Annotated in this window: 52 protein-coding genes (2 of these 52 running past the window's edge); 25 read left to right on the forward strand and 27 right to left on the reverse strand. The window is 70.2% G+C overall.

The genetic code is table 11. The features are described from left to right. Positions 1–937, reverse strand: the 5' portion of a protein-coding gene (locus PGH47_RS26485) for a helix-turn-helix domain-containing protein (RefSeq protein WP_271665489.1). Its footprint begins 92 nt before the window's first position; only the first 937 of its 1,029 coding nucleotides appear in the window; it begins with the start codon at positions 935–937; the stop codon falls past the left edge of the window. A gap of 224 nt (positions 938–1,161) precedes the next feature. Between PGH47_RS26485 and PGH47_RS26490 the strand changes: the two genes are divergently transcribed. Both PGH47_RS26490 and PGH47_RS26495 read left to right on the forward strand, forming a co-directional pair. Continuing rightward, a complete protein-coding gene (locus PGH47_RS26490) occupies positions 1,162–2,145 on the forward strand; it encodes a glycosyltransferase family 2 protein (RefSeq protein ID WP_271665490.1) in 984 nt (327 codons plus the stop codon). Then, entirely contained in the window at positions 2,142–3,485 is a 1,344-nt protein-coding gene (locus tag PGH47_RS26495) for a polysialyltransferase family glycosyltransferase (protein ID WP_271665491.1), read from the forward strand. Before PGH47_RS26490 ends, PGH47_RS26495 begins: the two co-directional genes overlap by 4 nt. A 152-nt stretch (positions 3,486–3,637) precedes the next feature. Here the strand turns inward: PGH47_RS26495 and PGH47_RS26500 are convergent, their stop codons facing one another. The 3 genes from PGH47_RS26500 to PGH47_RS26510 all read right to left on the reverse strand — a co-directional run bounded on the left by PGH47_RS26500 (position 3,638) and on the right by PGH47_RS26510 (position 7,290). Beyond that, positions 3,638–4,780 (reverse strand): acyltransferase family protein, encoded by a 1,143-nt coding sequence (locus PGH47_RS26500; RefSeq protein ID WP_214335170.1) that lies wholly within the window; start codon positions 4,778–4,780, stop codon positions 3,638–3,640. Positions 4,781–4,951: 171 nt separating this feature from the next. After that, positions 4,952–6,310, reverse strand: a complete 1,359-nt coding sequence (locus PGH47_RS26505; protein ID WP_271665492.1) for a polysialyltransferase family glycosyltransferase — start codon at positions 6,308–6,310, stop codon at positions 4,952–4,954. Beyond that, entirely contained in the window at positions 6,310–7,290 is a 981-nt protein-coding gene (locus PGH47_RS26510) for a glycosyltransferase family 2 protein (protein ID WP_271668159.1), read from the reverse strand. The genes PGH47_RS26505 and PGH47_RS26510 overlap by 1 nt, the downstream gene beginning before the upstream one ends. A 198-nt stretch (positions 7,291–7,488) precedes the next feature. Here PGH47_RS26510 and PGH47_RS26515 point away from each other — a divergent pair, with 198 nt between their 5' ends. From PGH47_RS26515 to PGH47_RS26530, 4 genes are all read left to right on the forward strand, one after another. After that, entirely contained in the window at positions 7,489–8,802 is a 1,314-nt protein-coding gene (locus PGH47_RS26515) for a DUF6716 putative glycosyltransferase (protein WP_271665493.1), read from the forward strand. Between the two features lie 65 nt (positions 8,803–8,867). Further along, on the forward strand, positions 8,868–10,121 hold the full coding sequence (locus tag PGH47_RS26520) for an N-acylneuraminate cytidylyltransferase (RefSeq protein WP_271665494.1): 1,254 nt from the start codon (positions 8,868–8,870) through the stop codon (positions 10,119–10,121). A gap of 14 nt (positions 10,122–10,135) precedes the next feature. Then, complete coding sequence (locus PGH47_RS26525) at positions 10,136–11,074, forward strand: N-acetylneuraminate synthase family protein (RefSeq protein WP_030967084.1); 939 nt, start codon at positions 10,136–10,138, stop codon at positions 11,072–11,074. A 141-nt stretch (positions 11,075–11,215) separates the two neighbouring features. Beyond that, the gene (locus tag PGH47_RS26530) at positions 11,216–12,286 is read left to right on the forward strand and encodes a hypothetical protein (RefSeq protein WP_269640773.1); all 1,071 of its coding nucleotides are present in this window, start codon (positions 11,216–11,218) and stop codon (positions 12,284–12,286) included. 68 nt (positions 12,287–12,354) lie between these two features. On the opposite strand, the gene PGH47_RS26535 is transcribed toward PGH47_RS26530, so the two are convergent. Further along, positions 12,355–13,047, reverse strand: a complete 693-nt coding sequence (locus tag PGH47_RS26535; RefSeq protein WP_271665495.1) for a class I SAM-dependent methyltransferase — start codon at positions 13,045–13,047, stop codon at positions 12,355–12,357. 10 nt (positions 13,048–13,057) lie between these two features. Further along, positions 13,058–14,146 carry an RNA-guided endonuclease InsQ/TnpB family protein gene (locus PGH47_RS26540; RefSeq protein WP_271665496.1) on the reverse strand — a complete coding sequence of 363 codons (1,089 nt, stop codon included), beginning with the start codon at positions 14,144–14,146 and terminating at the stop codon, positions 13,058–13,060. 539 nt (positions 14,147–14,685) lie between these two features. Between PGH47_RS26540 and PGH47_RS26545 the strand changes: the two genes are divergently transcribed. The 9 genes from PGH47_RS26545 (at position 14,686) to PGH47_RS26585 (ending at position 25,285) form a co-directional block, all read left to right on the forward strand. Next, on the forward strand, positions 14,686–15,906 hold the full coding sequence (locus PGH47_RS26545) for a M20 family metallopeptidase (RefSeq protein WP_271665497.1): 1,221 nt from the start codon (positions 14,686–14,688) through the stop codon (positions 15,904–15,906). A 335-nt stretch (positions 15,907–16,241) separates the two neighbouring features. Further along, positions 16,242–17,294, forward strand: a complete 1,053-nt coding sequence (locus PGH47_RS26550; RefSeq protein WP_271665498.1) for a BMP family lipoprotein — start codon at positions 16,242–16,244, stop codon at positions 17,292–17,294. Between the two features lie 283 nt (positions 17,295–17,577). Continuing rightward, positions 17,578–18,630 carry a BMP family lipoprotein gene (locus PGH47_RS26555; RefSeq protein ID WP_271665499.1) on the forward strand — a complete coding sequence of 351 codons (1,053 nt, stop codon included), beginning with the start codon at positions 17,578–17,580 and terminating at the stop codon, positions 18,628–18,630. 220 nt (positions 18,631–18,850) lie between these two features. After that, the gene (locus PGH47_RS26560) at positions 18,851–20,428 is read left to right on the forward strand and encodes an ABC transporter ATP-binding protein (RefSeq protein WP_271665500.1); all 1,578 of its coding nucleotides are present in this window, start codon (positions 18,851–18,853) and stop codon (positions 20,426–20,428) included. Continuing rightward, a complete protein-coding gene (locus PGH47_RS26565) occupies positions 20,428–21,549 on the forward strand; it encodes an ABC transporter permease (RefSeq protein ID WP_271665501.1) in 1,122 nt (373 codons plus the stop codon). Before PGH47_RS26560 ends, PGH47_RS26565 begins: the two co-directional genes overlap by 1 nt. Continuing rightward, a complete protein-coding gene (locus PGH47_RS26570) occupies positions 21,546–22,823 on the forward strand; it encodes an ABC transporter permease (RefSeq protein ID WP_125525040.1) in 1,278 nt (425 codons plus the stop codon). Before PGH47_RS26565 ends, PGH47_RS26570 begins: the two co-directional genes overlap by 4 nt. After that, entirely contained in the window at positions 22,820–23,227 is a 408-nt protein-coding gene (locus PGH47_RS26575) for a cytidine deaminase (RefSeq protein WP_030967094.1), read from the forward strand. Before PGH47_RS26570 ends, PGH47_RS26575 begins: the two co-directional genes overlap by 4 nt. Positions 23,228–23,318: 91 nt before the next feature. Next, positions 23,319–24,596 carry a thymidine phosphorylase gene (locus PGH47_RS26580; RefSeq protein WP_271668160.1) on the forward strand — a complete coding sequence of 426 codons (1,278 nt, stop codon included), beginning with the start codon at positions 23,319–23,321 and terminating at the stop codon, positions 24,594–24,596. 95 nt (positions 24,597–24,691) lie between these two features. Next, a complete protein-coding gene (locus PGH47_RS26585) occupies positions 24,692–25,285 on the forward strand; it encodes a Uma2 family endonuclease (protein ID WP_271665502.1) in 594 nt (197 codons plus the stop codon). A gap of 6 nt (positions 25,286–25,291) precedes the next feature. Here the strand turns inward: PGH47_RS26585 and PGH47_RS26590 are convergent, their stop codons facing one another. Then, positions 25,292–26,212 carry an AEC family transporter gene (locus tag PGH47_RS26590; RefSeq protein ID WP_271665503.1) on the reverse strand — a complete coding sequence of 307 codons (921 nt, stop codon included), beginning with the start codon at positions 26,210–26,212 and terminating at the stop codon, positions 25,292–25,294. Positions 26,213–26,397: 185 nt separating this feature from the next. On the opposite strand from PGH47_RS26590, the gene PGH47_RS26595 reads away from it, so the two are divergent. Further along, the gene (locus PGH47_RS26595) at positions 26,398–26,784 is read left to right on the forward strand and encodes an STAS domain-containing protein (protein WP_271665504.1); all 387 of its coding nucleotides are present in this window, start codon (positions 26,398–26,400) and stop codon (positions 26,782–26,784) included. On the opposite strand, the gene PGH47_RS26600 is transcribed toward PGH47_RS26595, so the two are convergent. Together PGH47_RS26600 and PGH47_RS26605 are read right to left on the reverse strand one after the other, a co-directional pair. Next, positions 26,668–27,687 (reverse strand): sigma-70 family RNA polymerase sigma factor, encoded by a 1,020-nt coding sequence (locus PGH47_RS26600; protein ID WP_271665505.1) that lies wholly within the window; start codon positions 27,685–27,687, stop codon positions 26,668–26,670. The genes PGH47_RS26595 and PGH47_RS26600 overlap by 117 nt on opposite strands. 173 nt (positions 27,688–27,860) lie before the next feature. Next, entirely contained in the window at positions 27,861–29,129 is a 1,269-nt protein-coding gene (locus PGH47_RS26605; RefSeq protein ID WP_271665506.1) for an MFS transporter, read from the reverse strand. Positions 29,130–29,192: 63 nt separating this feature from the next. Here PGH47_RS26605 and PGH47_RS26610 point away from each other — a divergent pair, with 63 nt between their 5' ends. Beyond that, positions 29,193–30,146, forward strand: a complete 954-nt coding sequence (locus tag PGH47_RS26610; protein ID WP_126899733.1) for a LysR family transcriptional regulator — start codon at positions 29,193–29,195, stop codon at positions 30,144–30,146. Positions 30,147–30,279: 133 nt separating this feature from the next. On the opposite strand, the gene tnpA is transcribed toward PGH47_RS26610, so the two are convergent. Beyond that, entirely contained in the window at positions 30,280–30,696 is a 417-nt protein-coding gene (tnpA, locus tag PGH47_RS26615) for an IS200/IS605 family transposase (RefSeq protein WP_271665507.1), read from the reverse strand. 25 nt (positions 30,697–30,721) lie between these two features. Here tnpA and PGH47_RS26620 point away from each other — a divergent pair, with 25 nt between their 5' ends. Next, entirely contained in the window at positions 30,722–31,945 is a 1,224-nt protein-coding gene (locus tag PGH47_RS26620) for an RNA-guided endonuclease InsQ/TnpB family protein (protein WP_271665508.1), read from the forward strand. Between the two features lie 58 nt (positions 31,946–32,003). Here PGH47_RS26620 and PGH47_RS26625 read toward each other — a convergent pair whose 3' ends face one another. Continuing rightward, a complete protein-coding gene (locus PGH47_RS26625) occupies positions 32,004–32,765 on the reverse strand; it encodes an alpha/beta hydrolase (protein ID WP_271665509.1) in 762 nt (253 codons plus the stop codon). 134 nt (positions 32,766–32,899) lie between these two features. Here PGH47_RS26625 and PGH47_RS26630 point away from each other — a divergent pair, with 134 nt between their 5' ends. Continuing rightward, complete coding sequence (locus tag PGH47_RS26630) at positions 32,900–34,063, forward strand: adenosine deaminase (RefSeq protein WP_271665510.1); 1,164 nt, start codon at positions 32,900–32,902, stop codon at positions 34,061–34,063. A gap of 138 nt (positions 34,064–34,201) precedes the next feature. Then, positions 34,202–34,624, forward strand: a complete 423-nt coding sequence (locus PGH47_RS26635) for an ATP-binding protein (RefSeq protein ID WP_271665511.1) — start codon at positions 34,202–34,204, stop codon at positions 34,622–34,624. A gap of 130 nt (positions 34,625–34,754) precedes the next feature. Here PGH47_RS26635 and PGH47_RS26640 read toward each other — a convergent pair whose 3' ends face one another. The 5 genes from PGH47_RS26640 to afsQ1 all read right to left on the reverse strand — a co-directional run bounded on the left by PGH47_RS26640 (position 34,755) and on the right by afsQ1 (position 38,889). Beyond that, positions 34,755–34,955, reverse strand: coding sequence for a PspC domain-containing protein (locus tag PGH47_RS26640; protein WP_271665512.1), 201 nt, complete (start codon positions 34,953–34,955; stop codon positions 34,755–34,757). A 108-nt stretch (positions 34,956–35,063) separates the two neighbouring features. Further along, entirely contained in the window at positions 35,064–35,615 is a 552-nt protein-coding gene (locus tag PGH47_RS26645) for a VanZ family protein (protein WP_271665513.1), read from the reverse strand. Between the two features lie 441 nt (positions 35,616–36,056). After that, positions 36,057–36,662, reverse strand: a complete 606-nt coding sequence (locus PGH47_RS26650) for a hypothetical protein (RefSeq protein WP_271665514.1) — start codon at positions 36,660–36,662, stop codon at positions 36,057–36,059. Next, positions 36,662–38,215 carry a sensor histidine kinase gene (locus PGH47_RS26655; RefSeq protein ID WP_271665515.1) on the reverse strand — a complete coding sequence of 518 codons (1,554 nt, stop codon included), beginning with the start codon at positions 38,213–38,215 and terminating at the stop codon, positions 36,662–36,664. Before PGH47_RS26655 ends, PGH47_RS26650 begins: the two co-directional genes overlap by 1 nt. Beyond that, positions 38,212–38,889, reverse strand: a complete 678-nt coding sequence (afsQ1, locus tag PGH47_RS26660; protein WP_037867721.1) for a two-component system response regulator AfsQ1 — start codon at positions 38,887–38,889, stop codon at positions 38,212–38,214. The genes PGH47_RS26655 and afsQ1 overlap by 4 nt, the downstream gene beginning before the upstream one ends. 267 nt (positions 38,890–39,156) lie before the next feature. Between afsQ1 and PGH47_RS26665 the strand changes: the two genes are divergently transcribed. Further along, positions 39,157–39,903: a SigE family RNA polymerase sigma factor gene (locus tag PGH47_RS26665; protein WP_093747095.1), complete on the forward strand. Its 747-nt coding sequence runs from the start codon at positions 39,157–39,159 to the stop codon at positions 39,901–39,903. A 177-nt stretch (positions 39,904–40,080) separates the two neighbouring features. On the opposite strand, the gene PGH47_RS26670 is transcribed toward PGH47_RS26665, so the two are convergent. From PGH47_RS26670 to deoC, 5 genes are all read right to left on the reverse strand, one after another. Beyond that, complete coding sequence (locus PGH47_RS26670; protein ID WP_271665516.1) at positions 40,081–40,434, reverse strand: DUF6281 family protein; 354 nt, start codon at positions 40,432–40,434, stop codon at positions 40,081–40,083. A 70-nt stretch (positions 40,435–40,504) separates the two neighbouring features. After that, entirely contained in the window at positions 40,505–41,140 is a 636-nt protein-coding gene (locus tag PGH47_RS26675) for a uridine kinase family protein (protein WP_271665517.1), read from the reverse strand. Positions 41,141–41,324: 184 nt separating this feature from the next. Further along, positions 41,325–42,227: an aldehyde dehydrogenase family protein gene (locus tag PGH47_RS26680; RefSeq protein WP_271665518.1), complete on the reverse strand. Its 903-nt coding sequence runs from the start codon at positions 42,225–42,227 to the stop codon at positions 41,325–41,327. Next, on the reverse strand, positions 42,220–43,656 hold the full coding sequence (locus PGH47_RS26685) for an aldehyde dehydrogenase family protein (protein WP_271665519.1): 1,437 nt from the start codon (positions 43,654–43,656) through the stop codon (positions 42,220–42,222). Before PGH47_RS26685 ends, PGH47_RS26680 begins: the two co-directional genes overlap by 8 nt. A 5-nt stretch (positions 43,657–43,661) precedes the next feature. Beyond that, positions 43,662–44,621, reverse strand: a complete 960-nt coding sequence (gene deoC, locus PGH47_RS26690; protein WP_271668161.1) for a deoxyribose-phosphate aldolase — start codon at positions 44,619–44,621, stop codon at positions 43,662–43,664. Positions 44,622–44,826: 205 nt separating this feature from the next. Between deoC and PGH47_RS26695 the strand changes: the two genes are divergently transcribed. Continuing rightward, positions 44,827–45,510: a PH domain-containing protein gene (locus tag PGH47_RS26695; protein ID WP_271665520.1), complete on the forward strand. Its 684-nt coding sequence runs from the start codon at positions 44,827–44,829 to the stop codon at positions 45,508–45,510. Positions 45,511–45,675: 165 nt separating this feature from the next. Here the strand turns inward: PGH47_RS26695 and PGH47_RS26700 are convergent, their stop codons facing one another. The 3 genes from PGH47_RS26700 to PGH47_RS26710 all read right to left on the reverse strand — a co-directional run bounded on the left by PGH47_RS26700 (position 45,676) and on the right by PGH47_RS26710 (position 49,107). Continuing rightward, positions 45,676–47,307 (reverse strand): phospho-sugar mutase, encoded by a 1,632-nt coding sequence (locus PGH47_RS26700; RefSeq protein ID WP_271665521.1) that lies wholly within the window; start codon positions 47,305–47,307, stop codon positions 45,676–45,678. 406 nt (positions 47,308–47,713) lie between these two features. Further along, positions 47,714–48,538: a purine-nucleoside phosphorylase gene (locus tag PGH47_RS26705; RefSeq protein ID WP_030956459.1), complete on the reverse strand. Its 825-nt coding sequence runs from the start codon at positions 48,536–48,538 to the stop codon at positions 47,714–47,716. Between the two features lie 131 nt (positions 48,539–48,669). After that, positions 48,670–49,107 (reverse strand): gamma-glutamylcyclotransferase, encoded by a 438-nt coding sequence (locus PGH47_RS26710; protein ID WP_126904090.1) that lies wholly within the window; start codon positions 49,105–49,107, stop codon positions 48,670–48,672. Positions 49,108–49,203: 96 nt separating this feature from the next. Here PGH47_RS26710 and PGH47_RS26715 point away from each other — a divergent pair, with 96 nt between their 5' ends. Then, positions 49,204–50,652, forward strand: coding sequence for an NAD(P)H-quinone dehydrogenase (locus tag PGH47_RS26715; RefSeq protein WP_125529642.1), 1,449 nt, complete (start codon positions 49,204–49,206; stop codon positions 50,650–50,652). Between the two features lie 178 nt (positions 50,653–50,830). Further along, on the forward strand, positions 50,831–51,787 hold the full coding sequence (locus PGH47_RS26720) for a DeoR/GlpR family DNA-binding transcription regulator (RefSeq protein ID WP_093747101.1): 957 nt from the start codon (positions 50,831–50,833) through the stop codon (positions 51,785–51,787). Between the two features lie 125 nt (positions 51,788–51,912). On the opposite strand, the gene PGH47_RS26725 is transcribed toward PGH47_RS26720, so the two are convergent. Continuing rightward, entirely contained in the window at positions 51,913–52,461 is a 549-nt protein-coding gene (locus PGH47_RS26725) for a TetR/AcrR family transcriptional regulator (protein WP_271668162.1), read from the reverse strand. A 266-nt stretch (positions 52,462–52,727) separates the two neighbouring features. Then, positions 52,728–54,500 (reverse strand): acetyl/propionyl/methylcrotonyl-CoA carboxylase subunit alpha, encoded by a 1,773-nt coding sequence (locus PGH47_RS26730; RefSeq protein WP_271663915.1) that lies wholly within the window; start codon positions 54,498–54,500, stop codon positions 52,728–52,730. A 361-nt stretch (positions 54,501–54,861) separates the two neighbouring features. Here PGH47_RS26730 and PGH47_RS26735 point away from each other — a divergent pair, with 361 nt between their 5' ends. After that, positions 54,862–55,392, forward strand: a complete 531-nt coding sequence (locus PGH47_RS26735) for a hypothetical protein (protein ID WP_271665522.1) — start codon at positions 54,862–54,864, stop codon at positions 55,390–55,392. Here PGH47_RS26735 and PGH47_RS26740 read toward each other — a convergent pair. Continuing rightward, on the reverse strand, positions 55,361–55,705 hold the 3' portion of the coding sequence (locus PGH47_RS26740) for a Maf family protein (protein ID WP_107903748.1). Its footprint extends 276 nt past the window's final position; only the last 345 of its 621 coding nucleotides appear in the window; its start codon lies beyond the right edge, outside the window; its stop codon occupies positions 55,361–55,363. The genes PGH47_RS26735 and PGH47_RS26740 overlap by 32 nt on opposite strands.

Genomic DNA, 55,705 nt, shown 5'->3' on the forward strand with positions numbered 1-55,705 from the left:
AGCGGGCGGCGACCCGGTGGATCGGCAGGTCCCGCAGCCGCTCGTCGCCGAGGTCGCGGCGGGCGCGCTCCAGCCGTCGGCGGCGGATCAGCTCGGTGACCGTGGTCTCGCGGGTGCGGAAGAGGCGGTGCAGATAGCTGACGGAGATGTGGTGGGCGGCGGCGACGGCCCGCGGTGAGAGGTCCGGCTCGGACAGGTGCTCCTCGATGAACGCGTCGATGCGCAGCAGGAGGACGCCCGGACCCTGCTCGTCCGGCGCCGGGGTCTCCTCGTCGAGGTGATGCGCGAGGGTGGCGGCCACCAGATCGACGGCCACCGCGCCCAGCCCGGCCGCGTCACCGGAGGGGTGGGCGAGGGCGGGCTCCCCGGATTCGTACGGCTCGGCGGCCGGGCTCGGTGCCGCGGTCCTGTCCGGCGGGGTCCCGGTCGTCACGTCGGCCAGGAACTGGGTCAGCAGCGCCCCGATCCCAGCCCGCCCGGGCAGCGGTCTGCCGAGCAGGCCGTCCGCCCGTCTCGCTCTCGGCGGCAGCAGCGCTCGGGGCACATGGGCCCGCACCAGCGTCGCCGTGCCCCGGCCGGCGATTCGCACCCGCAGCGGCTGCGAGCTGTCGTAGAGCGCGAAGTCCCGTTCGCCCAGTGCCGCCTCGCGGCCGGCCTGCGCCACCCTCAGCGCACCCCGGCGGGCGAAGACCACGCAGCACAGCTCGGGGTCCGCCTGGCGGATCAGGCGTGCGGTGCGCCGGACGACGGAGGGCGAGAGGGTCAGCTCGGCGACGCCCACCGGGCCGATCTCCAGTGCCCGGGCCGTCGCGCGGAAGAGTTCGGGCGCGCTGCTCGTCACCGCCATCGGATGGTCGCAGTGGCGCAGGAAGTCGTCGAAGCGGGCCAGCCGTTCGGCCGCCGGTAAGTCCTCGCTGTGGAACACCGTCCTGATCACGAAAATCCCCCCGGATCCCGATATCGGACACCCAGATTCGTCGAACAGTCGATCGACGATCATATGTATGGGGACGTGTGTACGGCACCGCGTGGTTGATTCTCGAAAAAGGAGGGCGGGCCGTTACTTTTCGTTCACCTGATGGCCGCCGAGGGGACAATGTCCGGCGTCGAACGTCTCCTACGGTCGCAGGGATCCGTCCCGGAGAGAGCCCAGGTGTACGCGTGACCAACCCCCCGACACTGTCCGTGATCGTCCCCTGCTACAACATCGAGTCGTACGTACCCGAGACGGTGGCCAGTCTGGTCAACAACGAACGGGACGACTTCGAGTTCATCTTCGTCGAGGACCGGTCCACCAAGGACAAGACGTACGAAGCGTTGCTGACGCTGACGAAGAGACTGAAGAACAGCAGGGTGATACGGCACGAGAAGAACGGCGGACTGGCCACCGCGCGCAACACCGGCATCGACGCCTCGGAAGGCCGCTACATCACCTTCCTCGACGGCGACGACTGGCTGGCCCCGGGCTATCTCGCGGATCTGACGGACGCCATCGAGCGCCTCGACGTCGATTTCGTACGCACCGACCACGTTCAGGTCACCGGAATCGAACGGACCGTGCACCGGGCCCCCGAGGGCCGCCGGCACATCGCGCTCGACCCGCGCACCTCGATCCTCCCCGTCGACGACACCACCATGGTCGACTACCCCTACGCCTGGGCCGGCGTCTACCACCGCCGCCTCCTCGACAAGGGCATGCTGCGCTTCCACGACGGACTCAAGACCGCCGAGGACCGCCCCTGGATCTGGGACCTGCATCGCAGGGCCGACTCCTACGCCGTCGCCAGCCTGCGCGGCGTCTTCTACCGCCGGGGCGTGGCCAGTTCGCTCACCCAGATCGGTGACGTACGCCAGCTGGACTTCTTCCGCTCCTTCGACCTGGTCCTCGCCGAACTCGCCGACGACCCCGAGGTGAGCAGGCTGCGCAAGAAGGCACTGCGCAACTACTGCGTCGTCATCGCCCACCAGCTGCTCAGCCGCGGCCGATTCGAACGCAGCATCGCCGCCAGACTGAAGCAGATGGCCGCCGAGGCGCTGGGCAGGATGTCGGAGGACGAGCTGGAGGAAGCGCTCGTCGGGATGGGCGAGGAGCGCGTGTACATGTTGCGCCGGATACGGGGCGGCATGAAGGGAGTGGCGGCATGATCCAGATCTTCTTCTCGGCCACGCAGTACGCGGCCGCGACCGTCACCGCCGCCGTACGCGCCGGGCAGTTCGGCCCGCGCGAGGGCGTCCGCCGCATCCTCGTCGTCAGCAACACCGCCGCGATCCCCGAGGTCGGCACCCCGCTGGACCGGATGGCCGGCTTCGAGAAGCTGCGCCCCGAGTTCGACGAGGTGCGCTCCTGGAACGAGTTCATCTCCCCGCACCACCCGGCCGGCTGGTCGCCCCGCGGCCAGGACACCCTGCTGTGGGAGAAGGCCGTACGCCTCGCCTGGAACCTGGGCGACGAACCCGTCGAGATCGCCTGTGAGTCGATCCAGGCCAACCCCTCCCGCGCGGTCGCGGACATCTTCGCGGACAGCCCCATCCATGTGTACGCGGACGGCCTGATGAGCTACGGCCCCACCCGCAACCGCATCCCGCACGGCATGAGCAGCCGCATCAAGCGCGTCCTGCACCTGGACCTGGTGCCCGGCCTGACACCCATGCTGCTGTCCGAGTACGGCGTCGAGCCCGAGGCCGTCCCGAACGAGGCCATCGTCGACGTCCTCGCGCAGATCGGCGAGTCCGGCGCCGGCATCCTCGCCGAGCGCCTCCCGGCCGACAACCCGCCCACCGCCGTCCTCCTCGGCCAGTACCTCTCGGCCATCGAGCTGATCAGCCAGGACGAGGAGGAGCAGCTGCACATCCGCATGCTGCGCGCCGCCGCCCGGGCCGGTCACCAGGACGTGCTGTTCAAGCCGCACCCGAGCGCGCCGGCCGTCTTCAACGAGTCCCTGGAGGCGGTCGCCGCGGAACTCGGCGTCAACCTCGCGGTGCTCAACGAGCCCGTCCTCGCCGAGACCGTCTTCGCCTTCCTGAAGCCGAAGCTCGTCATCGGCTGCTTCTCGACCGCGCTGATGACCGCGGCCGCCTTCTACGGCATCCCGGTCGCCCGGGTCGGCACGGACATGCTCCTCGAACGCATCACGCCGTACGAGAACAGCAACCGCATACCGCTGACCATCATCGACGCGGCGCTGCCCGACGCGGAGAACGCCGAGCTCGGCTCGCCGCTCGAACTCGCCGGCATGGCCGAGGACCTGGCCCCGCTGGTGCGCAGCGTCGGCTACTGCATGCAGTCCCGCAAGCACCACGCCGTACGCGACGAGGTCACCGCCTGGCTCGGCGCCAACCTGGCGCGCTACCAGCACTACTTCAAGCGCCGCCGCCTCACCAGCCTGCGCCTGCCCGGCGGCAGCCCGGTCCGCGCGGAGGCCCTGCGCAGACACCCGGCGGTCCGCAGAGCGGTACGCCAGCTGCGGCAGACGACGCGGAAGTAACGGACGGCCTCGAAAACGCGTTCGGCGCGTCCCCCGGCCGGGGGACGCGCCGAACGCGTTGGGGGGGGCGGGGGCGCGCAGCGCCTCCCGGCAAGGGGCGCGGGGAACTGCGCGACCAGCCCCCACCGAGCCGCACCCGAACAACGGCCCACCTAGCGGAGCGTCAGCGCCCGCTTCAGCCGAGGTCCGAACGGCTTCTCCACGAACCGGTGCATCAGATAGGCCAGGGTCAGCAGACTCAGCACGGACAGCGCGAGCGTCGTGTACGAGCCGAGGCCGAGCCCCCGGTGCAGCACCCGGATGAAGAACCAGCCCAGGTGCTCGTGGATCAGATAGAAGGGGTACGTCAGCGCCCCCGCCAGCGTCAGCCAGTTCCAGTTGGCCCAGCGCGTCCAGCCCATCGCCACCACCGCGACCGCGGCGAACGCACAGAACACGATCGCCTGGATGACCAGCGGATCGCGGTGGAACTCGCCCTGCGCGCCCGGGTGCCACAGCGCCATGACGGAGTAGCGCTGGCCCAGCAGGAAGGACATGCCGACGATCCCCCACAGCAGCAGGTCGCTGCCGAAGCGGTGGATCAGGTACAGCGCGAGCCCGCCGATGAAGAACGGCGCATGGTCGCGCATCACCAGCTCGTCGGTGAGCGGGTTGTCGGCGACCCGGGCGAACGCGCCCGCCAGCGTCCACAGGATGCAGAAGGTGACCACCCGCTTGTAGGTGACGCCCTTCCAGATCACGAACACGGCGAAGAGCACGTAGAACTTCAGCTCCACCCACAGCGTCCAGCACACGCCCAGGACCCGCGGCACGCCCAGCGGCTGCTGCATCATCGTGAGGTTGACCAGGAACTCGTCCGGCCGGACCGGGTGGACGACGACCGGCAGCAGCACCGCGGCGCCGGTCACCATGACGATCGCCACCCAGTACGCCGGGTAGAGGCGGGAGATCCGGGAGCGGAAGAAGTCGCCGAGGGTACGCCCCCAGCTGCTCATGCAGATCACGAACCCGCTGATGACGAAGAAGAACTGCACGCCCAGGCTGCCGTAGGTGGACAGCTGCGACAGCGTCGGGAACATCTCCCCGGGGGACTGGTGCCAGGAGTTGGCGACCTCGCCGTTCTTGCCGGTGAAGTGATACATGCACACCATCAGCGCGGCCATCAGCCGCAGACCGTCCAGGGCACGCAGCCGGTTCTCGCGCTTGGGCCGGACGGGAGGCCGCTCGGCCAGGACCTCGTTCAGCCGGGGTGCCGCCGGCACCGGCGGTGCCGTGGCCTGGTCAGCCGCGCTCATCCTGGGACCCTTCTCCTGGAAGTCTCGAGGTGCGTTCAGTCGTACGTGATGGACGGTGCCATTTCATACGACGACCGAACGCTATGTCCCTCGGACGGGTGAAAGGTGAGTGACGGCTGACGCTCAGGGAGCGCAAAGGTGTCACACGGATGAACGACCACCCCGGGTCGGTTACTTCCGGCCGGCCACCTGCTTCAGCGCACGGGCCCGCCGCGCCAGTCGGCGCACGGTTGCGTTGCGCGGGATGAAGGAGAGCTGGGCCGGCACGGCCCCGGGCAGGGCCAGCGCGGTCAGGCGCTTGCGCTTGAAGTAGCGCCAGGTGTGCGGGTTCAGATGCTTGGAGAGATAGGCCTCGGCCGTGCCGCGCAGCCCCGGGTAGATCTTCGGCTGCATCGCGAAGCCGACCGCCCCCAGCAGCGCGGCCAGTTCGTCCACCCGCTCCCGCGAGGGCATCGTCCAGCCGCTCACCGCGGAGCCGTCCGCGATGTCCGGCAGCACCGCGTCGACGATGGTCAGCGGCACGCGGTTGCTGTTCTGGTACGGCGTGAGCCGGGCCAGCACGGCATCGGTGCCGACCCGCGCGACCGGCAGGTTGTACAGACCGGCGGCGGTGAACAGCGCGGTGGAGAAGCAGCCGACGACGAGCGCGGGCCGCAGCCGCTGGAAGGCGACCTCGGCGAGCACGGGACGGTCCAGCAGGGTCAGTTCGGCGCCCAGCTTCTCCGCCTCGTCCTCCAGAAGCCTCGACCAGCGGGCCGGTGCGACCGGGTGCGGCTTGAACACCAGCCTGCGGTGCCCGAGCGCGACGGCGCCGCGCACCATCTTCAGATGCAGGTCCTCCTCCTCGGCGTCGGTGAGGATGCCGAGCGCGGAGAGGTACTGGCCGAGCAGCAGCGCCGGCTGTTCGGCCCCGGACGGCGAGGGCAGCGCGGCCTCCGCCTCGGAGAGCTCGCCGAGCACCTTCAGGAACACCTCGGACGGCACCAGTTCGGACGGGACGCCGAACTCGGTGAGCAGCAGCGGGGTGAGGCCCGGGACGAGATCGAGGTGCAGCAGCCGGCCGATCCGGGTGCCGACCAGCGGGTCGATCTTGTCGCGCGTGGGGCCATAGCTTATGAGGCCGTCCGCGTAGACATCGACGGGAGCGCCGGTGAACAGCTGGCACAGCGCGAGCGCCGGATTGACCTGGACGGACTCCACGGCCAGCTGGATCTCGTCGTCACCGAGGTTCCACAGCAGCCGTACGTACCGCTCCCACATGGGGATGTCGTCGGCGCGGGGGGACCAACCGCTCGGGTGGAACGGGGAGATGGTCTCGTTCCAGGACAGCACCTCGTCGAAGCGGCCGCGCAGCCGGTCGAAGCCCGGCATCGTGTCGACGGACGGGGTGATCTCGGGGTTGACCGCGTTGTTGGTGACCAGCAGCAGCCTGCGGTCGGCCGGTTCGAAAAGCCCGGCGTCCAGGGCGGCGGCGAGCGTCGCGGCGCCGTACAGGGTCGAGGCGCAGAAGATCTGGGTGGTGCGAGGCATCAGGCGGCCACCGTCCGGGCCCCGACCGCCCTGCGGCGCACCCGCCGCAGCCGGGCCGCGCGCTGCGCGTCCATCGAGTCCATTACCTCCGCGAGGACGTCCTGCGGCATTCTTTTCAGAGCGGCGGCGCTCATCGAGCGCAGTTTTCGAGCCACGGCGGGTTCGAACCTCTCGATTTGTCCGAGATGATGAGCCATGATCGCGCAATAGGTGCGCACGGCTTTCGGAAGCAGTTTATCTGCCTGCGGGTCACGCGCCGTTTCCTCGATTACCTGGTCGAACGCGCGAATGAAATCGAGCTGCCGAACATCACCGATCTGGGTGAGAGACGACGCCACTCCGCGCCGGTAGTAGACACCGAGCAGTCCCACCGCGGCGAAGGATTCCGCCTCCCGGTGCAGTTTCCAGATCCACGGCCGGTCCTCGGCGGTACGCAGCCCATGGGTGAACTGCAGGATTCCGCGGTCGGCCAGGCGGCGGTGGTAGATCCCGGCCCACGCGTACGCGTAGTCCACGGACGTCGAGCGGTCGGCGGGGAGGATCGCCTCGCGCGGGTTCATCACCGTCCAGCGCCGGCCGTGCGGCACCCGGTGGATGCTGCGCGCCCGCCCGGTGGACTGCACATGGTCGGTGCGCACGAAGTCGCACCCCAACTCCTGGATGGCGGACAGCAGCTGCGGGAAGTAGCCGGGGGCGAGCCAGTCGTCGCCGTCCAGGAACGTCAGGTACTCGCCGCGCGCCTTTTCGATTCCGGTGTTCCGCGCGGTGGCCAGCCCTCCGTTCTGCTCGTGTCTGACGAGCACGGCGCCCGGCAGCTCGCGCTCGGCGCGCGCGAGGATGTCGGGTGTCCCGTCCGTCGAGCAGTCGTCGACGAGGATGAACTCGAAGTCCTCACGTGTGTTCGCACGCAGGCTCTTCAGGGTGTCTGGCGCGTATTGCTGCACGTTGTAGAACGGCACGATGACGGAGAGCTTGACCACGGGAGGGACGTTAGGGGTCGGTCCGGCATCCGTCTTTACTCGCAGCTTGATGTCAGGTGAACGACACGTGGCGATGCAGTGAACCAGGCTTTTTTTCAACGACTTCGGGCCTCGCTTCGTCGTTAGTCGATGTGCTGTTAACCGTTTGTTGCATTCTGGTTGGTGAGAACCTTGAAATCGCTTCCTAGCGTCAACGACGTGCCAGCAAGTGCGAAGAAGACCCGGCGAGTGGCCGTACTCGCGGATTCCGACACCCGGTGGAAATGGGGCGCGCTCACCGCGAACCGTATCGCTCCGGAGGATTCGGACATCCGTCTGGACGGCTACCTCCTGCGTGGCCGGGCCACCCCCACCGCCCGCCAACTCCAGGAAGTCGGCGTGCACGCCGACTCCCTGAACGAGGTCACCGCCGTCGAGTTCCTGCGCACCATGGCCAAGGAGCGGTACGACGTCCTGGTGCTCGCCCTCGTCGGCGGCGGCGTCCAGGCCATGCTGCACGGCCTGAAGCGGGTGTGGGAGGACCGCTCCGACCGCCCCGTCGTCGTCACCGGCTACGTCGGCGTCGTCTACGAGAAGCTCGCCGACGGCCTGCTCCTGCGGCACGGCGCGGACCTCGTCCTCGCCAACTCCCGCCAGGACGCCGAGCGCTTCCGCGCGGTGTACGAGGGAGTCGGCGCCGACGCCTCCTCGGTGACCGAGGTCGCCCTGCCGTTCCTCGGCGGGGAGCCCTACACCGGCGAGCACGACCCGTACACGGTCGTCTTCGCGGCCCAGCCCTCCGTGCCGGACAACCGCAAGGACCGTACCTACCTGCTGAACCGGCTGATCCAGCACGCCCGAAAGCACCCCGAGCGCGAGGTGCTGCTCAAGCTGCGCTCCAAGCCGGGCGAGCACACCACGCACATCGAGGAACTGCCGTACCAGAAGCTCGTCCAGCGGCTCGAACCGCCGGCCAACTTCAAACTGGTGTACGGCAACATGGGCGAGGTCCTCGACCGCACCGACCTGATGGTCACCATCAGCTCCACGGCCGCGCTGGAGTCGCTGCACCGCCGTATCCCCACCGTCGTCCTGACCGACCTCGGCGTGCGCGAGGTGCTCGGCAACCACCACTTCGTGGGATCCGGCTGCCTCGCCTCCTGGGACCAGCTGGACGAGGGACACCGCCCGGCACCCGACGAGGAGTGGGTGTCCCGGCAGGGTGTGTGCGCCGACGGCACCTACGCCACCGCCTTCGACCCGGCCCGCGAGCGCATCGCCAAGCTGCTCGGGCGGCCCGGCGGACTGCCCGCCCTCACGCCGTACTACACGCCGGCCACCGCGCCCGGCTACCTGCCCGGCATCCTCGCCCGCCACCACCTCGGCCCGGACGGCAGCCCGCTGCCCGGCGCCCCCGCCCACGACCGTGAGCCCGGCCCCGTCCGCCAGATAGTGCGCCGGGCGGCACGCGGCGCCTACCGGCACGGCGTGCAGCGCGTGGCGCCCGTCATCCGGCGGATGGGGGAGCTGTGAGCGATCCGACCGGGGCGCCGGGACGCGCCCCGAAGCCTTTGCAAAGAGCCCAAGGAGTGGAGCCCATGTCCAACCCGGAAGCAGGTCAAGGCACTTCGGTGCCCCGCGTGCTCGCCGTCATCCCCGCGCGCGGCGGCTCCAAGGGGGTGCCCGCGAAGAACCTGATGCCCGTCGGCGGCGTACCGCTGGTGGCGCGTGCGGTGCGCGAGTGCCGGGCCTCGCGGCTCGTGACGGACGTCATCGTCTCCACCGACGACCAGGGCATCGCCGCCGCCGCCCGGCAGGCCGGCGCCGAGGTCGTGCTGCGCCCCGCCGCCATCGCCGGCGACACCGCCACCTCCGAGGCCGCCGTCCTGCACGCCATGGACGCCCACGAGACGCTGCACGGCGGCCCTGTGGACGTCGTGCTCCTCGTGCAGTGCACCAGCCCGTTCATCGTCCGCGAGGACATCGACGCCGTGGTCAAGGCCATCGTCGCCAACGGCGCCGACACCTCCCTGACCGTCGCGCCCTTCCACGGCTTCGTGTGGCGCCACGGCGACGACGAGCCCGCGGAGACCGAACGCGCGGCCGCCGGCGGCGGCTTCGGCGTCAACCACGACAAGTCCTTCCGCCCCCGCCGCCAGGACCGCCCCCAGGACTTCCTGGAGACCGGCGCCGCCTACGCGATGAACGCCGGCGGCTTCCGCGAGCACAAGCACCGCTTCTTCGGCCGCACCGAACTCGTGCGCACCGACCCCGCCCGGGTGCTGGAGATCGACGATCCGCACGACCTGGCCCGCGCCCGCGCGCTGGCGCCGCTGTTCGACGCGGACCGTCCCGGCGCCCTCCCGACCACGGACGACATCGACGCGGTCGTACTGGACTTCGACGGCACCCAGACGGACGACAGGGTGCTGATCGATGCCGATGGAAAGGAGTTCGTCTCCGTGCACCGCGGAGACGGCCTCGGCATCGCCGCCCTGCGCAAGAGCGGCCTGAAGATGCTGATCCTGTCCACGGAGCAGAACCCGGTCGTCGCCGCCCGCGCACGGAAGCTGCAGATTCCCGTGCTGCACGGCATCGACCGGAAGGACCTCGCCCTCAAGCAGTGGTGCGAGGAGCAGGGCATCGCGCCTGAGCGCGTGCTCTACGTCGGCAACGACGTCAACGACCTCCCGTGCTTCGCCCTCGTGGGCTGGCCCGTGGCGGTCGCGAGCGCCCACGACGTCGTGCGCGGCGCCGCACGCGCGGTCACGGCCACACCCGGTGGTGACGGCGCCATCCGAGAGATCGCCAGCTGGATCCTCGGCCCCTCTCTCGATTCCCTCACCAAGTAAGGACATCTCCTGCCATGAGCACCTACTCCCGTCTGCGCAACTTCGGCTCCCGTGAGGTCGGCCCCGGCAAGCCGGTCTACATCTGCGGCGAGATCGGCATCAACCACAACGGTGAGCTGGAGAACGCCTTCAAGCTCATCGACGTGGCCGCCGAGGCCGGCTGTGACGCCGTCAAGTTCCAGAAGCGCACCCCGGAGATCTGCACCCCGCGCGACCAGTGGGACATCGAGCGCGACACCCCCTGGGGCCGGATGACCTACATCGACTACCGCCACCGGGTGGAGTTCGGTGAGGACGAGTACCGCCAGATCGACGAGCACTGCAAGAAGCGGGGCATCGACTGGTTCGCCTCCCCGTGGGACACCGAGGCCGTCGCCTTCCTGGAGAAGTTCGACGTCCCCGCCCACAAGGTCGCCTCCGCGTCCCTCACCGACGACGAACTGCTGCGCGCCCTGCGCGCCACCGGCCGCGCCGTCATCCTCTCCACCGGCATGTCGACGCCGAAGCAGATCCGCCACGCGGTCGAGGTCCTCGGCTCGGACAACATCCTCATGTGCCACGCCACCTCCACCTACCCGGCGAAGGCCGAGGAGCTGAACCTCCGCGCCATCAACACGCTGGAGAAGGAGTTCCCGAACGTCCCGATCGGCTACTCCGGCCACGAGACGGGCCTGCAGACCACCCTCGCCGCGGTCGCGCTCGGGGCGACCTTCGTCGAGCGCCACATCACCCTGGACCGCGCCATGTGGGGTTCGGACCAGGCCGCCTCGGTCGAGCCGCAGGGCCTGACCCGCCTCGTCCGCGACATCCGCACCATCGAGGAGTCCCTCGGCGACGGCGTCAAGAAGGTCTACGACTCCGAGCTCGGCCCGATGAAGAAGCTGCGCCGCGTCGCCGGTGTGGTCGCCGAGGCCGAGATCGCCGCGGCCGCGGGCGAGCCGGTTCAGGTCTGACCCGAACGCACCGAGATCCAATAGTGCGCCGAGTCCGAGTGCCCCGAAGCGGGCGCTCGGACTCGGCGCCCCCAGTGCTCCGTCCACACGAGTGAATACGAGCGCCGTATGAGCGCCTTACGACGGGTAGGTCGTACGTCGATGAGCCCCCGAGCCGGGAACACCGGCCCTCACACTCTCGCCTTCGTCGAGAGCCCGGTACAGCTCCTCAACGTGCTGGAGTGGGCGCACGCCCGCGAGCACGCCCTCGGCGCGGGACTCACCCTCGTCGTCCTCTCCCCGATCGACCCCATGACCCGCGGCCAGCTGCGCCGAATGGCCGAACTGGCGCGCGAGGACGGGCACGAGGTGCGCTGGGAGGAGGCGCGGGGCGGTGCGACAGCGCCATTCCACACCATCGGCGGCCTCACGGGCCTGCTCCGCAGGGCCGACCGGGTGGTTCTCGGCGACCCGTTCTCCCGCTACGTACAGCTCCTGCTGACGATCACCAAGGCCCGCGATCTCGTCGTCGTCGACGACGGCACCGCGACCATGGAGTTCGTCACCCAGCTCGCCCGCGGTGAGCGGCTGGTGCGCTGGCACCGCAAGGGCGGCCGGCCCGGCCCCCGCGACCTGGTCTTCGCGCCCGTCTCCTCCGTCGCCCGCAAGCGCCTCACGCCGAGCGAGCACCGGCACGTCGAGATCTTCTCCTCGATGCCGATGGACACGACGCCCGAGGGCGTGACGGTCACCGCCAACACCTTCGCCTGGACCCGCGACCGCTTCGGGCCGCCCCGCATCACCAAGGGCGCGGACATGGTCGGTACGTCCCTCGTCGAGACCGGCGTGGTCGACGGCGACCGCTATCTGGAGGCGGTGCGCTCCCTGGCCAAGGCGCACGGCGCCACCCGCTACTTCGCCCACCGCCGCGAGAGCGCGGAGAAGCTGCACCGGCTGGCGGTGGAGACCGGCCTGGAGATCGTGCGCCCGGACCTCCCGCTGGAGCTGATCGCCCGGCGCGGCCCCATAGGCCGCACGATCCTGAGCTTCCCGTCGACCGTGGTGCACACCCTGCCGCTGGCCCTGTCCGGCACCGACGTACGCGTCGCGGTCTGCGACATCGACCCGGCCTGGCTGACGGAGAACGCCTCACCCCGCGCCCAGGGCTTCCTGTCCGGAGTGACGGGAACGGCCCGGGACGTGCACCGGCTGTCGGCGGTGAGCGCGGTCTGAGACCGGCGTGGACCGAGGCCGGCGCGGCTTGAGACCAGCGCAGTCCAGGCCGGCGCCGGGGAAGCGCGTCAGCGCCCTCCGGCAAGAGGCTTCTCGGCGAGGAGGAAGGCGCGCGGGCGCTTCTCCTCGCCGTCCGGCTCCCGCACGGTCCGCGCGTACAGCCGCAGCCCCGCGTCGAGCAGGTGTGCGATGACGCGGTCCGGGGTGCGCCAGTGGTAGTCCAGCGAGATCTCCTGCCCGAAGCGCTCGCTCAGGTGCAGCCGGTCCTCGGAGTCGCCGGACTGGAACGCCAGCAGCACCGGGGCGCCGGGCCGCAGCACCCGGTGGAACTCGGCGAACGTCCCCGGCAGGTGGTCGTCGGGGACATGGATGAGCGAGTACAGCGCGAGGATCCCGCCCAGCGTCTCGTCCGGCAGGTCCAGCGCGGTCATCGAGCCCACGTGGAAGCGGAGTTCGGGGTGGGCCCGCCGGGCCAGCGCCACCATCCGGGGCGACAGATCCACACCGAAGACCGGCGTGCCCAGCGCATGCAGATGCGCGGTCACCGAGCCGGGCCCGCTGCCCAGATCGGCGACGGGCGCCGGCGCGTGCTCGCGGGCCAGCTCGGCAAAGGCGCTGACCAGGGACCGGTCCAGCGGACTGCTGTCGGCCTGCCAGTCGGAGAAACGGTCCGCGTAGGCGGAGGCGATGGCGTCGTACGAGACACGGGTGGCCTCGAGGAAGTCGGCGTACTCGGAGTGCGTGGGGTACTCGGCGGTCACGGGCCGCACCCTAGTGCGGCCGACGGACGTGCGTCCGGGAGTTCACCGGGGGTGTGCGATCCCGACAGTTGACTGCTCCCCTCCCTGGAAGTGAGGGGATTCCTGGCTCAGGCAGCCTTTGGAGCGGCGCTCCAGGAGGTCTTGCGCCCTCGGCACCAGACGGGGCCAGACCAGCCCGGACGAGCCGTACGTCCCGCGCGTGCTTATGGCCCATCTCGACCAAGGCCTTCTTGGCGGCGCCGATCGCGGCGTCCGCCGCCTTGCGCGCCATGGTGGTCTTGGCCAGGAACTTCGGGCGGAAATCCTCTACGGCGATGGCGTCATGATCCCGGACGACCTTCTTGGCCCACTTGCGAGCGGCATCCTGCCGCTGCCGTGCGATCTTCTGGTAGGTCCTCGCCCGCCATCTCTGAGCCTCCTGGTAGCCCTTGGACCTGGTTTGTCCCTTGGCCGGTCTGCGGCGAGCCGTCATGCGGTCGTACCGGTACAGCTTCGCCTGTGCCTGCTTGCCGAACTCGGCATGCGGGAGGTCATGGGCGTCGGAGGTGGTGGTGGCGATCTCCTTCACACCCCAGTCAACTCCGAGCACCAGACCGGTCTCCCTCAGTGGCTCGACCCGGGCGGGGACGACGAACGAGGCGTACCAATGGCCCACGCTGTCCTGGTACACACGCACGCTGGTCGGGGCGGCGGGCAGGTTCCGGGACCACACCACGGTCAGGACGATCCCGCCGGCCAGGTGCAGTCGTCCGCCCTTGAGCCGGAACCCGCGCCGGGTGTAGTTCAGCGTCGGCCGTGTCCCGTGCTTCTTCTTGTATCCGGGCATTCCGGCTCGCCGCATCTGGGGCACCCGGTCGTCGATGTCCTTCAGGGCCTTGGCGCGGGAGCGGCCGAAGTCCCGGATGATCTGCTGCTGCGCTACCGAGGAGCCCTTGGCCAGCCACGGCGTGACGGCGCGCGCTTCGGTGAGCATCCGGTCCAGTTGCGCCGGGCCGCAGGTCTGCTTCGCCTCCGGATGGGCCTGGTTGTGGGCGTACACAGCCTTCGACTTGGCCACGCACTCGTTCCAGACCCAACGGCTTCGGTTCCACTCCGTCATCAGCGCCGTGCGAGCTGCGGACGAGACACGTAGCCGATAGCCGTACCGGGCGTGCCCGGGCTCCGCAGCCGCCTTCCTCGACTCCGTGCCCCCTCATGCTCCCGGCCGGGGACGTCGATGGCATCCCGGGCATTCCAAGGGGAACGTACGTACGCCTGCCGGGTCCATGGGTGCCGATTTCGCGATCATCACCCGAATCCGCGATGGAGCCGCATATGCGTTCGTATTCCTCAAGGCGGTCTCAGCATCCGGATGCCGCCGCTCTCGGGTGTGAGTGGCGAGGCATCCTTGCCAGGAGTGGGTGAACACAACCGACGGTTCTGTCCGTGGCGTGGTATCCGTGGAGTGTGGAGGGTCGGCATCGTCACTCTCCGTCGAATTCATGATCGACTCGACGGAAAGCCGGGCGAGTTTACCCACCCAAACCGATACCTATGCGTCGGGCGGCCAGATTTTCTTCCCCAAACGGGTTGAACTTTTGTTGATCGAGGGTCAGTTGGCCACCTCGGCGTCCTACCCTTCAGAGGGTGAACCAACTGATGTCCCCAGAGTCCGAGGCCGATCAACCAGGGGAAGCGTTCCTCCCCGGCGCCCTGCCGGAGGCGCTCCGTGCCGAACTCGTCGAGTTCCGGCGCGACTTGCACATGCACCCCGAGCTCGGCAACCAGGAGTTCCGTACGACCGCCGCGATCAAGGCCCGCCTGGAGAAGGCCGGTCTGAAGCCGCGTGTGCTCGCCATCGGAACCGGGCTCATCTGTGACATCGGCGAGTTCGACGGCGGGCGGCCCATGCTCGCCCTGCGCGCCGACATCGACGCCCTGCCCATCCCGGACACGAAGAGTGAGTGCTCGTACCGCTCGACGGTGCCGGACCGGGCGCACGCCTGCGGCCACGACGTCCACACGGCCGTGGTCCTCGGCGCCGGCCTGGTCCTGGCCGACCTGCTGAGCCGCGGCGAGCTGCCCCGCCCCGTCCGGCTGATCTTCCAGCCCGCCGAGGAGGTGCTCCCCGGCGGCGCCGCCGACGTCGTCGAGTGCGGGGTGCTCGACGGAGTGGGCCGGATCCTCGCCGTGCACTGCGACCCCAAGGTGGACGCCGGGAAGATCGGCCTGCGGCAGGGCGCGATCACCTCGGCCTGCGACCGGCTGGAAATCTCCCTCGACGGTCCCGGCGGGCACACCGCCCGACCCCATCTGACGACCGACCTCGTCACCGCCGCCGCCCGGGTCGTCACCGACGTGCCCGCGCTGGTCGCCCGGCGCACCGACGCCCGCAGCGGCCTCGCCGTGACCTGGGGGCGCATCGACTCCGGCCACGCGCCCAACGTCATCCCGCAGCACGCCGAGCTCTCCGGGACCGTGCGCTGCCTGGACCTCGACACCTGGCGGCAGGCGCCGGACCTCGTGGTCGCCGCGATCGACGAGGTCGCCAATCTGCACCGCGCCAAGTCGGAGATCAACTACATCCGCGGTGTCCCGCCCGTGGTCAACGACCCGGCCGCGACCGAGCTGCTGCACGAGGCCATGACGGTCCGCCGGGGCGCCGACTCCGTCGAGAGCACCGAGCAGAGCCTGGGCGGCGAGGACTTCTCCTGGTACCTGGAGCACGTGCCGGGCGCCATGGCCCGCCTCGGCGTCCGCGTGCCGGGCGACCGGGTCGGCCGTGATCTGCACCAGGGCGACTTCGACGTCGACGAGTCGGCCATCACGGCCGGGGTGGAGCTCTTCACCGCGGCGGCGCTCCTCGACGCCGTCGGCTAGCCGGAGCGCCCCGGGGCCCTGCCCAGGGGTGCGGCAGCCGCCGGCCACCCGCCCGGCAGGGCGTCGCACGCCCGGAGCAGTTCCGGTTGCGGGCGTCGCATGCCGGGGGGAGTCTGGCCGCATGGCCGGCGGTCCTGTGTGTCATCCGGGCGGAGGCTCCTCCGGTGCGTTCGCCCCATGCGTGCCTTTCGATCCGGTGGTTCACAAGGCCGTAACCGGCCATCGGCACGAATGGATAACGGCAGGACGAAACCCCGTTCCCAGGAGTGTCTACGCGCGTTAATGTGCGCCGAACTCAGCACCCACTGCGGGGCTTGGAGAATGGGGACTTCACGATGCGTCGGACATCCAAACTGACCCGTGTCGCGGTGGGGGTCGCGTCGATCGCGCTCGCCGCCACGGCGTGCGGTGGTACCAGCAGCGACAGTGACAGCGGCAGCGACAGCAGCGGCGACACCAAGGGTCTCGCCATCGCGTACGACATCGGCGGCAAGGGCGACCAGTCCTTCAACGACGCCGCGTACGCCGGCCTGCAGAAGGCCCAGAAGGAGTTCGGCTACAAGACGGCCGACATCGAGCCCACCGAGGGCGAGACGGACGCCGACAAGGAGCAGCGGCTGTCCTCCCTCGCCAAGCAGGGCTACAACCCGGTGATCGGCGTCGGCTTCGCCTACGGCCCCGCGATGGAGGCCGTGGCGAAGAAGTACCCGAAGACCACCTTCGGCATCGTCGACTCCGTCGTCGAGGGCGAGAACGTCGCCTCCCTCGTCTTCGCCGAGCAGGAGGCCTCCTACCTCGCCGGTGTCGCGGCCGCCAAGGCCACCAAGAGCAACATCGTCGGCTTCGTCGGCGGCGTGGACGTGCCGCTGATCCACAAGTTCGAGGCCGGCTACAAGCAGGGCGTCCAGGACACCAACCCCAAGGTCAAGGTCCTGTCGCAGTACCTGACGCAGACCGCGGAGGAGGGTGGCTTCTCCAGCCCGGACAAGGGCAAGGCCGCCGCCGAGGGCCAGATCGAGAAGGGCTCCGACGTCGAGTACGCCGCCGCCGGTCTCTCCGGCCAGGGTGTGATCGAGGCCGCCTCGAAGGCCAAGGTCTGGGCGATCGGTGTCGACTCCGACCAGTTCAAGCAGGCGGCGCTCGCCAACTACAAGAACTCCATCCTGACCTCCGCCCTCAAGGACGTCGGCGGTGCGGTCTTCACGCTGGCCAAGTCCGTCGAGGACGGCAAGCCGCTGACCGGCGTCCAGACCTTCGACCTGAAGGTCAACGGTGTGGGCCTGTCCGAGTCGAACCCGGAGTTCGCGAAGATCGCGGGCCTGACCGACGCCGTGGCGAAGGCCAAGGAAGGCATCATCGACGGCTCCATCAAGGTCAAGACCGAGTAGTCGCGGTCACAGCACAGAAGAGCGGGCGGGCATCCGAGCGGATGCCCGCCCGCTCGGCTTTTCCCAGGTCGGCGTGGATCACCCGCCGCCCTGTGCGCTTTGCTGCCGGCAAGCCCTTGGTCAAGGCCGTGAGTGGAGTTGGCCACGGGGGGATAACAAGGTGTACAGAAGGGGTTTCCTGGGAGGTCTACGCGCGTTACTCTGCGGCGAAAGCCAGCGCCGTAGCTGTGAAGCTGTCCCGAGCTGTACCGTCCGGCGCTTGTACCGACAGGAGTCACCACACATGCGCCGGATTTCCCGGATCACGGTCGCAGGCGCAGCGACCGCCTCTCTGGCCCTCGCGCTCTCCGCCTGCGGCGGCACCTCGACCGAGGCGTCCTCCTCGGACTCGAAGGGCGGCGACAAGGGTCTCGCCATCGCGTACGACGTCGGCGGCAAGGGCGACCAGTCCTTCAACGACGCCGCGTTCGCGGGTCTGGAGCAGGCGAAGAAGGAGTTCGGGTACGCGACGCAGGACGTCGAGCCCACCGAGGGCGAGACGGACGCCGACAAGGAGCAGCGACTGGTGTCGCTGGCCAAGCAGGGTTACAACCCGGTCATCGGTATCGGTTACGCGTACGCCGCCGCCGTCAAGGGTGCCGCGGAGAAGTTCCCGGACACCACCTTCGGCATCGTCGACGACTCCACCGTCGAGTCGAAGAACGTCGCCGACCTGGTCTTCTCCGAGGAGCAGGCTTCGTACCTGGCCGGCGTCGCCGCCGCCAAGAGCACCAAGACGAACACGGTCGGCTTCGTGGGCGGTGTGGACATCCCGCTGATCCACAAGTTCCAGGCCGGCTTCGAGCAGGGCGTCAAGGACACCAACCCGAAGGCCAAGGTCCTGTCGCAGTACCTGACGCAGACCGCGGAGGAGGGCGGCTTCTCCAGCCCCGACAAGGGCAAGTCCGCCGCCGAGGGCCAGATCGAGAAGAAGGCCGACGTCGTCTACGCCGCCGCCGGTCTGTCCGGTCAGGGTGTCATCGAGGCCGCCGCCGCCAACAAGGTGTGGGCCATCGGTGTCGACTCCGACCAGTACACGCAGGAAGCCCTTGCCAAGTACAAGGACTCCATTCTGACCTCGGCGATGAAGGACGTCGCCAAGGCGGTCTACAACCTGGCGAAGTCGGTCGAGGACGGTAAGCCCGAGACCGGTATCGTTCGTGGCGATCTGAAGTCCGGCGAGGTGAGCCTGTCGAACTCCAACCCGAAGTTCGCGGACGACGCCGAGGTCCAGGAAGCCATCAAGACGGCCAAGGAGAAGATCATCAGCGGCGAGATCAAGGTCAAGACCAGCTGATTGCAGTAACACCCTGAGCAGCGGTAACCCCGGGGTTACGTCCGCTCGACGGGGTACGGGGAGGCCTTCCGAGGACCCTTCCCCGTACCCCGTTGTTCGCGGTGCGTCGACCCCTTTCAGGCCATAGGGGCGCTACGCGCGTAGACGACCCCCGTCTCCAGGAGAGTGCGTTATCAACGCGTCCAGCAGCCCTCCGGCCGGCGCGGCGGTCAACGAATCGGTGACCGCCGTCGAGCTCGCCGGGATCACCAAGCGTTTCCCCGGCGTCGTGGCCAACCACGACATCCACCTCACCGTCCGCAAGGGCACCGTCCACGCCCTCGTCGGCGAGAACGGCGCCGGCAAGTCGACGCTGATGAAGATCCTCTACGGCATGCAGAAGCCGGACGAGGGCACCATCGCGATCGACGGCCGGCAGGTCACCTTCTCGTCGCCGGCCGACGCCATCGTCCGCGGCATCGGCATGGTCCACCAGCACTTCATGCTCGCGGACAACCTCACCGTCCTCGAGAACGTCGTCCTCGGCAGCGAGAAGCTCCACGGCATCGGCGCCAAGGCCCGCCGCAAGATCAAGGAGATCTCCGAGCGCTACGGCCTCGGCGTGGAGCCCGACCGCCTGGTCGAAGAGCTCGGCGTCGCCGCCCGCCAGCGCGTGGAGATCCTCAAGGTCCTCTACCGCGGCGCCACCACGCTCATCCTCGACGAGCCGACGGCCGTCCTGGTGCCGCAGGAGGTCGACGCGCTCTTCGACAACCTGCGCGAGCTCAAGGCCGAGGGCCTGTCCGTCATCTTCATCTCCCACAAGCTGGGCGAGGTGCTCTCCGTCGCCGACGAGATCACCGTCATCCGCCGCGGCACCACGGTCGGCACCGCCGTCCCCGCCGAGACGACGCCCCGTCAGCTCGCCGAGATGATGGTCGGCAGCGAGCTGCCGACGCCGGAGACCGCCGAGTCCACGGTCACCGACCGCCCGGTCATCACCGTCGACAAGCTGCGCCTGGAGGCAGCCGGCGGCAAGGCCCTGCTGGACGACATCACCTTCACCATCCACGCGGGCGAGGTCCTGGGCATCGCCGGTGTCGAGGGCAACGGCCAGACCGAACTGGTCGACGCCCTCATCGGCCTCAAGGGCGCCGACTCCGGCACGATCACCCTCATCGAAGAGGAGATCACCGGCTGGTCCACCCGCAAGCGCCGCCAGCAGGGCATCGGCTACATCCCCGAGGACCGCCACCGGCACGGTCTGCTCCTGGAGGCCCCCCTCTGGGAGAACCGCATCCTCGGCCACGTCACCGAGAAGCCGCTCGCCAAGGGCGTATGGCTGGACCCGAAGGCCGCGCAGGAGGACACCCGCCGCATCGTCGAGGCGTACGACGTCCGCACGCCCGGCATCGACGTCACCGCCGCCTCCCTGTCCGGCGGCAACCAGCAGAAGCTGATCGTCGGCCGCGAGATGAGCCACACCCCGCGCTTCCTGATCGCCGCGCACCCCACCCGCGGTGTGGACGTCGGCGCGCAGGCCGCGATCTGGGACCACATCCGTGAGGCCCGCCGCGAGGGCCTGGCCGTGCTGCTGATCTCCGCCGACCTGGACGAGCTGATCGGTCTGTCCGACACCCTTCGCGTGATCTACAACGGCAAGCTGGTCGCGGACGCCGACCCGGCCACCGTCACGCCGGAGGAACTGGGCTCGGCGATGACGGGTGCCGCGACCGGGCACCTGGAGCACGACGACACGACCCCCGAGACTCCCGACCTGCGCAAGTCCCCCGAGTCCGGCGAAGACGAGGCCCGCTGATGAAGAAGTTCGACAAGGAGCGCGTGCTCCTCGCGGTGGCCGGACCGGTCATCGCGCTCGCCGTGGCCTTCGTGCTCACCGCGATCGTGCTGCTCGCCTCGGGCAAGAGCCCGATCGAGCCGTACGCCCTGATGTTCGAGCAGCTCGGCTTCTCCGACATCCAGGTGCTGATCATCAATCAGGCCTCGCTGTACTACATCGCGGCCCTCGCGGTGGCCATCGGCTTCCGGATGAACCTGTTCAACATCGGTGTCGACGGCCAGTACCAGCTCGCCGCCATGATGGCCGCCGTCGTCGGCGCCCACGCGAACCTGCCGGCCGTCCTCCAGGTCCCGCTGCTGATCCTCACCGCCGTCTGCACCGGCGCGTTTTGGTCCGGCATCGCCGGCATCCTCAAGGTCACCCGCGGCGTCAGCGAGGTCGTCGCGACGATCATGCTGAACGCGATCGCCACCTCCGTCATCGCCTACCTGTGGCTGCCGAACGTCTTCGGCGTCAAGGTCGGCAACAACAACACCACCGGCGAGATGCACGAGTCCGGCTGGGTCTCCGGCATCGGCATGGGCGACGCCGGAGAGATCTACGGCCTGGTCTTCCTCGCCGTGCTGCTCGGCATCGCCTACTGGGTCGTCCTCAACCGCACCCGCTTCGGCTTCGACCTGCGTGCCTCCGGCGCCTCCGAGACCGCCGCCGCGGCCAGCGGCGTCGACCCCAAGCGGATGGTGCTCACCGCCATGCTGCTCTCCGGCGGCATCGCGGGCATGGCCGGTCTGCCGATCCTGCTCGGCGACACCCACACCTACAGCCTCAACTTCCCCACCGGCATCGGCTTCCTCGGCATCGGCATCGCCCTGCTCGGCCGTAACAGCCCCGTCGGCATCGCGTTCGCCGCCCTGCTGTGGGCCTGGCTCGACAAGGCATCGCCCGAGCTGGACTTCCACGGCTACGACAAGGAGATCGCGGTCATCATGCAGGGCCTGATCGTGCTCTCGGTCGTCGTCTCCTACGAGGCCGTACGCGAATGGGGCCTGCGCCGCCAGCAGCGCCGCGTCGGCGCGGAACTGGCAGCCGGTCACGTCCTCGGCGCCGACAACAACAAGAAGGAGGTGGCCGGCCGATGACCACCCCGCAGACCTCAGCGGTCGACGTCAACCAGCCCACGCTGCAGCCCGCGGCGCCGACCGGCCGCCGCCTGTCGTGGCAGGTCCTGCTGCTGGTCATCGCCGGAGCCCTGGCGCTGACCTCGATCGTCCGCATCATCACCGGCGCCGACGGCATCACCAACGTCAGCCAGATGTCCACCGCGCTCCAGCTCGCCGTGCCGATCGGACTCGCCGGTCTCGGCGGTCTGTGGGCCGAGCGGGCCGGCGTCGTCAACATCGGCCTCGAGGGCATGATGATCCTCGGCACCTGGTTCGGCGCCTGGGCCGGCTTCCAGTGGGGCCCGTGGACCGGTGTCGTCGTCGGCATCCTCGGCGGCTGCATCGGCGGCATCCTGCACGCCATCGCCACCGTCACCTTCCGCGTCAACCACATCGTCTCCGGTGTGGCGATCAACATCCTCGCGCTCGGCATCACCCGCTACCTCGCGCCCCTCGCCTTCGAGGGCCACGCGGGCGGCTCCGCCAAGCAGTCCCCGGCGGTTGACACCCTCGGCCACTTCACCGTGCCGGGTCTGTCCGACGGCCTGCGGGACCTGAACAACAACGGCTGGTTCTTCATCTCGGACATCGCCGGCCTGCTCGGCGGCCTGGTCACCAACGTCTCCTGGCTGACCCTGATCGCCGTGGCTCTGATCCCCGGCACCTGGTGGATCCTGTGGCGCACCGCCTTCGGCCTGCGCCTGCGCTCCTGCGGCGAGAACCCGATCGCGGCCGAGTCCCTCGGTGTGAACGTCTACAAGTACAAGTACATCGCCGTGATCATCTCCGGCGGCCTGGCCGGTCTCGGTGGCGTCTTCCTCTCCATCGTGGCCAACCCCTTCTACCTGGAGGGCCAGGTCAGCGGCCGCGGCTACATCGGCCTCGCCGCGATGATCTTCGGCAACTGGATGCCGGGCGGCCTCGCCCTGGGCGCCGGCCTGTTCGGCTACACCGACAGCCTCAACCTGCGCGGCGGCTCCCAGAACGTCCACGCCCTCCTGCTGCTCGGCGCCCTCCTGCTGATCATCGGCGCCATCTGGCTGGTGATCCGCAAGAACTACGCCTCGTCGACGATCACCGCGGTCATCGGTGCCCTGGTGTACACCTGGTACGTCACCACCAACGAGGTGCCCAACCAGGTCGTCTCCGCCACGCCGTACGTCGTCACGCTCATCGTCCTCACGTTGTCCGCGCAACGTCTGCGGATGCCGAAGGCGGACGGTCTGCCGTACAAGAAGGGCCAGGGCAAGTGACGCCGGCCGCCTCCCACGACGTCGACTGGGACAAGTTGCGCGCGGCGGCGCTGGACGCCATGTCGCGCGCGTACGCCCCGTACTCCGGCTTCCCGGTCGGTGTGGCGGCTCTGGTGGACGACGGCCGCACGATCACCGGCTGCAACGTCGAGAACGCCTCGTACGGGCTCGCGCTGTGCGCCGAGTGCGGACTGGTCTCGGAGCTGCAGAACACAGGGGGCGGCAGGCTGACGCACTTCACGTGCGTGGACGGCAAGGGCGACGTCCTCGTGCCGTGCGGCCGCTGCCGTCAGCTGCTCTTCGAGTTCGGCGGCCCGGAGCTCCTGCTGGAGACCCCGGCGGGCATCCTGCCGCTGTCGGAGATGCTGCCCCAGGCCTTCGGCCCGGGCCACCTGCGCAAGTAATTCCCGTACGGCCCCTCCGAGTCGCCCATGCGGCCGGTTCGGAGGGGCCGTACGACTTCTGGACCCCTCGGAAGGAAGCAAAGCCATGGCCATGGACGCCATCTCCGTCATCCGCACCAAGCGGGACCGCGGTGAGCTCAGCGACGAGCAGATCGACTGGGTCATCGACGCGTACACCCGCGGGGAGGTCGCCGACGAGCAGATGTCCGCGCTCGCCATGGCGATCCTGCTCAACGGCATGAACCGCCGTGAGATTGCGCGCTGGACGGCCGCGATGATCGCCTCCGGCGAGCGCATGGACTTCTCGTCCCTGTCCCGCCCGACGGCCGACAAGCACTCCACGGGCGGTGTCGGCGACAAGATCACCCTGCCGCTGGCCCCGCTCGTCGCCGCCTGCGGCGCGGCCGTGCCGCAGCTGTCGGGCCGGGGCCTCGGCCACACCGGCGGCACCCTGGACAAGCTGGAGTCGATCCCCGGCTGGCGCGCGCTGCTGTCGAACGAGGAGATGCTGCACGTCCTCGACACGACCGGCGCGGTGATCTGCGCGGCGGGCGACGGCCTGGCCCCCGCGGACAAGAAGCTGTACGCCCTGCGTGACGTCACCGGCACGGTCGAGGCGATCCCCCTGATCGCCTCCTCGATCATGTCGAAGAAGATCGCGGAGGGCACCGGCTCGCTGGTCCTGGACGTCAAGGTCGGCACGGGCGCCTTCATGAAGACCATCGAGGACGCGCGCGAGCTGGCGTCCACGATGGTGGGCCTGGGCACCGACCACGGTGTGAAGACGGTCGCGCTCCTGACCGACATGGCGACCCCGCTCGGCCTCACGGCCGGTAACGCGCTGGAGGTCCGCGAGTCGGTCGAGGTCCTGGCGGGCGGTGGCCCGGCCGATGTGGTCGAGCTGACGATCGCCCTGGCCCGCGAGATGCTGGACGCGGCCGGAGTGAAGGACGCCGACCCGGCGAAGGCCCTCGCCGACGGCTCGGCGATGGACGTCTGGCGGCGCATGATCGCCGCGCAGGGCGGCGACCCGGACGCGGAACTGCCGGTCGCGCGCGAGCAGCACGTCGTCAAGGCCCCGTCCTCCGGTGTCCTGACCCGCCTCGACGCCTACGACATCGGCGTCGCCGCCTGGCGCCTCGGCGCGGGGCGTGCCCGCAAGGAGGACCCGGTGCAGGCGGGCGCCGGCATCGAGATGCACGCCAAGCCCGGCGACCCGGTCACCGAGGGCCAGCCCCTCCTGACCCTCCACACCGACACCCCGGAACGCTTCGAGTACGCGCTCCAGGCGGTGGAGGGCTCCTACGACATCGCGGGCGCGGGGACGGACTTCACGGCTTCGCCGGTGGTGCTGGAACGTATCGCCTGACCAGGCGGTTTCCCTTTCGGGTGAACGGGATCGGTGGACCTCCGCCGGTCCCGTTCGGCATGCTGGGATCGATGACGCACCGATTGGAGACCGCCATGAGCGCACTCACCGTCGACCACTCGTCAGCCGGCGGCCACGAGTGGGACGGCCTCGTCCGGATCTGGGAGGAGACGGACGCGCCTGAGGGCTGCAAGGTGGAGATCATCGAGGGGATCGTCACCGTGGCACCACCGCCGTCCAACGCCCACAACGACATTGCCGACCTTGTGCAGCGCGAGCTGTATCAGGTGATCCCCAGGCAATGGGGCATCTACCAGACCCTGGGAACGGCGGTTCCGTCTCGCGACGGGCTCTACATCCCCGACATCGCGGTGGCGCCGAAGGCCGTGCTCCGTGCCGAGGGGGGGAACTACATTCCTGCAGTTGCGGCCGAACTCATCGTGGAGATCACCTCCAAGTCCAACGCGAGCAACGACCGGATCAAGAAGGCCGCTGGTTACGCGCAGGCGGGGGTGCCGCTCTACCTCCTTATCGACAATTGGGCTCCGGGCGGACCGACGATCACGCTGTTCGGCGAACCTACAGGCGAGGTATACCGCGTGCTCCGCGCCGGCAAGTTCGGTGATCAAATCGAGTTGCCGGAACCCTTCGACCTAAGCCTCGACACCGGTGAGTTCCCTGTTGGCTGACGCACGTCAGCCCAGCAACGCCGCCACCACCACCAACACCGGCACCGACAACACCGTCGACAGCAGGATCGAGTCCCGGGCCAACCGCTCACCCACCCCGTAACTTGACGCGTACGTGTACAGGTTCTGCGCCGCCGGGAGCGCCGACGTCACCACCACGTCCAGCAGCGGAGCTCCCCGCAGGCCGAAGACACCCGCCGCCAGTGCCCAGGCCGCCGCGGGCTGGCCGACCGACTTGAGGGCGACCGAGAGGAACACCGGATGGCGGTCGGGACCCCGGCCGGGCATCGTGCTGCCGCACAGGGAGATGCCGAACGCCAGCAGGACCGCCGGGACCGACATGCCGCCGATCAGGGTCAGGGGGTCCAGGACGGGCGCCGGGATCCGCAGTCCCGTCGCCGACACCGCGACGCCGGCCAGTGAGCCGACCGCGATCGGGTTGCGCAGCGGCGTCAGCACACGGCGCCACAGCGGGCCCTTCTCGCCCTTGCCGGACAGGTCCAGGATCGTCAGGGCGACGGGCGTGACACCGACGAGCTGGAACAGCAGCACCGGCGCCACGAGCGAGGCGTCACCGAGGACGTACACGGCGATCGGGATGCCGAGGTTGCCGGAGTTGACGTAGCTGGAGCACAGCGCGCCGATCGTCGTACGGCCCACTCCCCAGTTCCGTACGACACCGACCGCGACGAAGACCCCGGCCGCCGCGGCCGTGCTCAGTGCCGTCACCAGCAGGCGGCTGGAGAAGATCACCGAGAGGTCGGTCTGCGCGAGAGTGGTGAACAGCAGGGCCGGGGACGCCACATGGAAGGCCAGCTTGGTGAGGACCTCTCGGCCCTGGTCGCCGAGGTAACCGCGCCGGCCGATCGCATAGCCCACCGCGATGACGACCGCGATCACCGCGAATCCCGTCAACACCCCCTGCACGGAACCTCCTTGGCGCGATGCGGGCCGCAGGGTATTCGGGGGCGCGACGATAGGTGGGGCATACAGCAAACCCTCCAGGCAAGGAGGGGACGGGGTCAATGTGATCTCGGTCGGCGGACACCCCCGCGACGCACGGAACCCGGGCAGCGGGCATCGGACGCGGGCAGTGAGGGCACTCAGGCCCGATGAGTTATCGCTTGCCGCCCGGTCTACCGCACGTGGACGCCATGACACCCGCGGTACTCGTGCTGGCCGGCCCCGTCACCCGGGACGAGGTGGCGGGGCTGTGCGACGACGTACGGGCCCGGCTGGAGGCCGGCGGGGCGAGAGTCGTGGTGTGCGACGTGGGCGGGCTGGGACCGCCGGGCCTGGGCGTCGTGGATCTGCTGGCGCGGCTCCAGCTCGCCGCGCGGCGGGCCGGGGGGCGGATCAGGCTGCGCGACCCCGATCCCGCCCTACACGCCCTCCTCGACCTGGTCGGTCTCCGCTTCGAGGTGGACGGGCAGACCGAAGAGCGGGAACCAGCGCTTGGTGTCGAGGAAGAAGTGGAACCCGGTGAGCCGGCCGTCTGAGATCTCCAGGACCTGCACCGCCCAGGGTGTGTAGCCGCCCGCCTCGGGGTCCGGCTTGTACTGGGCGAAGCCCGGCAGTCCGTTCACCTGGACCGGCACCAGTCGTGAGCCCTCGCAGGCGGAACCCAGCGTCGTCATGAAGCCGGCGATGTCGTCGTGGCCCGTCAGCCACAGGTCGAACGGCGGCATCGTCATGATGGCGTCCTCGTGCAGCAGGGCCGTCAGCGCCGTCATGTCATAGCCCTCGAAGGCCGCCACATAGCGGTCCAGGAGCTTTTGCTGCTCGTCGTCCAGCGGGTCGGAGACGGTGGCCTCGGCGCCCGGCTGCTGCTGCTCGGCGAGGGTCGCGCGGGCCCGCTGCAGGGCGCTGTTGACCGACGCGACCGTGGTGCCGAGCAGCTCGGCGACCTCGGTGGCCCGCCAGGCCAGCACCTCGCGCAGGATGAGCACGGCACGCTGCTTGGGCGGCAGCTGCTGGAGGGCGGCCATGAAGGCGAGCCGCACCGACTCCTTGGCGACCGCCGCCTCCGCGGGGTCCTCGGTCGACGGCAGCACACGGCTGTCCGGCATCGGCTCCAGCCAGGTGTTGTCGGGGCGGGGCGAGAGCGCCGCCTGGGCCAGCGGCGTCGACTCCGTCAGGTCCATCGGGCGGGCCCGCTTGTTGCCGGCGGTCAGCATGTCCAGGCAGACGTTCGTCGCGATGCGGTACAGCCATGAGCGGAGACTGGAACGCCCCTCGAACCTGTCGTAGCTCCGCCAGGCCCGGACCATCGTGTCCTGCACCGCGTCCTCGGCCTCGAAGGACGAGCCGAGCATGCGGTAGCAGTACCCGGTCAGTTCGACGCGGTGTTTCTCCAGCCTGACATCGAGGTCCGTCGTCTTTGTCGCCGTGCCGTCGCTCATCGTCCACCCACCCCTGTGGCCGTGCTGTGTCGCGCCTTTGCGCCCAGTACTTGGAAGCTACCGCAGCCCACTGACAACGGCCCCCGGAGCGGACGAACACCCAGGTGAGAGGCGTACAAAAGCCGTTCCCCCCGACCGGCCGACCCCGGTCGGGGGGAAAGAGGACGTGCGACTCAAGCCGTCGCGAGCCGCTGCTGGGCCCGAGCCGCACGCGTTCCTAGGACGGTGATCGTCACGACGCCGAGCACCGCCAGCAGGCCGACCCCGACCGTGCCGGTCCAGCCGCCCGCGTGGAAGGCGATCGCGCCGATGGTGCTGCCCGCGCTGGAGCCGACGTAGTAGGCCGACTGGTACAGCGCGGCGGCCTGGGCGCGGCCCGCCGTGGCCGTCTTGCTGACCGCCGAGGACGCCACCGCGTGGCCCGCGAAGAAACCGCCGGTGATCAGGACCAGGCCGAGCAGGACCAGGGGGAGCGAGTCCGCCAGGGAGAGGAGCAGACCCGCCGCCGTGGTGCCGCCCGCCGCGTACAGCGCGCCCCGGCGGCCGAGGCGGCCCACCAGCCGGCCGGCCGTCGACGCCGACACCGTGCCGACCAGGTACACCAGGAAGATCGAGCCGATGATGCCCTGGGGCAGCGAGAACGGCGCCTCCGTCAGGCGGTAGCCGATCACCGTGTACACACCGCCGAACACCGTCATGAACAGCGCGCCGATCGCGTAGAGGCGCCGCAGCAGCGGGTTCGCGAGGTGGTCGCGGACCGTGCGGGCCAGGACGCGCGGGCGCAGCGAGCCCGCCTTGAAGTGGCGCGGGGCCGGAAGCAGCAGACGGAACGCCACCGCGCAGGCCACCGCGATCACGCCGATCACCCCGACGGCGACCCGCCAGCCCCATTCCTGCGCGACCCAGCCCGTGATCACCCGGCCGCTCATCCCGCCGACGCTGTTGCCCGCGACGAACAGGCCGATCGCCGTGATCAGCGCCCGCGGCCGGACCTCCTCGGCCAGATACGCCGTCGCCGACGCCGGCAGACCCGCCAGCGCGGCGCCCTGGACCGCCCGCAGCACGACCAGGGCCGTCAGGTTCGGCGCGAAGGGCACCACGAGCCCGACGGTCACCGCGACCGCCAGCGACCCCGTCATGACCGTACGGCGTCCGAACCGCTCCGACAGCGCGCTCATGGGAAGGACGAAGAGCGCCAGACCGCCGGTCGCGGCCGCCACCGTCCAGCTCGCCTCGCTCGCCGCCACCCCGAAGTCGCCCGAGATCAGCGGGAGCAGGGCCTGGGTGGAGTACAGCAGAGCGAAGGTCGCGACACCGGCGAGGAAGAGGGCGAAGCTCATCCGGCGGTAGCCGGGGCCGCCCGGGGCCATTCGGGAGTCGACGACAGGGACTGCGGGTGTGGCGTCCACGGTGATGGACGCCCCGGTACTGGCGGGAGACATGCCTCGAAGTTACGTACGGCTCCGCTCATCCGTCCAATGCATGGATTCGCCATAATCGTTCCCATGGAGCATCAGCAGAGGTCACGAGCTCGCCTGTCACCATCCAGTGACACAGAAGACATGACGATGTTGCTGGCGCCACGCCTGGCCCACTTCGCCGGCGTCGCCCGCACCGAGCACGTCACCCGCGCCGCGCAGGAGATGCGGGTCCCGCAGTCCACGCTCTCGCGCGCCATGGTCCGCCTCGAACAGGACCTGGGCGTCGACCTGTTCGCCCGCCACGGCCGCACGGTCTCGCTGACCCCGGCCGGCCGCACCTTCCTCGCCTCCGTGGAACGCGCCCTCGCCGAGATCGGGCGCGCCGCCGAGGAGGTCCGCGCCGACGCCGACCCGGCCACCGGCAAGGTCGCCTTCGGGTTCCTGCACACCATGGGCGCCGAGACCGTACCCGGGCTGATCCACGCCTTCCGCGCCGACCACCCCCGCATCCGCTTCAGCCTCGTGCAGAACTACGGCGAGGCGATGATCGAGCGGCTGCGGTCCGGCGAGCTCGACCTGTGCCTGACGTCCCCGGTGCCGGACGCCCCCGACCTGGTGGCCCGCCGCCTGGACGAACAGAAGCTGCGGCTCGTCGTGCCCGCCGACCACCGCCTCGCCTCGCGCAAGCGCGTCCGGCTGGCGGAGGCCGCCGACGAGACGTTCGTGACGCTGGAACCCGGTTACGGCATGCGCCGGATCACCGACGACCTGTGCCAGGAGGCGGGCTTCAAGCCGCGCATCGCCTTCGAGGGGGAGGAGGCGGAGACCCTGCGGGGCCTGGTCGCGGCGGGCCTGGGGGTCGCGCTCCTTCCCCCGCCGGCCGTACCCCGCCCCGGAGTGGTGGAACTGACGGTCACGGCCCCGAGGGCAGCCCGTGAGATCGGCGTCGCCTGGCTGGCCGACCGGCCGGACACCCCGCCGGTGGCGGCGTTCAAGAAGTTCCTGCTGTCCAGGAGGGGCAACTTGCTGCCCACGTGAGGTCCACTGCCCTCACGTCAACACCGCTACCGGGATCTATTCGCAGTGCTCCGGCCTTCAGGCCGGGGTGAAGCGAATCTGCCGGTGTGACGCGGAGCGTCACCGAGACTGGTCCGGCGGAGCCGGGCGGTGCTCACACCGGCGGGTTCTGCTGCTCGATGTACTGCCTGACCACGGACAGCGGGGCGCCACCGACGGTTCCGGCGAAGTAGGACCCGGACCAGAGTTTGTTGGCCCGCCAGTAATGGCGCACCAGGTCGGGAAACTCCTGACGCAGGCGGCGGGACGAGACGCCCTTGAGGGAGTTGACCAGCTTGGTCACGGCGACCTTGGGCGGGAAGTTCACCAGCAGGTGGACGTGATCGCCCTCGCCGTTGAACTCCACCAGCTCGCAGTCGAAGTCCGCACACACCGACCGCATGATCTCCTCCATGCGCCTCAGGTGGGCGTCGGTGAACACCTTGTGCCGGAACTTGGTCACGAAAACCAAGTGGACATGCATCGCGAAGGTACAGTGCCGACCAGTTCTGATCTTATGCATCTCACCCATAACCCAAGTATCTATCGTGGCTGACATGCAGCTCAGGTACAGCTTCCGCCTGTACCCGGACACCGGTCAGCAGACTGCGTTGGCGAAGGCGTTCGGGTGCGCCCGTGTCGTGTTCAACGACGCGGTCCGCGCCCGTGAAGACGCCCGCAAGGCCGAGCAGCCGTTCCCGACGGCCGGTGACCTGTCGAAGAAGCTGATCACGCAGGCGAAGCAGACCGAGGAGCGGTCCTGGCTGGGCGAGGTCTCCGCGGTGGTGCTCCAGCAGTCTCTGCGCGACGCCGAGGCCGCCTACAAGAACTTCTTCGCCTCCCTGAGAGGCACCCGCAAGGGCCCGAAACTGGGCGCGCCCCGGTTCAAGTCCCGCAAGGACACCCGGCAGTCGATCCGGTTCACCGCCAACGCCCGCTGGACCATCACCGGCAGCGGCCGTCTGAACCTGCCGAAGATCGGCGCAGTGAAGGTGAAATGGTCCCGCGCCCTGCCCGTCACACCGTCATCCGTGACCGTCGTCAAGGACGCGGCCGGAAGATTCTTCGCGTCCTTCGTCATCGACACCGACCCCGCCGCCGACCAGGCGCGGATGCCGCGGACCGGCCGCACCATCGGCATCGACCTCGGCCTGACCCACTTCGCCGTTCTCTCCGACGGCACGAAGATCGACTCCCCGCGCTTCCTGCGCCGGGCGGAGAAGAAGCTGAAGAAGGCCCAAAAGGAACTGTCCCGCAAGCAGAAGGGATCGAAGAACCGCGAGAAGGCGCGTGCGAAGGCCGCCCGCGCCCACGCGAAAGTCGCCGACGCGCGCCGTGAGTTCCACCACCAGCTCTCCACGAAGCTGATCTCCGAGAACCAAGGGATCGCCGTGGAGGACCTGTCGGTGGCGGGACTGGCGCGCACCAGGCTGGCCAAGTCCGTCCATGACGCGGGCTGGGCGTCGTTCGTGACCATGCTGAAGTACAAGGCCGAACGGTACGGCCGCACCCTGGTCGCCATCGGCCGGTTCGAGCCCACCAGCCAGACCTGCTCCACCTGCGGCACCAAAGACGGACCCAAACCCCTCAACGTGAGGGAATGGACCTGCAGCGCCTGCGGCACCGTCCACGACCGGGACACCAACGCAGCGATCAATATCAAGACGGCCGCCGGACTGGCGGTATCGGCCTGCGGAGCGCCGGCAAGACCAGAAGCGATCCCGGCACAGCGCGAAGAAACAGGAAGCCACGGATTCCCGGCCGGAAACCGTGCCGCGTAGCGGCACAGCCACCAGTCAGAGAAGGCCAGAATCCTCGCCCTTCAGGGCAAGGAGCATGTCAACGCCGCAATGACTTCCCGAACCCGGAGGCCAACGGCATCCGCAGCCCCAGCGGCGGCGGAGCCGCGAACGCGTCGGCCACCGGCCGTGAGAACGCCCTGCCGAACAGCACGCCCATCACGAAGTCCTGTGCCAGCGCCAGGACTTCGTCCCGGTGCTGATGCAACGCGTGCCGGTCGGAGTGCACTTCGAACCGGCACACGTCCCGGTTCGCCTTCTTCGCCCGCTCCGCCAGCCGGAACGACAGCTCGGGGTCGGTCCGCTCGTCGTTCGTGCCGTGCACGAACAGCACTCGCCGCCCCGCGAGCTGTTTCACCGGTTCGGGTGCCGCCGCCATGTCCTCCTCCGGCAGCCAAGGGGCGATCGCCAGCACCGAGTTGACGGCCTCGTGGCCACCCGCGTGCAGCGCGGCCCGGGCGCCCATGTCGACCCCGACCATGCACACGGGGACGTCGCCGTAGCGCCGTACGGCCTCGTCGGCCGCCCACAGCGCGTCGCTCGCGAGGTTCGCGGCGCTGCCGTTCCAGCCGCGGTAGCGGTAGCGCACGACATGCGTGGCCAGGCCGTCGTCCCGCCCCGCCCGCGTCAGCCGGCGCCCCAGCGTCCGCACGTAGGAGGTCGCCAACAATGGCGCCGGCTTGCGATGTGAGACCTCGTCACCCCCGGGAAGCAGGAGTACGACCCCGCTCACCGCCGTCGGTTCCGGCCCGATCGCCTTGCCCAGCCGGACCCTGCGCACCGGCGTCGCTTGCTGTGCCATGACAGAACAGTGTCAGAAGCACGGGTGTACGCCACCCGTCCTCGGGGTCACCGTTACGTATCGACGGATTCGTACAAGCGGGAAAATGGGGTGTTCAGCGGGTGATCTACGCGCGTAGGCGTTATGGTGCGGAAATGACGAGCGAGACTGCCCAGAAGGCGAACACCCCGAGCTCGGACCAGATCCGCCGGGCGCCGAAGGTTCTGCTGCACGATCACCTCGACGGCGGGCTCCGCCCCGGCACGATCGTCGAGCTGGCCCGCGACACGGGCTACACCCACCTCCCCGAGACCGACCCCGACAAACTCGGGATCTGGTTCCGGGACGCCGCCGACTCCGGATCCCTGGAGCGGTATCTGGAGACCTTCTCCCACACCGTCGGCGTGATGCAGACCCGCGACGCCCTCGTGCGGGTCGCGCGCGAGTGCGCCGAGGATCTCGCCGAGGACGGCGTCGTCTACGCCGAGGTGCGCTACGCACCCGAGCAGCACCTCGAAGGCGGGCTCAGCCTCGAAGAGGTCGTCGAGGCCGTCAACGAGGGCTTCCGCGAGGGCGAGCGGATCGCGCGGGAGAACGGTCACCGCATCCGCGTCGGCGCCCTGCTCACCGCCATGCGGCACGCCGCCCGCGCGCTGGAGATCGCCGAACTCGCCAACCGCTACCGGGACCTGGGCGTCGTCGGCTTCGACATCGCGGGCGCCGAGGCGGGGCATCCGCCGACCCGGCACCTCGACGCCTTCGAGTACCTCAAGCGCGAGAACAACCATTTCACCATCCATGCCGGCGAGGCCTTCGGGCTGCCGTCCATCTGGCAGGCCCTCCAGTGGTGCGGCGCCGACCGGCTCGGGCACGGGGTGCGCATCATCGACGACATCCAGGTGCACGCCGACGGCTCCGTGAAGCTCGGCCGGCTCGCCTCCTACGTCCGCGACAAGCGGATCCCGCTGGAGCTGTGCCCGAGCTCCAACCTCCAGACGGGGGCCGCCGATTCGTACGCCGAGCACCCCATCGGGCTGCTGCGCCGGCTGCACTTCCGCGCGACGGTGAACACCGACAACCGGCTGATGTCGCATACGAGTATGAGCCGGGAATTCGAGCATCTTGTCGAGGCTTTCGGATACACGCTCGATGACATGCAGTGGTTCTCCGTCAATGCGATGAAATCATCGTTCATTCCTTTCGATGAACGGCTCGCGATGATCAATGACGTCATCAAGCCCGGATATGCCGAACTGAAGTCCGAGTGGCTGTTCCGGCAGACCTCGTCTACCAGCGACTCTGCCGAAGAGCAGGGCTGACCTGGGATCCTTCGGTCACACGTAATGCGGGCGGCATTCACAATCCGTCCGCATTTCGATGTTTGCGGCCGGGTGCGGGGCGTGTTTACGGTCGAGGACCGCTTACATCCCCGTAACCAATTTTCGAGGACTCATTTCATGAAGCAGTCTGCTGCCAAGACCCTCGGTGTCGCCGCTCTCGGTGCCGCCTTCGCCGCCGCGGGCGCGGGTGCCGCGAACGCCGCGCCGGTCGCGCCCGACGCCGCCGGTTCGGCGCTGGACAGCGTCACCCGGACGCTCCCCGCCGAGAACCTCGCCCAGTCGGCGCCCGGCGCCGGTGCGGGGCTGGCGCAGGGGGGTGCCGGGCTGGCTCAGGGGCAGGAGGCGCTCGCCGCCGGTCTGTCCGCCGCGCAGCCGGCCGCCGAGCAGGCCGTGGCCGGTGGGCCGACCGGTGTGGTCGCCGGGCTGCTCGGCGGGCTGCCGGTACAGGGGGCGGCGACCGAGGGGCTGCCGGTTCAGGGGCTGCCGGTTCAGGGGCTGCCCACTCAGGGGCTGCCGGTGAACGGGCTTCCGCTCGGCTGAGTTCGGGTCGGCCGGGTGCTCGCTCGGTCGGAACGCACCGCTGGGGCGCACCCTTTGGACATGGGGTGCGCCCCGGCGGCTTTGTGCTTTGGAGGGGGCTGAGAGGGGATGGGGGTGGAGGGGGTGGTATTTACCAGGCCGTGCGGGTCTTGTTCTCCGAGGGGAGCAGGATCCACATCGCTATGTAGAGCAGGAACTGCGGGCCCGGGAGCAGGCAGGAGAGCAGGAAGATGACGCGCAGGGTCGTCGCGGAGGTGCCGAAGCGTCGTGCCAGCGCGGCGCACACTCCGCCGATCATGCGGCCGTTGGTGGGTCGGGCGAGCGCGGTCATGGTGCGGCTCCTTCGCGAGCGTCGGTCGAGGGCCTTCCTTGTGGGGCCTTCGAGTGGGTGCCTCATCTGACATCCACGCTACGCAGACGAACCGGGCAAAGCGTCACTCTACGGAGCTATGCCGACCCTGGGAATCGTCGGGGTACGACCCTGAGTCGGCTCATCCTGGGGAGTGGCGGGGCGGTCGGCTCGCTCGGACCTGCGGCGGAGGTGGGTGCGGGCCGCCGGGACGATCGCCGCGTGGGCGAGGGCCACGCCGAGGGTGTTGAGGAGCAGCGAGTCGACGTCCACGACCTGGCCGGGGACGCCGGTCTGCAGGAGCTCTATGCCGAGGGAGATGAGGGCGCCCGCGGCCACCGTGCGGACGAGGGAGCCGAGGGGGGAGGCGGTGAGGCTGCCGTGTGCGGTCGGGATGAGGACGCCGAGGGGGGCGAGGAGGGCGAGGCCCTCGATGATGCGGCGGGCGGCTTCCTGCCAGCCGAGGGCGAGGTCGGCTCTGATGCCTGCGAAGGGTTGCAGGTTGGCGGGGGTGACCCAGGGGACGTCCAGGGGGCGCAGGGTGAGCCAGGCGACGAACGCGAGGTGTGCGAGCAGGAGGATGCCTCCCGTCACACGGATGCGGATCGCGGCGCTGCCGCCGATGGAGCCTTGACGCTGCACGCCCCCGTAGACGCGCTGTCCGGCGGGATCGGTTCCGGGGTGTGGGTTTGTGGGGTGAGGTGTCTGCCACACCGGGATGCCTGCGGCGGCCCGTTGCGCCGAGTGGGGGTGCGGGTAGCGCCTGCGGGTGGTGGGTGGGTCGGGGACGTGCCGGGGGGTGTCCGTCCTCGGTCGGGCGGTTGCCGGCGTCAGGGCTGTGCTGTTTCTTGACGCCCGCCGCTGCGGGCGGACACCCCCCGGCACGTCCCCTTGCCGCCGTACGCGGGTGCAGACCGCCTTGTGGCGCGGGGCGACTGCAACACCCCAGGGGCGCGGGGAACTGCGCAACGGTTGTGACGGCTACGGTCACGGCCTGGCGCAGGCCCACTGCAACCCCCTGCCTTTAGGGGCGCGGGGAACTGCGCGATCGGCCACGACGGGCCCGCAGACGTCGTACCGGCGTCAGCCGTCTGTTACCTCGGTCGACGGGGGCTCGTTGCTGCCGGGGCGGGTTCGGACCTCGTTCGTGCATTCGTAGCGGCGGGGGGTGTCCCGGGTCGGGCCGCCCAGGATCACCGAGCCGTCGCCCTCGGCGGCCGAGGAGTCGGAGAAGGTGCAGACGATCTGGGCCAGGGCGTACGACGTGAGGTCTTCGGGGGGTGTGCTCAGGCGCAGGGTCTCGTCGGGGTCGTCGGGGCGGGGGCCGGTGGCTCCCATGGCGCCTCGGACGTCCGTGGTGTAGCCGGCCTCCTTCTCGGTGGCCGACGGGGTCGCCTCCAGTTCGTCCAGGAGGCCCTGTGCCACCAGGACGCGGCGGGCGGAGTCCGCGGTGCCGTCGGGCACGCGGACCGTCCGGTCCACCGCCACCAGTTGGGAGCCGCACAGCAGGAACACCTGGACCGGCAGGCCCCGCTCGGCCTGTGTCGAGATGTTCGGTTCGGAGAGGGAGCAGTGCACGCGGGACGGGGCCGGACCGAAGTCGGTCGGGACCTCCGTGGAGCGTATGCCGCAGCCCGTGAGGAGGGCGGCGGAGAGGGTCGTCAGGGTCAGGAGGCGGCGCTTCTTCATTACGCGTCTCCCTTTGGCGGGTTGTCCTGTGGCGTCGCGTCCGAGGTGTCCCTGGGGAGGCGCAGGGTGAAGATCGCGCCGCCCTCGGGGGAGTTGGCGGCAGTGATCTCGCCGCCGTGGATGTGGGCGTTCTCCAGGGCGATGGAGAGGCCCAGGCCGCTGCCCTCGGAGCGGGGGCGGGACGCGCTGGCCTTGTAGAAGCGGTCGAAGACGTGGGGCAGGACGTCCTCGGGGATGCCGGGGCCGTGGTCGCGTACGGCGATGACGATCTCGTCGTCCGTCACCCGGACCGCCACGCGCACCGGCGAGCCGCCGTGCTTGAGGGCGTTGCCGATGAGGTTGGCCAGGATGACGTCCAGGCGGCGGGGGTCGAGGCGGACCATGATGCCGCGCTCGGCGTCCAGATCGACCGCGTCCAGCCAGGCGCGGGCGTCGATGCAGGCCGTGATCTGGTCGGCGATGTCGACGTGGTCCAGGACCAGACGGGCCGTGCCCGCGTCGAAGCGGGTCACCTCCATGAGGTTCTCGACCAGGTCGTTCAGGCGGCGGGTCTCGCTGACCACGAGTCGTACGGCCGGCTCGATCATGGGGTCCATGGAGCCGGACTCCGCTTCCAGCTCCTCCTCCAGGACCTCGGTCACGGCCGTGATCGCGGTGAGGGGGGTGCGCAGTTCGTGGGACATGTCCGCCACGAAACGGCGGGACGACTCGTCGCGGGAGGCCATGTCGGCGACCCGCTTCTCCAGCGCGGCCGCCGCGTTGTTGAACGTCCGGGACAGGTCCGCCAGTTCGTCCGTGCCCGAGACGCGTAGGCGGGTGTCCAGTTTGCCCTCGCCGAGGCGGCGGGCCGCGACGCCTAGGCGCTGCACCGGCTTCAGTACGGTCGTGGCGGCGGCCTGCGCGAGCAGCGCCGAGCCGATCAGGGCGAGGCCGGTGGCGATGCCGAGGGACCAGGCGAGGGAGTTGAGGTCCTTCGCCTCCTGCTCCAGAGACTTGAGCATGTAGCCGGTCGGACCGCCGCCGTTGACCTTGGTGCCGGCGATCAGATACGGAGTGTCGTCCTCCACTATCCGCTGCCAGTACAGGTGGTACTCCGCCTTGTTGGAGGAGTTGACCTCCTGCTTCTCGTTCACGGCCGTGCGCAGGGACTTCGGGACGTCCGCGAGGGTGAAGCCGTCCAGGCCGCCCGAGCTGCCGTAGGCGGGAGCGCCGGAGGCGTCCTGGGCCACCAGGAGCACGCTGAAGCGCTGGCTGCTGTTGGCCATCTGACCGGCGGTGTGCTGGAGTTCGTCCTGCGTGGGCTCCTCGGGCAACAGGCCCGCGCGGTTCTGCATCTCCTGCTCGAAGTCGCGCAGCACCGCGTCCTGCGTGCGGGTCAGCACCGCCTCGCGGTTGAGCCAGTAGGCGATGCCGGACGCGGACACGGCGGCCGTGAGGGCCACGAGGCCGAAGACGACGACCAGGCGCAGCCGCAGGCTCGTGAAACGCAGCCTCGACCACACCCCCTTGCGAGCCGCGAACCAGCCGCGGAATCCCCCCTGCGCTTCTGTCACTGAGGCGCGTCCAGGCGGTAGCCGACACCACGGACGGTACGGATGAGCGTGGGGGAGGACGGGACGTCCTCGACCTTGGCACGCAGGCGCTGGACGCAGGCGTCCACGAGGCGGGAGTCGCCCAGGTAGTCGTGCTCCCAGACCAGGCGCAGGAGCTGCTGGCGGGACAGGGCCTGGCCCGGGCGGCGGCTCAGTTCGAGCAGCAGCCGCAGCTCGGTCGGGGTGAGCTGGAGGTCCTCGCCGTTCTTGGTGACGGTCATGGCCGCGCGGTCGATGACCAGGCTGCCGAAGGCCGCCGCGTCGTTCGACTCACGCTCGCCGCGCCGCAGCACGGCCCGGATGCGGGCGTCGAGGACGCGCCCCTGCACGGGTTTGACGATGTAGTCGTCCGCGCCGGACTCCAGTCCGACCACGATGTCGATGTCGTCGTTGCGCGCGGTCAGCAGGATGATCGGCAGCTGGTCGGTGCGCCGGATACGACGGCACACCTCGAAGCCGTCGATACCGGGCAGCATCACGTCCAGCACGATCAGGTCCGGCCGCTGCTCGCGCAGCAGTTTCAGACCGTCCTCGCCGGTGGCAGCAGTGGCCACCCGGTGTCCCTGGCGAGTCAGTGAGAGCTCCAGGGCCGTACGGATGGCGTCGTCGTCCTCGATCAGCAACAGGGAAGGCACGGGGGTCATTCTGGCCCATGCGGGGGTGGTCTTTCGACTCCTGTACGAGCAGTAGGGATACGTGTGCGTAGCGCTGCCGGCTGTGTCCGCGCTGTGGTGGCGCTGGGGGCGGGCTCTGACACAGGCCCCTGTGACAGCTCTGTGACAGTCGGCGGACACGGCGATGAAAGTGCCCGGGCAAGCTTTTCGGCACAAGGCAAGACAGCAGGACGCAACACAGCAGGACGCACGAGCAGAACACCGGAAGTCCACGACGGGGGGCGCGAGATGAACACGCTGCACGGCACCAGCACCAGCGCAGTGATCACGCGTCTGCACGACGTGAACGGGGGCCGGGGTTCGGAGAAGTCCGGTGCCGTGAGCGGGCGGGGGTGCGCTCGCGGCACCGGGCGTCAGCACACCGCGTACATGACGGTGGTTGACGGTTTCACGGGGGAACCGCACGGGGGAAGCGCGTACAGGGAGGACTCGGGGGAGCGTCGTCGCTCGCTGTCGGAGGCGGAGTTCACCGCCTACGTCCAGGAGCGCCGCGCCTCCCTGTACGCAACCGCCTACCACCTGACCGGTGACCGATTCGAGGCCGAGGACCTGCTCCAGAGCGCGCTGTTCTCGACCTACAAGGCCTGGGACCGGATCAGCGACAAGGCCGCCGTCGGGGGTTACCTGCGGCGGACGATGACGAACCTGCACATCAGCGCGTGGCGCCGCCGCAAGCTGAACGAGTACCCGACCGAGGAGCTGCCGGAGACGCCCGGCGACACGGACGCGATGCGCGGCACCGAACTGCGCGCGGTCCTGTGGCAGGCGCTGGCCCGGCTGCCCGAACTCCAGCGGACGATGCTGGTCCTTCGTTACTACGAGGGCCGCACCGACCCGGAGATCGCGGACATCCTCGACATCAGTGTCGGCACGGTGAAGTCCAGCATCTGGCGGTCGCTCCGCCGGCTGCGCGAGGACGAGGTCCTCAGCTTCGGCCGTGACGAGGAGGACGCCTTCGGGGAGCTTGTCGCCTGAAGGTTTGGGGGGACCGCGGGGGAGCGGTAACAAGTGGGGGGATCCACGGTGGCTGGGGGGCCAACGGGGAACCCACGGGGGAACGGGGGGTGCTCCGCCACGGGGGACGTGGGCGGAGCACAACGACAGCGGGGCTGGAGGGCCGGGGGGTCCGTCCAGTCCCGCTTCGCTGTGTGCTCAGCGGACCTTCATCAGGATCGCCTCGGCGGGTGTGTCGCCCACGGCGATGGCGACGGCCGGGTCCGTCCCCTCGACCGCGTACGCGGTGACCCTGCTCTCGGGGACGGCACCTTCGGGGTCGTTCGGGGTGTCGTCGCACCCCGGGACCGTGGCGGTGCCCAGTTTCTTCCCGACGGTGAAGTCGGCGTCCCCCGTGTCCAGATAGGAGCGGTCGGCGTACGTCACCACATACGCGCAGGAGGCTTCGGCCGCGCCGCCCGGTCCCGCGCCGCCCTCCGCGCAGCCGGCGGCCGCCAGGACGAGCAGGGCGGCCGGGAGCATCCGGCGGACGGTTCGTGGTGCACCAATCATCGGCTTCCTTCCCACGGGGACACAGGAGCGTTTCTTCACGGTCCTACGACGGCGTGGGTGCCGACTTCGTTCAGGCTGCCGGGGTGGCGGCCGGGCGGCGGCCCGCGGCGGCGGCCGTGAGCCGGCCGAGGGCCTCGTCACGGTCGCAGGCGTACGCGCCCAGGGACGTCTGGTGGGCGATGATCGAGCGCTCCAGGCGCATCAGGCGCCAGCCGCGGCGCAGCAGGAAGGGCACCGACTTGCGGCCCTCCTTCAGGTCGCGCAGGAAGCGGCGGCGGAAGGTGCGCATCGGGCCCCGGCTCAGGCACAGCGCGTCTGCCAGGACACCGAGTTCACGGCAGCGGCTCACGATCTCGGCCGCGAATATGCCCTCCGCGAGGAAGAGGGGGGTGCGCCCGATGTCGACCGTCTCCGCGCCGGTACGGGCGCTCAGCGAGATGTCGTACAGCGGCACGTCGGTGCGGCCCGTGCGGCACAGCTCGGTGATCGCCGCGACGGCCGTGTCGGCGTCCCAGGAGTCGGGGTGGTCCCAGTCGATGTCGGAGCTCCCCGGGACCAGGGGCAGGGTCGGGTCGTCGCCCTCTTTGTAGAAGTCGTCGAGCCGCAGGACCGGAAGGCCGGAGCGGGCGGCGAGAAGGGACTTGCCGGAGCCGGAGGGGCCGCAGAGCAGCACGACTCGCGTCGGTATGGGCGAAGGGGAACTCACGGGACACCAGTGTGAGGCATCGACGGGCCGGTGAACGACCCGGCGGACCACGTTTGATGCGCGGATCACACCTGGACTGCATATGGCGTTCACCCGGCCGCCCTGCGCCCGCGCGCGGCAGAGAGCCGCGCCTCCCCGGGACGGCGGGGAAGCGCGGCTCTCCGGTCTCGGTGCCGGCCGGTCCTCAGTACGACGAGCCGGACGCGCCCAGCGAACCCGTCGGGTGCCAGACCGTCTTGGTCTCCAGGAACGCCGTCATGCGGTCGATGCCAGGGGCGGCCGACCAGTCGTCCACAGGCTGTGGGCGCAGGACGCGCTTGAGGTTGTCCGCCGCGGCGATCTCCAGCTCCTTCGCCAGGTCCTCGCCGGCGCCGGCCAGGTCGATCGCGTTGACGTCCTGGTGGGCGGCGAGCGGCGTGGCGATCTCCGCCGTACGGCCCGACAGGACGTTGACGACTCCGCCGGGCAGGTCGGAGGTGGCCAGGACCTCGCCCAGGGACAGGGCGGGCAGCGGGGACTTCTCCGACGCCACCACGATCGCCGTGTTGCCGGTCGCGATCACCGGAGCGAGCACGGACACCAGACCCAGGAACGACGACTCCTGCGGAGCCACGATCGTGACCACACCGGTCGGCTCGGGCGAGGACAGGTTGAAGAACGGGCCCGCGACCGGGTTGCCGCCGCCCACGACCTGGGCGATCTTGTCCGTCCAGCCCGCGTACCAGACCCAGCGGTCGATCGCGGCGTCCACGACAGCGGCCGCCTTCGACTTCGACAGGCCCTCCGCGTCGGCCACCTCACGGACGTACTGCTCGCGCCGGCCCTCCAGCATCTCGGCGATGCGGTAAAGGATCTGGCCTCGGTTGTAGGCCGTCGCGCCGGACCAGCCGCCGAACGCCTTGCGGGCCGCTACGACCGCGTCACGGGCGTCCTTGCGGGAGGAGAGCGGCGCGTTGGCCAGCCAGTTGCCCTTCGAGTCGGTCACTTCGTACACCCGGCCGCTTTCGGAGCGGGGGAACTTGCCCCCGACGTACAGCTTGTAGGTCTTGAAGACGCTCAGACGCCGCTGCTCGGACTTGTCAGACATCGAGGTACGCCTCCAGGCCGTGGCGGCCGCCCTCGCGGCCGAAGCCCGACTCCTTGTATCCGCCGAACGGCGAGGTCGGGTCGAACTTGTTGAACGTGTTGGACCAGATGACGCCCGCACGGAGCTTGTTCGCGACCGCGAGGATGCGCGAGCCCTTCTCCGTCCAGATGCCCGCCGACAGGCCGTACGGCGTGTTGTTGGCCTTGGCCACGGCCTCGTCCGGCGTACGGAACGTCAGGACCGACAGCACCGGGCCGAAGATCTCGTCGCGGGCGATCCGGTGCGCCTGGGTGACGTTGGTGAACAGCGTCGGGGCGAACCAGTAGCCGCTCTCCGGGATGTCGCAGGCCGGCGACCAGCGCTCGGCGCCCTCCGCCTCGCCCTGCTCGACGAGCGAGGTGATGCGGGTCAGCTGCTCCTCGGAGTTGATCGCGCCGATGTCGGTGTTCTTGTCCAGGGGGTCGCCCAGGCGGAGCGTGGAGAGCCTGCGCTTGAGGGACTCCAGCAGCTCCTCCTCGACCGACTCCTGGACCAGCAGCCGGCTGCCGGCGCAGCAGACCTGGCCCTGGTTGAAGAAGATGCCGTTGACGATGCCCTCGACGGCCTGGTCGATCGGGGCGTCGTCGAAGACGATGTTGGCGCCCTTGCCGCCCAGTTCCAGGGTGACCTTCTTGCGGGTGCCGGCGATCGTGCGGGCGATCTCCTTGCCGACGGCCGTGGAGCCGGTGAAGGCGACCTTGTTCACGTCCGGGTGCGCGACGACCGCGGCGCCCGCGTCGCCGTATCCGGGAAGGATGTTGACGACCCCCTTGGGCAGGCCCGCCTGGCGGCAGATGTCGGCGAAGAACAGGGCCGACAGCGGGGTCGTCTCGGCGGGCTTCAGCACCACCGTGTTGCCGGTGGCGAGCGCGGGGGCGATCTTCCACGCCAGCATGAGGAGGGGGAAGTTCCAGGGGATGACCTGGCCGGCCACGCCCAGCGGCTGCGGGTTCGCGCCGAAGCCCGCGTGGTCGAGCTTGTCGGCCCAGCCCGCGTAGTAGAAGAAGTGCGCGGCGACCAGCGGGAGGTCCGCGTCGCGGGTCTCCTTGATCGGCTTGCCGTTGTCCAGGGTCTCCAGGACGGCCAGCTCACGGCTGCGCTCCTGGATGATCCGGGCGATGCGGAAGAGGTACTTCGCGCGCTCGGAGCCCGGCAGCGCCGACCACTTCTCGAACGCCTTGCGGGCGGCCTTCACGGCACGGTCCACGTCCGCCTCGCCCGCCTGGGCGATCTCGGCGAGGACCTCCTCGGTGGACGGCGAGACGGTCTTGAAGACCTTGCCGTCGGCCGCCTCCACGAACTCGCCGTCGATGAACAGGCCGTACGACGGCGCGATGTCGACGATCGAGCGGGACTCGGGGGCCGGTGCGTATTCGAATACCGATGCCATGGTGATCAGTCCACCGTCACGTAGTCGGGGCCGGAGTAGCGGCCGGTGGCCAGCTTCTGCCGCTGCATCAGCAGGTCGTTCAGAAGCGAGGAGGCGCCGAAGCGGAACCAGTGGTTGTCCAGCCAGTCCTCGCCGGCGGTCTCGTTGACCAGAACGAGAAACTTGATCGCGTCCTTGGAGGTGCGGATCCCGCCGGCCGGCTTCACACCGACCTGGATGCCGGTCTGGGCGCGGAAGTCCCGCACCGCTTCCAGCATAAGGAGGGTGTTCGCGGGCGTGGCGTTCACGGCGACCTTGCCGGTGGACGTCTTGATGAAGTCGGCGCCGCCGAGCATGCCGAGCCAGCTGGCCCGCCGGATGTTGTCGTACGTCGACAGCTCGCCGGTCTCGAAGATGACCTTGAGGCGGGCCGCCCCGGAGGCCTCCTTCACGGCGACGATCTCGTCGTACACCTTCATGTAGTTCCCGGCGAGGAACGCGCCCCGGTCGATGACCATGTCGATCTCGTCGGCACCGGCGGCGACGGCCTCACGGACGTCCGCCAGCTTCACCGCCAGGGGCGCGCGGCCCGCGGGGAAGGCGGTGGCGACGGAGGCGACCTTCACGGTCGACCCGGCGACGGCCTCCTTGGCGGTGGCCACCATGTCGGGATAGACGCAGACGGCGGCCGTCGAGGGCGTCGTCCGGTCGGTCGGGTCGGGGTGGACCGCCTTCGCGCCGAGCGCCCGGACCTTGCCCGGGGTGTCCGCGCCTTCCAGCGTCGTCAGGTCGACCATCGAGATGGCGAGGTCGATGGCGTACGCCTTGGCGGTCGTCTTGATGGAACGGGTACCGAGGGACGCGGCCCGCCCCTCCAGGCCGACCGCGTCGACACCCGGCAGCCCGTGGAGGAAGCGGCGCAGCGTGCTGTCGGACGCGGTGACGTCCGTGAGTGCGTGAGCTGCGGCAGATGCATTGGTGGGCATGGTCACCAGACGAGCATATCTACGCGCGTAGCGGCTGTACACCCCGAGGGCCGGGATCTGTCTCACGCGGGTTGGCCGGCCCACCCAGGGGCGCGGGGACCTGCGCGACCGGCCCCGGTCGGCCCGCACTCGCACACCGGACACATCTCCTCACGGCGAGTGGGTGATCGGCGGAGCGGCGCAGCCGTACGGCACAATCGGGCCCATGACGACCCCCGAACACCCGTCCCCCTCCCCGGACCCCACCTCGAAGGACCGGGTGTACCGCTCACCCATGGGCATCGTCGGCGGAGTCGCCCTGCTGGTCATCGTGCTCTGGCTCGGCTTCGACGCCCTGCTGCGCGGCGAGGGACGCACCCAGTGGCTGGCCCTCGCGGCGATCATCCTCCTCGTGCCGCTGGTGATCGCGTTCACCCTGCGCCCCGCCGTCCACGCCAACGAGGACCGGCTGCGCATCCGCAACCCGCTCCGCGTGATCGTGCTGCCCTGGGGACAGGTCGCCGCGCTGCGCTCCAGCTACTCGAACGAGGTCGTCGCCAAGTCCGGCACCAAGTTCCAGCTGTGGGCGGTCCCGGTCTCCCTGCGGGCCCGCAAGAAGGCCGCCCGGCGTTCGGCACGCGCGGCCTCGGGGCGCGGCGACCGCGGCGGCCGCATGGGCGGCGCGGGATTCGGCGGGCTCGGGTTCGGCGCGCCGCGCGGGGACGTCGACTCGGACGGTCCGATGCGGGCCGAGACCGACAAGGTCATGGACGACCTGCGGGAACTGCTGGAGCAAGGGGAGAACTCGGAGTCCGCGCAGGGCGAGGTGACCGTGCGCTGGGCCTACGAGGTGGCGGGACCGGTCGTCGCGGGCGCCGTGCTGCTGGTGATCCTGCTGGCGATCGGCTGAGCGGAGCGCCGGTCCGCGCGCCGGCGAAGGGCTGTCCCGTCCACCGTTGCCCGGGGGCCGGGGTGGGCCGTGGAGCGCGGGTCGAGCGCCGTGCGGAAAACGCCCGAGAGGGTGCCTCCGATGGTGGGCACCCTCTCGGGAACGATCAGTGAGGCGGTGTACGGGTCAGATGCCCGCCGCCGTCGACAGGTCCCGTTTGATCGTCGCCAGCAGGTCGGCCGCCTCGGCGCGGGCCGCCGGGAGGCCGGCGTGCGTCGCCACCGGGACGACGACCTCCAGGTAGCACTTCAGCTTGGGCTCGGTGCCGCTGGGGCGGACGATGACGCGGGCGCCTTCGAGGGTGTAGCGCAGACCGTCGGTGGGCGGGAGCGTCTCGGTGCCCCGGGTGAGGTCCTCGGCGCGGGTGATGGCCAGGCCGGCCAGCTCCGTCGGCGGCTGCTCGCGCAGTCGGCGCATGGCGTCCGCGATGACCGACAGGTCCTCGACGCGCACCGAGAGCTGGTCCGTGGCGTGCAGACCGTGCTCCACGGCGAGGTCGTCGAGGAGGTCGAGGAGCGTGCGGCCCTCTTCCTTGAGGGCGGAGGCGAGCTCGGTGATCAGCAGGGCGGCCGTGATGCCGTCCTTGTCGCGTACGCCCTCGGGGTCCACGCAGTAGCCGAGGGCCTCCTCGTAGCCGTAGCGCAGGCCGTCGACGCGGGCGATCCACTTGAAGCCGGTGAGGGTCTCCTCGTAGGGGAGCCCCGCCTTCTCGGCGATCCGGCCGAGGAGGGAGGAGGAGACGATCGACTCGGCGAACGTGCCGCGCGCTCCTCGGTCGACCAGGTGTGCGGCGAGGAGGGAACCGACCTCGTCGCCGCGCAGCATGCGCCATTCGTCGTTCTCTTTTACGGCCACGGCGCAGCGGTCGGCGTCGGGGTCGTTGGCGATGACGAGGTCCGGGTCCGTCTCGCGGGCCTTCGCGAAGGCCAGGTCCATCGCGCCGGGCTCCTCCGGGTTGGGGAACGCGACGGTGGGGAAGTCCGGGTCGGGGTCGGCCTGCTCGGCGACGAGGGCGGGGGCGGGGAAGCCGGCGCGCTCGAAGGCGGCGAGGAGGACGTCCTTGCCCACGCCGTGCATGGCCGTGTAGACGGTGCGGGCGGTGCGGGGGGAGTCGGCCGCGAGGACCTCGTCCGTGCGGGCGAGGTAGGCGTCGAGGACGCTGTCGTCGAGGATCTCCCAGCCGGAGTCCGGGCGGGGGACGTCGTTGAGGGACCGTACGGCGTCGATCTCGGCGGCGATGTCCGCGTCGGCGGGCGGGACGATCTGGGAGCCGTCGCCGAGGTAGACCTTGTAGCCGTTGTCGCGGGGCGGGTTGTGGCTGGCGGTGACCTCCACGCCGGCTGCGGCGCCGAGGTGCCTTATCGCGTACGCGAGGACCGGGGTGGGGAGGGGGCGGGGGAGTACGGCTGCGCGCAGGCCCGCGCCGGTCATGACGGCGGCCGTGTCGCGGGCGAAGTCCTCCGACTTGTGGCGGGCGTCGTAGCCGATGACCACGAGGCCGTCGGTGTGACCCTGGGTCTTGAGGTAGGCGGCCAGGCCGGCGGCTGCGCGGATGACGACGGTGCGGTTCATGCGCATGGGGCCGGCGCCGAGTTCGCCTCGCAGGCCCGCGGTGCCGAACTGGAGGGTGCCGCTGAAGCGGGGGGCGAGTTCGGTGACGTCCGCGGCGTCGATGAGCTTCGCGAGTTCGGCGCGGGTCTCCGGGTCCGGGTCCTCCTCGAGCCATGCCTTGGCCCGGGTGATGAGGTCGTCGTGCACGTCGGGGTCAGCCTCTCGTTGTCGGTCGTGGTGCCTGCGGCGGCCTGTGCGGCCTCGGTGGGGGTTCGCGTAGCGCCTGCGGGTGGTGGGTGGGTCGGGGCCGCGCCGGGGGGTGTCCGTCCTCGGTCGGGCGGTTGCCGGCGTCAGGGCTGTGCTGTTTCTTGACGCCCGCCGCTGCGGGCGGACACCCCCCGGCACGTCCCCTTGCCGCCGTACGCGGGTGCAGACCGCAACACCCCAGGGGCGCGGGGAACTGCGCAACGGTTGTGACGGCTTCGGTCACGGCCTGGCGCAGGCCCACTGCAACCCCCTGCCTTTAGGGGCGCGGGGAACTGCGCGATCGGGCACGACGGGCCCGCAGCCGCCGGACTGCGAACCGTGGCACTACCGGGGCCCCGGCGTCTTCCTACAGGCGGCCGAGGACCTGGGCCAGCAGGGAGCCCATCTGCGTCGCGCTGTCGCGGCCCGCCTGGAGGACCTCCTCGTGGTTGAGGGGCTCGCCCGTCATGCCCGCGGCGAGGTTGGTCACCAGGGAGATACCCAGCACCTCCGCGCCCGCCTCGCGCGCGGCGATCGCTTCGAGGACCGTCGACATGCCCACCAGGTCCGCGCCGATGACGCGGGCCATGCGGATCTCGGCCGGCGTCTCGTAGTGCGGGCCCGGGAACTGGGCGTAGACACCCTCCTCGAGGGTGGGGTCGATCTCCTTGCACAGGGCGCGCAGGCGGGGGGAGTAGAGGTCGGTGAGGTCGACGAAGTTGGCGCCGATGATGGGCGACGTGGCCGTCAGGTTGATGTGGTCGCTGATCAGGACCGGCTGGCCGGGGCGCATGCCCTCGCGCAGGCCGCCGCAGCCGTTGGTCAGGACGATCGTCTTGCAGCCGGCCGCCACCGCGGTGCGGACGCCATGGGACACGGCGGCCACGCCGCGGCCCTCGTAGTAGTGGGTGCGGCCGAGGAAGACCAGGGCGCGCTTGTTGCCGATCCGGTACGACCGGACCTTGCCGCCGTGCCCTTCCACCGCCGGCGGGGGGAACCCGGGCAGCTCGGTGACCTGGAACTCGGCCTCGGGTGCGCCGAGGGCGTCCACGGCCGGAGCCCAGCCGGAGCCCATCACGAGGGCGACGTCGTGGGTCTCGGCGCCGGTGAGTTCGCGCAGGCGCGCGGCGGCGGCGTCGGCGGCGGCGTGGGGGTCGCCCTGGATGTCGTCCGGAAGAAGAGATGCGTTCACGCGACTGAGGGTAGCCGGTTTGGGCCTACGCGCGTAGATGACAGAGCTCACGGGATGGCGATCGTTGTCTTGTCGTTTCCAACGAAACCTGTGAACGCGGGGACTGGAGGGATGTGTGAGACCGGTGAGTCTCAGCAGGGGCGCTTGCGCAGCTCCATCACGTAGTCGTGGGGCGCTCCGGCCGACTCCGCGGCGTCCGCGACCTCGCCCAGGTAGCGCGCCGACGGCAGCCCGCCCTCGTAGGCGTTCAGCACGTACGTCCAGGCCGGCTCCTCGCCCTCCAGCGTGTGCACCCGGACCCGCGTACGGCGGTAGATGCCGAGGCCGACGCCCTCCCAGCGGTCCAGGGAGTCCTCGTCCATGGGCGCGATGTCGTACAGCGCGACGAAGACCTGCTCCATGGGGTCCTCGACGAGGGTCGCCAGCGCGCCCTCCCAGCCCAGTTGCTCGCCGCCGAACGTCAGCCGCCACCCGTTCAGCCAGCCGGTGGCACGCAGCGGCGAGTGCGGGGCGCGGCGGGTCATCAGCCGCGCGTCGAGATTGCCAGCGTACGCGGCGTAGAGCGACATGGGGAGAGGGTACGGCAGGTGCATCGTGTGCCCCTCCCGTAACGGTGGTGTCTCGGGCGGGCCCCCAGGCGGTACCACGGTGATGCGTGCGGGACAATGGAGTACGTGACTCGGATCGTGATCATCGGTGGCGGACCCGGCGGATACGAAGCGGCGCTGGTCGCCGCTCAACTCGGCGCGGAGGTGACCGTCGTCGACTGCGACGGTCTGGGCGGGGCGTCGGTGCTCACCGACTGCGTGCCGTCCAAGACCCTGATCGCGACGGCCGAGGTGATGACCACCTTCGACTCCTCCTACGAGGAGCTGGGGATCATCGTCGCCGACGACACACCGCACATCGACACGCCCGCCCGTGTGGTGGGCGTCGATCTGGGCAAGGTCAACCGGCGTGTGAAGCGGCTCGCTCTCGCCCAGTCCCATGACATCACCGCTTCCGTCACGCGCGCCGGTGCGCGGGTGATGCGCGGCCGGGGGCGGCTGGAGGGCATGCAGGGCCTCGACGGGTCGCGGAAGGTCGTCGTGCGCGCCGCCGACGGGACCGAGGAGACACTCGTCGCGGACGCGGTCCTGATCGCCACCGGTGGTCATCCGCGCGAGCTGCCCGATGCCCAGCCCGACGGCGAGCGCATCCTGAACTGGACCCAGGTCTACGACCTCAACGAGCTGCCCGAGGAGCTCATCGTGGTCGGGTCGGGTGTCACCGGCGCCGAGTTCGCCGGCGCCTACCAGGCGCTCGGGTCGCGGGTCACCCTCGTGTCGTCGCGGGACCGTGTGCTGCCGGGCGAGGACCCGGACGCCGCGGCCGTCCTCGAGGACGTCTTCCGGCGTCGCGGCATGAACGTCATGGCGCGCTCGCGTGCCGCCGCCGCCAAGCGGGTCGGCGACCGGGTCGAGGTCACCCTCGCCGACGGGCGCGTCATCAGCGGCACCCACTGCCTCATGGCCGTCGGCGCCATCCCCAACAGCGAGGGCATGGGCCTGGAGGAGGCCGGCGTCAAGCTGCGCGACTCCGGGCACATCTGGACCGACAAGGTGTCGCGGACGACCGCGCCGGGCGTGTACGCCGCCGGTGACGTCACCGGTGTCTTCGCCCTCGCCTCGGTCGCGGCGATGCAGGGACGTATCGCCATGTACCACTTCCTCGGCGACGCGGTGGCCCCGCTGAACCTGAAGACCGTGTCCTCGAACGTCTTCACCGACCCCGAGATCGCCACCGTCGGCTACTCGCAGGCCGACGTGGACGCGGGCAAGATCGACGCCCGGGTCGTCAAGCTGCCGCTGCTGCGCAACCCGCGCGCGAAGATGCAGGGCATCCGGGACGGCTTCGTCAAGATCTTCTGCCGCCCCGGCACGGGCATCGTGGTCGGCGGCGTGGTCGTCTCCCCGCGCGCCTCGGAACTCATCCACCCGATCTCGATCGCGGTCGACAACAATCTGACGGTCGAACAGATCGCTAACGCCTTCACCGTGTACCCCTCTCTTTCGGGCTCGATCGCCGAGGTGGCACGGCAGTTGCACACTCGCAAGTCCGGTGGTGAACTCTAGGGTCCGCCCTGGCGGCCGGATTCGATTCCCCGCTGGTCACGGGGAGTTGTCGAGCATGCGTGCGGCATAGGCGGCGGGACTAGGCTCTATACCACTTCTCGCCCTGGCGTGCGAACAACTTCTGTTATTCGGCGCAAACTGCTGAAACCAGACGGTCGTTGGGGTTACTGTCAGTTTCGTGTTCGCTGCAGAACGTCGCCAATTGATCCTCGAAATGGTGCGAGCGAACGGAGCCGTGTCGCTCCGTGAGCTCGCCCGCGTCGTCCAGACCTCCGAAGTGACCGTACGGCGGGACGTGCGCGCACTGGAGGCAGAAGGACTCCTCGACCGCCGGCACGGCGGTGCGGTATTGCCGGGCGGGTTCACGCGGGAGTCCGGCTTTCCGCAGAAGTCACATCTCGCGACCGCCGAGAAGACGGCCATCGCCGACCTCGCCGCGAACTTCGTGGAGGAGGGCGAGGCGATCGTCGTCGGGGCGGGAACCACCACGCAGGAGCTGGCCCGCCGGCTCGCACGCGTGCCCGGACTGACCGTCGTCACCAACTCCCTCCTGGTCGCGCAGGCGTTGGCCCATGCCAACCGGGTCGAGGTCGTCATGACCGGCGGCACGCTCCGCGGCTCCAACTACGCCCTCGTCGGCAGCGGAGCCGAGCAGTCCCTGCAAGGGCTGCGCGTGTCGCGTGCCTTCCTCTCCGGCAGTGGCCTGACCGCCGAGCGCGGGCTGTCCACGTCCAACATGCTCTCGGCGTCCGTCGACCGGGCACTCGTCCAGGCGGCCGCGGAGGTCGTCGTCCTCGCCGATCACACCAAGCTCGGCACGGACACGATGTTCCAGACGGTGCCTACGGATGTCATCACGCGGCTCGTCACCGACGAACCGCCCGCCCACGACGACCGTGCGCACACCGAGTTGCAGGCCCTTGCCGATCAGGGGGTGCAGATCGCCGTGGCCGGGGCGAGCGGGGCGTCGGGGGGTGACGAGGTCCCGGCGCGGCGTCAGCAGCGTGCGCTGCCGGGACCGCGACGGGGGCCCTCCGGGGGTGGGCCGGGGTTGCGGCCGGCCGGGGCGGCGGTGCTCGGGGAGCAGGGAGCCGAGCGGGAGCGGGCCCGCGTCGCGGATCTGCGGCGGCGGTAGGTTCGGTTCGCCCGGTCGTCGTACGGCTTCACGTTGACGAGCGGGTGCGGGTGGATGGTGGCTGGTCGCGCCCACGCGACGAAGCCGCACATCGATTGAGCCCCGCACCCCCTGGTCGGCTGCCCTCAGGCGCCTTTCAGCCCGCGCAGAGTCAAGTACAGCAACCTGTCCGCCAGGTCCGGGTCTCCCGGGGTCTCCTCCGCCGCCAGTGCGATCGCGTGGGTGAGCTGGAGCAGGTCGGTGACGGCCACGTCCGGGCGGACGGTGCCGGCCTCCTGGGCCCGTGACAGCAGTGCGCCGCCCGCCTGTCTGATGGGGCCGCTGCACCGGGCCAGGGCCGAGGTGTCGTCGTCGGAGACGGACATCAGGGAGCGGGCCAGGCCGCGGTATTCACCCGCGTGGGTGACCATCTCGCGCAGCCAGGTCACCAGGGCCGCGCACGGCTCCGGCGAGCGCAGGAGTTCCCGGGAGCGGGCGAGCAGGTCGCCGGCCGCCTCCTCGAAGACCGCGCTCAACAGGGCGTCTCGGTTGGGGAAGTGACGGTAGAGGGTGCCGATCCCCACGCCCGCTCGCCGGGCCACGTCCTCCAGGGACGCGTCCGTGCCGTGCTCGGCGAAGGCGGAGCGGGCCTCGGTCAGCAGACGCTCATGATTGCGGCGGGCGTCGGCCCGCATGGCGCGTGCCGGGGTCGGCGGTGCCGCGTCGGCGTGCATGGTGCTTGTCGGGATTGTCGGTGCCGCGTCGGCGTGCATGGTGCTTGCCGGAGTCGGCGGTGCCGCCGCGCTGCCGCTTCCCGCGGTCTCGCCGGCAGTCGCGCCCACCATCGCTCTCACCTGCCCTCTCGCCCGCCGGTGTGCTTCCACGATGCCACCGAGCATAAAACGAGGCGCCCGGCGGACTGTCTGCTCCAGTCCGCCGGGCGCCTCGACTGCCGTATGCGTCAGTCCTTGATCTCGCAGATCGCGGCGCCCGACGTGAGGGATGCGCCGACCTCGGCGGACAGGCCCTTGATGGTGCCGGACCTGTGCGCGTTGAGCGGCTGTTCCATCTTCATGGCTTCGAGGACGACGACGAGGTCGCCTTCCTTGACTTCCTGGCCTTCCTCGACGGCGACCTTGACGATGGTGCCCTGCATGGGGGAGGCGAGGGTGTCGCCGGAGGCGACGGGGCCGGACTTCTTGGCGGCGCGGCGCTTGGGCTTGGCGCCGGCGGCGAGGCCGGTGCGGGCCAGGGTCATGCCGAGGGAGGCGGGCAGGGAGACTTCCAGGCGCTTGCCGCCGACCTCGACGACGACGGTCTCGCGGCCGGTGTCCTCGTCCGCGTCCGCGTCGGCGGGGGCGGCGAAGGGCTTGATGTCGTTGACGAACTCGGTCTCGATCCACCGGGTGTGGACCGTGAACGGGTCGGCGGAGCCGGTCAGTTCCGGTGCGAAGGCGGGGTCCTTGACGACCGCGCGGTGGAAGGGGATGGCGGTGGCCATGCCCTCGACCTGGAACTCCTCCAGTGCCCGCGAGGCGCGCTGGAGGGCCTGTTCGCGGGTGGCGCCGGTGACGATCAGCTTGGCGAGGAGGGAGTCCCAGGCGGGGCCGATGACGGAGCCGGACTCCACGCCCGCGTCCAGACGGACACCCGGGCCCGACGGCGGGGCGAAGGCGGTCACCGTGCCGGGGGCGGGCAGGAAGCCCCGGCCGGGGTCCTCGCCGTTGATGCGGAACTCGAAGGAGTGGCCGCGCAGCGGCGGGTCGTCGTAGCCCAGGGCCTCGCCGTCGGCGATACGGAACATCTCCCGCACCAGGTCGATCCCGGCGACTTCCTCGGTGACCGGGTGCTCGACCTGCAGACGGGTGTTGACCTCCAGGAAGGAGATCGTGCCGTCCGCGCCGACGAGGAACTCCACGGTGCCGGCGCCGACGTAGCCGGCTTCCTTCAGGATCGCCTTCGACGACGCGTACAGCTCCGCGACCTGCGCCTCGGACAGGAACGGCGCGGGCGCCTCCTCCACGAGCTTCTGGTGGCGGCGCTGCAGCGAGCAGTCACGGGTGGAGACGACGACGACGTTGCCGTGGGTGTCGGCCAGGCACTGGGTCTCCACGTGCCGGGGCTTGTCGAGGTAGCGCTCGACGAAGCACTCCCCGCGCCCGAACGCGGCGACCGCCTCACGCACCGCCGACTCATACAGCTCCGGCACCTCTTCCAGGGTGCGGGCGACCTTCAGACCGCGTCCGCCACCACCGAACGCCGCCTTGATCGCGATCGGCAGACCATGCTGCTCGGCGAACGCGACGACCTCGTCCGCCCCGGCGACCGGGTCGGGGGTGCCGGCGACCAGGGGCGCGCCGGCCCGCTGGGCGATGTGACGGGCGGCGACCTTGTCACCGAGGTCACGGATCGCCTGCGGGGGCGGACCGATCCAGATCAGACCCGCGTCCAGCACGGCCTGGGCGAAGTCGGCGTTCTCCGACAGGAAGCCGTAGCCGGGATGGATCGCGTCCGCACCCGACTCGCGTGCCGCGGTCAGGACCTTGCCGATGTCCAGATAGCTGGTGGCCGGGGTGTCACCGCCCAGGGCGAACGCCTCATCCGCGGCGCGGACATGCAGAGCGTCACGGTCCGGCTCCGCGTAGACGGCCACGCTCGCGATCCCGGCATCCCGACAGGCCCGGGCCACGCGGACAGCGATTTCGCCACGGTTGGCGATGAGCACCTTGCGCACGATTGAGGCTCCCTCCTTGAAACAAGCCGAGTTTAGGGACTGCCGACACGACACTTCGACCCGTCCCCAGTGGTGAGCTTGCCCACACGGAGCGTGATTCCAGGCTCGCCCGACCTGCGAAATCCCTTGTCGCGCCACGGTACGCAGGTCTCTCCCGGAAAACCCTAGCTCTCCTCTGTGGTCAAGGTCTCTGTCATCACGTGCTGCGGGCCACTCGGTTTCTTTGTGGAATCCCTACGAATGGCCCAATGCATCTTTGCCATCTCCCGAACCCTTGTCCCGGGGTTTACCCGTTAGTAGCGTTCGCGATGTCTCGAACGTACTTGGGGTAACCGAACGGCTCGGAAGTGGGTGGGGACCGGTGGTGCGCAGGCCGGTGGCGTGGCTGGTGGCAGTCGTGCTCTTCGTGGAGGCGTTCGGCATCGCCGCGCTGAACTGGTTCCTAGGCGTCGTCGTGGACCGGCAGGACATGTCCCTGGCGGGTCTGGATCCTGACGTGATGTCGGTGTCCTCGAAGGTCGGCGGCCTGGTCTTCGGCGGCTACTTCGCGCTGTGCGGTCTGGTCGCGCTGCTGGTCGCCCTGCGCGACCGCGCCCCGGCCGGCCTCGGGCGCATCCTGCTGATCAGCGCGGCCGTGGTGCACGGTCTGCTGGGCGCGTTCGCCTGGGGGCTGGTGGGCTGGACGGCGTTCGTGTTCATGATCGTCGTGCTCGGCCTCATCGTGCTGCTGCTGATGACCTACGACGGTCAGAGCGCGCTCGGAAGGCCCGCCGACGCCGCGCCCGACGGAGGCAAGGGCGGCGACGGCTCCCCGGCCGACGGTTCCCCGGCGGGGAGCCCCCCGGCCGGCGGCTCGCCCGTCACCCCTCCGCCGGCTCCCACAACTCCGTGATGCCGATGCCCAGTTGGGCCAGCAGCCGCCGCACCAGCGGCAGGCTGATGCCGATCACATTGCCGTGGTCGCCGTCGATGCCGTCGATGAACGGGGCCGAACGGCCGTCCAGGGTGAACGCCCCGGCGACGTAGAGGGGTTCGCCGGAGGCGACGTACGCGGCGATCTCCTCGTCGGTCGGCTCGCCGAAGCGGACGACCGTGGAGGCCGTGGCGGAGGTGTACCGGCCGCTGAGCGTGTCGTAGACGCAGTGGCCGGTCTGGAGCGTGCCCGCGCGTCCGCGCATCGACTTCCAGCGGGCCGTGGCCTCCTC

Source organism: Streptomyces sp. HUAS 31 (assembly GCF_028198125.1).
Classification (GTDB): Bacteria; Actinomycetota; Actinomycetes; order Streptomycetales; family Streptomycetaceae; genus Streptomyces; species Streptomyces chartreusis.

Bases quoted from the DNA above. Each gene is read 5' to 3' on its own strand.
- PGH47_RS26495 (WP_271665491.1), top strand. From the start codon at position 2,142: ATGATCCAGATCTTCTTCTCGGCCACGCAGTACGCGGCCGCGACCGTC.
- PGH47_RS26500 (WP_214335170.1), bottom strand. From the start codon at position 4,780: ATGAGCGCGGCTGACCAGGCCACGGCACCGCCGGTGCCGGCGGCACCC.
- PGH47_RS26505 (WP_271665492.1), bottom strand. From the start codon at position 6,310: ATGCCTCGCACCACCCAGATCTTCTGCGCCTCGACCCTGTACGGCGCC.
- PGH47_RS26520 (WP_271665494.1), top strand. From the start codon at position 8,868: ATGTCCAACCCGGAAGCAGGTCAAGGCACTTCGGTGCCCCGCGTGCTC.
- PGH47_RS26525 (WP_030967084.1), top strand. From the start codon at position 10,136: ATGAGCACCTACTCCCGTCTGCGCAACTTCGGCTCCCGTGAGGTCGGC.
- PGH47_RS26530 (WP_269640773.1), top strand. From the start codon at position 11,216: ATGAGCCCCCGAGCCGGGAACACCGGCCCTCACACTCTCGCCTTCGTC.
- PGH47_RS26540 (WP_271665496.1), bottom strand. From the start codon at position 14,146: ATGACGGAGTGGAACCGAAGCCGTTGGGTCTGGAACGAGTGCGTGGCC.
- PGH47_RS26545 (WP_271665497.1), top strand. From the start codon at position 14,686: ATGTCCCCAGAGTCCGAGGCCGATCAACCAGGGGAAGCGTTCCTCCCC.
- PGH47_RS26550 (WP_271665498.1), top strand. From the start codon at position 16,242: ATGCGTCGGACATCCAAACTGACCCGTGTCGCGGTGGGGGTCGCGTCG.
- PGH47_RS26555 (WP_271665499.1), top strand. From the start codon at position 17,578: ATGCGCCGGATTTCCCGGATCACGGTCGCAGGCGCAGCGACCGCCTCT.
- PGH47_RS26565 (WP_271665501.1), top strand. From the start codon at position 20,428: ATGAAGAAGTTCGACAAGGAGCGCGTGCTCCTCGCGGTGGCCGGACCG.
- PGH47_RS26570 (WP_125525040.1), top strand. From the start codon at position 21,546: ATGACCACCCCGCAGACCTCAGCGGTCGACGTCAACCAGCCCACGCTG.
- PGH47_RS26580 (WP_271668160.1), top strand. From the start codon at position 23,319: ATGGACGCCATCTCCGTCATCCGCACCAAGCGGGACCGCGGTGAGCTC.
- PGH47_RS26585 (WP_271665502.1), top strand. From the start codon at position 24,692: ATGAGCGCACTCACCGTCGACCACTCGTCAGCCGGCGGCCACGAGTGG.
- PGH47_RS26595 (WP_271665504.1), top strand. From the start codon at position 26,398: ATGAGTTATCGCTTGCCGCCCGGTCTACCGCACGTGGACGCCATGACA.
- PGH47_RS26600 (WP_271665505.1), bottom strand. From the start codon at position 27,687: ATGAGCGACGGCACGGCGACAAAGACGACGGACCTCGATGTCAGGCTG.
- PGH47_RS26605 (WP_271665506.1), bottom strand. From the start codon at position 29,129: ATGTCTCCCGCCAGTACCGGGGCGTCCATCACCGTGGACGCCACACCC.
- PGH47_RS26610 (WP_126899733.1), top strand. From the start codon at position 29,193: ATGGAGCATCAGCAGAGGTCACGAGCTCGCCTGTCACCATCCAGTGAC.
- tnpA (WP_271665507.1), bottom strand. From the start codon at position 30,696: ATGGGTGAGATGCATAAGATCAGAACTGGTCGGCACTGTACCTTCGCG.
- PGH47_RS26620 (WP_271665508.1), top strand. From the start codon at position 30,722: ATGCAGCTCAGGTACAGCTTCCGCCTGTACCCGGACACCGGTCAGCAG.
- PGH47_RS26625 (WP_271665509.1), bottom strand. From the start codon at position 32,765: ATGGCACAGCAAGCGACGCCGGTGCGCAGGGTCCGGCTGGGCAAGGCG.
- PGH47_RS26630 (WP_271665510.1), top strand. From the start codon at position 32,900: ATGACGAGCGAGACTGCCCAGAAGGCGAACACCCCGAGCTCGGACCAG.
- PGH47_RS26635 (WP_271665511.1), top strand. From the start codon at position 34,202: ATGAAGCAGTCTGCTGCCAAGACCCTCGGTGTCGCCGCTCTCGGTGCC.
- PGH47_RS26640 (WP_271665512.1), bottom strand. From the start codon at position 34,955: ATGACCGCGCTCGCCCGACCCACCAACGGCCGCATGATCGGCGGAGTG.
- PGH47_RS26650 (WP_271665514.1), bottom strand. From the start codon at position 36,662: ATGAAGAAGCGCCGCCTCCTGACCCTGACGACCCTCTCCGCCGCCCTC.
- PGH47_RS26665 (WP_093747095.1), top strand. From the start codon at position 39,157: ATGAACACGCTGCACGGCACCAGCACCAGCGCAGTGATCACGCGTCTG.
- PGH47_RS26670 (WP_271665516.1), bottom strand. From the start codon at position 40,434: ATGATTGGTGCACCACGAACCGTCCGCCGGATGCTCCCGGCCGCCCTG.
- PGH47_RS26680 (WP_271665518.1), bottom strand. From the start codon at position 42,227: ATGTCTGACAAGTCCGAGCAGCGGCGTCTGAGCGTCTTCAAGACCTAC.
- PGH47_RS26685 (WP_271665519.1), bottom strand. From the start codon at position 43,656: ATGGCATCGGTATTCGAATACGCACCGGCCCCCGAGTCCCGCTCGATC.
- deoC (WP_271668161.1), bottom strand. From the start codon at position 44,621: ATGCCCACCAATGCATCTGCCGCAGCTCACGCACTCACGGACGTCACC.
- PGH47_RS26695 (WP_271665520.1), top strand. From the start codon at position 44,827: ATGACGACCCCCGAACACCCGTCCCCCTCCCCGGACCCCACCTCGAAG.
- PGH47_RS26710 (WP_126904090.1), bottom strand. From the start codon at position 49,107: ATGTCGCTCTACGCCGCGTACGCTGGCAATCTCGACGCGCGGCTGATG.
- PGH47_RS26715 (WP_125529642.1), top strand. From the start codon at position 49,204: ATGGAGTACGTGACTCGGATCGTGATCATCGGTGGCGGACCCGGCGGA.
- PGH47_RS26725 (WP_271668162.1), bottom strand. From the start codon at position 52,461: ATGCGGGCCGACGCCCGCCGCAATCATGAGCGTCTGCTGACCGAGGCC.